The sequence below is a fragment of the Polaromonas sp. genome (assembly GCF_030689685.1).
Classification (GTDB): Bacteria; Pseudomonadota; Gammaproteobacteria; order Burkholderiales; family Burkholderiaceae_C; genus Polaromonas.
Window position 1 is genome coordinate 112,009 of record NZ_JAUYEY010000027.1, and the last position, 55,328, is coordinate 167,336.

Genomic DNA, 55,328 nt, shown 5'->3' on the forward strand with positions numbered 1-55,328 from the left:
GCATTTGCGGCGGGTTGCAGATGCTGGGCGAGGCGCTCATCGATCCGCACGGCATCGACGGCAACGGGCCCGGCCTCGGCCTGCTGCCGGTGGTCACGCTGTTTGAAACCGACAAGACCGTGCGGCACCGGCAGGCGAGTTTTTCATCGGTGGGTGGCGCGTGGGCGGCACTGTCGGGTGTGGCCGTGCAGGGCTACGAAATTCACCATGGCCAGACCGCGCCGCACAGCGCCATGGCCGCAGCCGGCGATGTGGCGCATGCCGTCATGCCCGAGGGCTTGGCCTGGCAAAACGGCAGCGGCAACGTATTGGGTGTTTACCTGCATGGCCTGTTTGAAGACCCGGCAGTGCTGCAGGCACTGTTCGGGGTCAACACGCCTACGCTGGAGTCGGTATTTGAGGGTCTGGCCGACTACATCGGCCAACATTTTGATCCGGGTGTACTGGACGGCCTGATCGCCGCATAGTCAGCGGGTGGCTACAATACTGGCTATTCATACAGTAACGTAGCAAGCAACACCCTCCCATGAGCAAGCCACACGACCCGGACGAGCCGTATGTTGTGGTCGTGCGTGCTTTATGTGACTTCACTGCCAAACGCGGTGACCTGGATCTGCGTTTCACCCCGTCACCTTCAGCGCTCGAAGGCATGGCCGGTCACCGCATGGTGGCGCTACGGCGGCCGCCGCACTATCAGACCGAACTCAGTCTGAGCGGGGACTACGAGAGTTTGCGCGTGCGTGGCCGCGCCGATGGTTACAACGCCGAAGCAGGGCAGCTTGAAGAAATCAAGACCTATCGCGGCAACCTGGAAGCCATGCGCGAGAACCACCGGCAACTGCACTGGGCGCAGCTCAAGGTCTATGGCCACCTGCTGTGCAGCCGGGACGGCTTGCAGCAGATCAAGCTGGCGCTGGTCTATTTCAATGTCACCACGCAGGACGAGACCTTGCTGGTCGAGTCCTGCAGCGCGGAGGACCTGCGGGCGTATTTCGAGGCGCAGTGCGAAAGCTTTCTGGGCTGGGCAAGGCAGGAGCTGGCGCACCGGGCCGCGCGCAACGAAGCGCTGGCCTTGTTGCCGTTTCCGCATGCGGCTTTCCGGCCTGGCCAGCGCGAACTGGCCGAGGCGGTCTACAAATCAGCCAGCAGCGGGCGCTGCCTGATGGCGCAGGCACCGACAGGCATTGGCAAAACCATAGGCACGCTGTTTCCTTTGCTCAAGGCCTGTCCGTCGCAGCAACTCGACAAGGTGTTTTTTCTCGCGGCCAAGACACCGGGCCGGCAACTGGCGCTGGATGCGCTGGCGCTGATCAAGACCGCAGCGCCAGCGCTTCCCCTGCGGGTGCTCGAGCTGGTGGCCAAAGGCAAGGCCTGTGAACACCCCGACAAGGCCTGCCACGGCGAGTCTTGCCCGCTGGCCCAGGGTTTTTATGACCGCTTGCCGGCGGCGCGGCAGGCTGCTGTCGATGCGGCTGCCGCCGCACCCGGTCCGCTCGACAAAAACGCGCTGCGCGAGGTCGCGCTGGCGCACCAGGTCTGCCCGTATTACCTGGGCCAAGACCTGCTGCACTGGAGCGACGTGGTGGTGGGCGACTACAACTATTACTTCGACGTGAACGCCATGCTGCATGCGCAGACGCAGGCCAACCAGTGGCGCGTCTGCGTGCTGGTCGATGAGGCGCACAACCTGGTCGAACGCGCGCGCAAGATGTATTCGGCCGAGTTGGACCCGGCGCATCTGGCGCTGGCGCGGCAGGCGGCGCCAGTCGACATCAAGCGCGTGCTGGACCGGCTCAAGCGCAGCTGGTACGACCTGTTCAAGGAGCAGCAGGAGGACTACCAGGTGTATGAAGACGTGCCGCAGGATTTTCGCGGTGCGCTGCAGCAGACAAGCAGCGCCATCCTCGACCACCTGGCCGACCATCCGTCGGGCATCGCCGCCAGTCTGCAGGACTTCTTTTTCGAGGTGCTGCATTTCTCGCGCATGGCTGAGCTGCTGGGCGCACATTCGCTGTTCGACATCACTCAGGGTGAGGGCGGGGCGCTGCTGTGCCTGCGCAACATCGTGCCCGCACCTTTTCTGGTGCCGCGTTTTAGCGCCGCGCGGTCGGCGACGCTGTTCTCCGCGACGCTGAGCCCGGCGGACTATTACAGCGACATGTTGGGCCTGCCTGATGACACCGCCTGGATCGACGTGGCCTCGCCCTTCAAAGCCGAGCAGCTCTCGGTGCGGGTGGTGGACGACGTATCGACCCGGTTCCAGCACCGTGAGCACTCGCTGTCCCCGATGGTGGATCTGATGGCCCGGCAGTACGCGCAGGTGCCCGGCAACTACCTGAGTTTTGTCAGCAGCTTTGACTACCTGCAGCAGCTGGCGGCGCTGTTCAAGGCGCGGTACCCGGACATCCCGGTCTGGGAGCAGTCGCGCGGCATGGAAGAAAGCGCGAAGAAAGGTTTTCTCGAACGCTTCACGCCAGCTTCAAGCGGCATCGGTTTTGCAGTGCTTGGTGGCGCGTTTGCCGAGGGCATTGACCTGCCCGGCAAACGCCTGATCGGCGCCTTCATCGCCACGCTGGGCTTGCCGCAGGTCAACCCGGTCAACGAGCAGATCAAAGGGCGCATGGAGGCCAGCTTCGGCCAGGGCTACGACTACACCTACCTCTACCCCGGCCTGCAAAAAGTGGTGCAGGCGGCGGGCCGGGTGATACGCGCCGAATCTGATCGCGGCGTGGTCTACCTGATTGACGACAGGTATGCGGGCGCGCAAGTGCGTGGGCTGTTTCCAGGGTGGTGGGAGGTGGAGCGCCTGCAGGCACGATTGCCAGATCCCGATGAAGAAAGAAGTCACGCAAGTCGCCCGACACATTGAGGGCGTGACGCCGGGCTTGACGTGGGAGAAGGTGGTCGTGGTGCGGTCCAGTAGGGGGTGATCCTTCTGTCAGTGCATCAAGGGATGCTGCACCGCAGCAAGCAGGAAGTGTTCCCGCAGGCAGTACCTGTGCATGCTTGACAACAGTATCCATTTGGATACAATTTCACGATGTTTCAAGTCCGCCAGACGCAACAGTTTCAGGACTGGCTCGATGCGCTAAAGGACCTTCGGGCTCAGGTGCGTATTGTTGCCAGATTGCGTCTTGTCGAAGCCGGTAGCCTGGGCGACTGGAAAGCGCTTGGAGGTGAAGTGTCTGAAATGCGGGTCGATGTCGGCCCCGGCCCATGACCACGTCCAAGCCAAAAACCAAACTGCTTGCCTTCGATGCAGCGAGGTACCTGACCGACGATGCCGCTGTTGCAGAGTACATGACGGCTGTTCTCGAAACCGACAACCCCGATCTTCTGCTTCTTGCGCTTGGCGACATCGCTCGCGCCAGAGGCATGGCGCAAGTTGCCAAGGATGCCGGTCTTGGAAGAGAAAGCCTGTACAAGGCGTTGGCGCCTGGCGCCAAACCACGGTTCGATACGGTGCTGAAGGTGGCGCGGGCGCTGGGGGTGAAGCTGACTGCGCAGGTGGCGTAGGGTGTTGCGGCTGTGAACGCTCAGAATAGGGGATCTGTATGAAAGCTAGAAAATTCGATCAGCAGTTCGACGAGGGTGTTGACCTCACTGCGTCGTTGGACGTGTCCAAAGCCCGGCGTGTTTTGCAGGAGCAAAACAGCCCTCTGGTGCAGATCGTTCCCTACGATGAATCATGGCCTGCGGAGTTCGAAACTGAGCGTTCGCTGCTGCAAAAAGCGCTTGCACCCTGGTTGACTGGCCCCATTGAGCACATCGGAAGCACGGCCGTACCGCTGCTGCCGGCAAAGCCAATCATCGACATAATGGCTCCGGTACACACGCTTGGGGCGTCGCGCCCGGCAATAGAGGCAGCGGCAAGCGCCGGCTACGTTTACTATCCCTACAAAGCAGAAGTCATGCACTGGTTCTGCAAGCCGTCCCCGCATCTTCGAACTCACCACCTACATTTGGTGCCGTTCGCAAGCCCACTCTGGGAAGAAAGGCTTCGCTTTCGTGATGCCTTGCGCCAGAACTTAGCACTCGCCGCAGAGTATGCTGAACTTAAACTACGACTTGCACAGCAGTTCCGCCTGGACCGAGAGGCCTACACAGAAGCCAAAGCGCCGTTCGTTCACCGGGTGCTTTCTGAAGTCACTGCGTCAGGCCACAATGCAACGTAACCCTTTTATCGAGCCGACGTGCCTTCGGCTCGCCGCTCATGGCAAACATTTTCGATCATTCCCGTAGCCTAAGCTTCGGGCTGATCCCGGTAATCTCATCTGGGATAATCCCCCCATGAGCGGCAACACCCTAGGCACCCTATTCGCAGTCACCAACTTCGGTGAATCCCACGGCCCGGCCATTGGCTGCGTGATTGATGGCTGCCCGCCGGGCATGGCGCTCTCCGAGGCGGACATCCAGGTCGAGCTGGACCGGCGCCGTCCCGGCACCAGCAAGTACGTGACGCAGCGCAATGAGCCGGACACGGTCGAAATTCTTTCAGGTGTCTACGAAGGCAAGACCACCGGCACACCGATCTGCCTGCTGATCAAAAACACCGACCAGCGCAGCAAGGACTACGGTGACATCCTCAACACCTTCCGGCCCGGCCATGCCGACTACAGCTATTTGCAGAAATACGGCATCCGCGACCCGCGCGGCGGCGGCCGGGCTTCGGCGCGGCTGACGGCGCCCACCGTGGCGGCCGGTGCGGTGGCCCGCAAGTGGCTGCTGGAAAAATACGGCACCACCTTTCGCGGCTGCATGACGCAGGTCGGCGACTTGGCGGTTGGTTTCGAGTCCTGGGAACATGTGCCCCACAACCCTTTCTTCGCGCCGGTTGCCGATGTGTCGGCGCTGGAAGCCTACATGGACGAGTTGCGCAAGGGCGGCGACTCCTGCGGCGCGCGCATCCGCGTGACCGCCAGCGGCGTGCCGGTGGGCCTGGGTGAGCCGCTGTTCGACAAGCTCGACGCCGACATCGCCTTTGCGATGATGGGCCTCAATGCGGTCAAGGGCGTGGAAATCGGCGCGGGTTTTGCCAGTGTCACGCAGCGTGGCAGCGCCCATGGCGATTCGCTGTCGCCCGAAGGCTTCGTGTCCAACAACGCCGGTGGCGTGCTGGGCGGCATCAGCACAGGGCAGGACCTGGAAGTGTCGATTGCCATCAAGCCGACCAGCTCCATCCTGACGCCGCGCGACTCGATCGACATGGCGGGCCAGCCGACCTCGGTCATCACCAAGGGCCGGCACGACCCCTGCGTCGGCATACGCGCGACGCCGATTGCCGAAGCCCTGCTGGCGCTTGTGGTGATGGACCACGCCTTGCGGCACCGCGCCCAATGCGGCGACGTGGTCTCGCCGATGCGCGCCATCAACGGCTCGGCCTGAATCGGCGCTGAACATGCCTGAAACCGCAGCGCGGCGCCGCCAGCTGGTGCCGTTTGCGGCGCTGTCGGCCAGCTACTTCGCCCACATCGGGTTTTTCAACCCCTATTTGCCGCTGTGGCTCAAGGAGCTGGGCTTCAGCATCATTGCGATCAGCCTGCTGACTTCGGTACAGGCCGCGACGCGCTTGTTTGCACCCTACGGCTGGGGTGCGCTCAGCGATCACACTGGTGAACGGGTCAAGCTGCTGCGTTACGGCGCAACGGTCGCGCTGATCAGTTCCTGCGGCCTGTGGCTGGACTTTGACGCGCGTTTCGGCATCTGGTGGCTGGCGGCGGTGCTGCTGGTGATGTTCACCCACACCAGCGCCATGATGCCCATGAGCGAGGCCGCGATGGCGCACTTGATCAGCCAGGGTGGAGCGTTTGACGCGCGGCGTTACGGCCGGGTACGGCTCTGGGGCTCGCTGGGTTTCCTGGTCACGGTGTTTGCCGCAGGCGCCTGGTTTGAGTTCTTCGGCATGAGCCATTTCCCGGCCTGGACTTTTTTGTCGCTGCTGGCGGTGACCATCAGCGTCTGGTGCCTGCCCAACCTGAAGGAGGCTGTCAACCCGCACGAAGAAAAAATGCCGGTGCTGCCGGTGCTGCGCCAGCGGGCTGTGCAGTGGTTTTTTGCGGCGGCTTTTTTTCATGTGCTGGCGCATATCGGGATCTACGTTTTTTTCTCACTCTACCTGGACAGCATTGGTTACAGCAAGGCCATGATAGGTATTCTGTGGGCGGTGTCGGTCATTGTCGAGATCGGCTGGTTCTATTCCCAGGGCCGCTGGCTGCCGCGTTTCAGTTTGACCGGCTGGCTGGTGATCTGTGCCGCCGCCATGACCTTGCGCATGGGGCTGACGGCCACCTTCGCCGGTGTGCTGGCCGTGCTGGTGTTTGCGCAGATGCTGCATGCGCTGACCTTTGCAACGCACCACACGGTGTGTATTGCCTTGTTGTCGCACCACTTTCCCGGGCGGCTGCGCGGGCGCGGCCAGGCGCTGTACGTGGTGGTGGCCTACGGCTTGCCCGGGGTGCTGGGCGGCCTGGCGGGTGGTTTGCTCAGCTCGGTCTACGGGCTGGGCAGTGTGTACTGGGCCTGCGCGGTCGCCAGCGCCATTGCCACCTTCTGCGCCTGGCGGGCGTGGCGGCTGCAGCGTGGGCTGGATGCTGCAGCTTCGGTGGCCGCATAATTTAAGCGTTTTAGGCCTCCAGCCCATACGGGGTGGGCGTAAGCAGCTATAAATTAAATAGCATGACGAAACAACTCATGCTTGGCCTTTGTCGCGAAACGGGTTGAACCCTGTGATCAGCGCGGTGGCCGCCAGCACCAGCACGCAGCCCGGTGCCATGCCCCAGGTGACAGGCTCGCCCAGAAAGATGCCACCCCAGGCCACGCCAAACAGCGGGATCATGAAGGCCGCCGAGGTGGCGGCGCTGGCCGAAATTTCGCGCATCAGGCGCATGCTGATCCAGTACATCAGCCCCGAGGTGACCAGGCCCAGCACCGCGACGGCAGCCAGCGCGCCGGTGCTGTAATGCGCCGTCGGAGCCGCCACACCCGCCGGCAACAGCAAGATCAGTGTGGCCGCCACATGCACCACCGCCGAGGCGGGCAAGGGCGAATAGGCCATGGTCGCGCGTTTCATCAAAATAGCGCCGAAGCCGTAGGCGGCCGCAGCCGCTGTGCAGGCCAGCGCGGCCAGCACCACGGGCGGTGTGACGGCGACCGGACCGAGCTGCACCAGCAATGCGACGCCGGCAAAACCGACCGCGCAACCGACCAGGCGTCGCGCGCTGAGCCGCTCTTCGCCCGCCGCAGCGGCACCCAGCACGCCGAACAGCGGCGCAGTGGCGTTGAGCACCGCCGAATAACCGGCCGGGATCACCAGCGCGGCCCAGTTGAACAGCACAAAAGGCGCGACGACGGTGAGCACGCTGAGCACGGCCAGCCGTGGCCAGGCGTCGCGACCCGGCCATGTCTCGCGCAGCACCCGCATCAGCAGCGCCAGCACCACCGCAGCCAGGGCGCAGCGCAGGCCCGCCAGCAGCCAGGGGCCGAGGGCAGGGCTGGCAATGCGCAGCAGCGGAAACGAGCCGCCCCACAGCGCGGACAGGGCAATCAACTGGAGGAAGTGGCGGGTTTGCATGGGGACCCGTGATTGTGCGCGATTCGCCCCGCTCCCACCGTCACGCAGATCCAGGCGGGCGGCCGGACAGCCCCCTAAAATTCAGGCTGGATAATGCCGGTTCACACATTGAAAGCCTGAGTCCATGAAAACAGTTCTCGTCCTCAACGGTCCCAACCTCAATCTGCTCGGCACGCGCGAGCCCGCTGTCTATGGCGCACAGACGTTGGCCGATGTGGAGGCCCTGTGCGCCAAAGCCTGCGTCACCCACGGTTTCAAGCTCGACTTTCGCCAGAGCAACCACGAAGGCGCGCTGGTCGACGCCATCCAGGAGGCGGGGCGCGCCCAGGCGGCCGGTACGCTGGTGGGCGTCGTCCTCAATGCCGGTGCCTACACCCACACCAGCGTGGCGCTGCATGACGCCATCAAGGGCGCTGGCGTGACCCTGATCGAGCTGCACATCAGCAACGTCCATGCGCGCGAGGCGTTTCGGCATCATTCCTACATTTCGCCGGCCGCCAGGGCGGTGATGGCCGGCTTCGGCGTCAAGGGGTATGCCTTGGCAATCGCCGGCTTGGCCGAGTTGGCCCAACCCGCTTGACGGGTCTTCTCAAACCTCCCGGGCGCTGAAATGCCGCTGCCGCTGAAATTTCCGGTGGATGAACGCGAGGTGGAGTTCAGCGCCATCCGGGCCCAGGGTGCGGGCGGGCAAAACGTCAACAAGGTGTCGAGCGCGATTCACCTGCGCTTTGACATTGCCGCCTCTTCGCTGCCCGACGACATCAAGGGCCGCTTGCTGGCGCTCAGCGACAGCCGGATTACGCTGGAAGGCGTGTTCGTCATTAAAGCGCAGCAGCACCGCACGCAAGAGATGAACCGGGCCGATGCCCTGGCGCGGTTGCAGGAAGTGGTTGACAGTGTGGCCCAGCCGCCCAAGCCGCGGCGCGCCACCAAGCCGACCTATGGCTCGAAGCAGCGGCGCCTGGCCGGAAAAAGCCAGCGCTCGGAGATCAAGGCCTCGCGCGGAAAGGTAGGTGAATGAGTGTTTTCAATCGGGTTTCATGGTGATTTATGCTTTTAGCCCAATACTGTTCAGCTAAGTCACTCACCCCACGCAGCAATGAAAAAACGTTGCTTTGTCGTTGCGGCCCCGGACCTGATCCGGGATCCATGGAGTGCGGGTTTCCGGACCGGGTCCGGGACAGACTCTGCCCGCAATCACAAGTAAAACTTTTTGCTACTGATCGCTACAGGACGCGACCCACTCTGTTCAAGGCGCTCGGCCAGGGCACGAAGGGCAAGCACTTCCGCCTTCGCCATGGCGTCGTCGGCAGTCTTGCCGTAGCACAGGACACCAGGAAGCTGCGGCACCTCAGCGATCCAGCGGCCATCGACTTCTTCCTCGCACTCGATGCTGAAATTCATGATTGATTTCCGTGGGGAAATAAGCGAAATTGTAACGCGCCATGCTCTGTGACGCCGAACGTCCACGTCCACCAGCGAGTGCGCACTGCGGATTGAGTGGGCGGTCAAGAATCGCTGCACTTTTGACGATTGAGGTGCGCTCGCCGATGCTTGGTTTCAAAGCTATCAGGCAGGCGACGACAGACAGAAACAGGCAAATGCAACTGGATGCAGGCAAAGACGACTAACTGAAATCGCCGGTCCGCAATTCAATCGGCTGACCATGAGGCGTACGGTCAGCGGCATGATCCCAGGCGTCACGATATCGATCCAGTTCGGCCCTGCTGCTGACGCCTTTGTTGGCTACCAGGGATTCGAGGGCATGCAGCCAGTGTTCGTAATAGGTGTCGCCCCGGTCCGGATCACCATCGCGCTGCGCACGGGCGATCTGCGCGGTCAGGGCGTCGGCCCATTCCTGCCAGGTGAAAATGCCACGCTCATGAAGCATCAATACCATGGCAAACGCCTGCGCTTCCCACGGCTCCCCAAAGACGGCGGCGCCATCGTTGATTGCCGCGGGAATTTCGGTCACAGTGCTTCCAGGTAAGGCTCAAATGCGTCGATGCAGACCTGCACGCCAGGCGAACCGGCATCCCCCCACAGCTCAACCCCGTCAAAGGCCACAGCATAGAGCCACTGTGGCTGCTCGCCCAGTCCCTGCGCGTGCGCGTCTGCAAACACGTGCACACCGCGAATTTGCTCAACCACACCTTCTTTGCCAAGAGCATACGCGGGTAACCGGGTGTGATGATCAGCCTGCAGTTTGCGAACCCGGACTTTCTGGCCCTGTGCATATCGACCGGGCTCGACAGGCGAGCGTTCGGTCGAAGCGCCTCGCGCCAGCGCTGCATGGACATCGGCCCCTTTTAGAACGCGTGGCAAGGCTGGCGATGCCTGCAACATCCGCTCGGCGCTGACTTCCTCGGGCGTCACCAGGCCCCGCTTTTCTAGCATGTTTTGCAGGGCAAAAAGCCAGATTTCGTAGTAGCTGAGTTCACGGTAGTCAGGCAGCGTCTCACGCGCGGCCCGCATCATGTCCAGGTTCCAGGCGCCGGTTGCGCCCATGGCGACGGTCAGTGCCAGTGCGCGTGGTTCCCACGACGCGTGGAACAATTCGCCTTCGGGTTCAAGCGTGACCGGGCCGAAACCCGGCAAGCCACCCAGATCAGCATGCGTCGTGTAAGTCACGACAGGCCTGACCCAGGGCGCAGTGCCAGCCCGGTTCCAATCATTGAATCCCGCGTGACGAGGCGGGCAAGTGCGTCTTCATCAAACCCCTCGCTGCCCTCAGGGCGACGCGGAAGAACGAGATAACGAACCTCCGCGGTCGAGTCCCAGACCCGGATCTCCATCGCTTCCGGCAGGGCGACCCCGAATTCCGCCAATACGCCGCGCGGGTCCTTGACGACCCGCGAACGGTACGGCGCACTCTTGTACCAGGTGGGCGGCAATCCCAGTACCGGCCAGGGATAGCAGCTGCACAGCGTACAGACCACCATGTTATGGCGCTCGGGGGTGTTCTCCACTACAACCATGTGTTCACCCTGGCGTCCCTGGTAGCCCAGCGAGGCAATCGCCGCCGTGGCATCGGTGAACAGCCATTCCCGGTAGGCTGGATCAGACCAGGCGCGCGCCACAACCCGCGCCCCATTGCGCGGGCCGACTCGGGTCTGATAGGTATCAATAATTGCATCCAGTGCGGCGGGATCGATGTACCCCTTTTGCGTCAGCACGGTTTCCAGTGCTCGCACGCGCAAATCCATTTCACCCAACTCGCTGTGATCGTGATCTGTTGAACTCATCTGCCAATCTTACGGCAATCACACTTTTCAAGCGATTCGCATGCACAGCTCATGAAGTCGGCAGGGGCGTCAAGAAATTTTTCCGTTTTGCATCATTAGCGGGCATTCGGCGACACACCGTTAACTGCCTGAAATCGCCCGACAGCTCCCATTCCATCTCAACCCTTGATTTCAAACAAAATCGGCCTCCAGCCCATTTGAAACGAGCGCAGCATGTTATTAAATCAATATCAGATTCAGAGCCGCTCCGGCTTCTGAAAGCCGGCGGGGCAGTTCAACGCCCCCTCAGGCGGAGCGTTGCAACAAACCCGGCACTGACGAGACGAGCAAGGCGACGCCGGTGCCTGTCAGCAGGCTCAGCACAATTTTTCGGAAAGTCGCTTCGCTGATGCCGATATAAAGCCGCGCCCCCAGCAGCGAGGGGATCAGCATGGCAGGGGCCACAATCGCCAGAAAAGGCAGGGTGGCGCGGCTGATGATGCCGGTGGCGATGTAGCTGCCAAAGGTGACCAGCAACATCGACAAATTGAAGTTTTGCACGATGGTGCGCTGAGCGTCTTTGTCCATCCCGCGCAGCGTGCACCAGAGTGTGGGCAACACGCCGGTAAAACCGCCCAGTGCACCCATCACGCCGCCGCCTGCACCGATCAGCGCGTCGGCGATGCGCCCGCCGCGGGTGATGCGCGGCAGTTGTGCACCGAACAGCATCGCCGGGCACCAGACGGCCAGCAGGGCGCCCAGAAAAGCCTTGAACACCTGCACGTCCACCTGCGGCAGCAGCAGCATGCCCAGCGGAATGCCTATCAGGCCTCCCACCACAAACGGTGCCAATGTCTTGAGGTCAAAGCCGCGCCGCACAGTCACGGCTGCAATGATTTGCCCGGTCAGGGCGCCAAACACCGCCATGGCCGCTGCCAGGCGCGGGTCAATCGTCCAGGCCCAGAAGGACATGGCCACCAGGCCGAAACCAAAACCCGACAGGCCCTGAACAAAGCCCGCAGCGATGGCACCGGCAATGATGACCAGCGTCTGGGTCTCCATGCCTCAGTGGCTCAGGCCGCGTAGTCACTCACTGGCACGCAACTGCAGAACAGGTTGCGGTCGCCGTAGACGTTGTCGACCCGGCCCACCGGCGGCCAGTACTTGACCTGCTTGAGCGAGGCCAGCGGAAAGGCGCCGGTTTCGCGCGAATAGGGCCGGTCCCAATCCGCGCCCAGCAAGCTGGCCGCTGTGTGCGGCGCGTGTTTGAGCGGGTTGTTGTCTTGCGGCCAGTCGCCGGCCTCGACCTTGCGGATCTCTTCGCGGATAGCGATCATTGCGTGGATAAAGCGGTCCAGCTCGGCCAGGGTTTCGCTTTCGGTCGGCTCAACCATCAGGGTGCCGGGCACGGGAAAGCTCAGGGTGGGCGCGTGAAAGCCGTAGTCCATCAGGCGTTTGGCGACGTCCTCAGCAGTGACACCGCTGGTTTCTTTCAATGGACGCAGGTCCAGGATGCACTCATGCGCGACGTGGCCGTTGGCACTCGCGTACAGCGTCGGGTAGTGGTCTTTCAGCCGCGCGCTGATGTAGTTAGCGCTGAGAATGGCGACCTCGGTGGCCTGCTGCAGGCCCTCGGGGCCCATCATGCGGCAGTACATCCAGCTGATCGGCAGCACCGCCGCATTGCCCAGCGGCGCAGCCGATATGGCCCCCACGCTTTTCACTTCGTGTAATTCGCTGCCCCCCGAGGGGGCTGTTTTTCCTTGGGGCGGCCCGGCGGAAAAACTGGCGCCCCCGCCTGGGTAGCCTGCTGTCGCGTGGCCGGGCAGGTAAGGCACGAGGTCCGCCACCACACACACCGGGCCAACGCCGGGGCCGCCGCCGCCGTGCGGAATGCAGAAGGTCTTGTGCAGGTTCAGGTGGCTCACATCGCCACCAAACTCGCCGGGCGCTGCCACACCGACCAGCGCGTTCATGTTGGCGCCGTCCACGTATACACGCCCGCCGTGGCTGTGTACCAGCGCGCAGAGCTCCTTCACCTGCGTCTCGAACACGCCGTGGGTGCTGGGGTAGGTGATCATCACGCACGCCAGCTTGTCGCTGTGTTGCTCGCACTTGGCTTTCAGGTCGGCCATGTCCACATTGCCCTGCGCATCGCAGGCGGTCACCACCACTGTCATGCCAGCCATCTGCGCGCTGGCCGGGTTGGTGCCGTGCGCCGACGAGGGGATCAGGCAGATGTTGCGGTGGCCCTGGCCGTTGGCTTCCATCCACGCCTTGATCACCAGCAGGCCGGCGTATTCACCCTGCGAGCCGGCATTCGGTTGCAGGCTGATGCCTGCGTAACCGGTGGCCTGGCACAACCAGTCGCGCAACTGCTTGTCGAGCTCGGCATAACCCTGTAGCTGATCTTGCGGTGCAAATGGGTGGATGTTGGCGAACTCGGGCCAGGTGATGGGAATCATCTCGCTGGTGGCGTTGAGCTTCATGGTGCAGCTGCCCAGCGGGATCATGCTGCGGTCCAGCGCCAGGTCCTTGTCGCTGAGCATGCGGATGTAGCGCAACATGCCGGTCTCGGAGTGGTGCGTGTTGAACACCGGGTGCGTCAGGAAGTCGCTGCTACGGCGCAGGTCCGCAGGGATCAATGATTCGATACCCTTTTCAAAAGCGCTGACCACCGGCACAACCTGGCCGGGCTGGGCAAAGAAAGACCAGAGCAGCTCGATGTCCTTGCGGCTGGTGGTTTCGTCGAGCGACACGCCCAGGTGATTCTTCAAGCGAAATCGCAGGTTGGCCCCCGCCTGGCGGGCGCGATCAGCTATCAAATTAGTAGCGTCGCCGGTCTTGACGGTGACCGAGTCAAAGGCGCCGGCGTTGGTGATCTGGTAACCCAGCGTCTTCAGGCCCTGCACAAAGATGGCCGTGTAGGCCGCCACGCGTTCGGCAATGCGCTTGAGGCCTTGCGGGCCGTGGTAGACCGCGTACATGCTGGCAATCACGGCCGGCAGCACCTGCGCTGTGCAGATGTTGGAGGTGGCTTTTTCGCGGCGGATGTGCTGTTCGCGTGTCTGCAGCGCCAGGCGATAGGTCGGCTGGCCGTGGCTGTCCACACTGACGCCGACGAGTCGCCCTGGCAGCGAACGCTTGAACTCGTCGCGGCAAGCCAGGTAGGCCGCATGCGGGCCGCCGTTGCCCATGGGCATGCCGAAACGCTGGGTGTTGCCAAGCACGATGTCGGCGTCCCATTCACCCGGTGGGATCAAGAGGGTCAGCGCCAGCAGGTCGGCGGCCACACACAGCGCGGCGCCGTCCGCATGCGCCAGGCCGGCCAGCGGGCGCAGGTCGTGGATGCTGCCGGTGGTGGCCGGGTACTGCGCCAGCACGCCGAAGTAGTCGCCCTCGGCCATCATCATGGGCAGGGTGGTGGAGGCGGTGCTGACCCTGACCTCAATACCCAGCGGCTTGGCGCGGGTCTGGATCACTTCAATGGTCTGCGGATGGCAGTCACCGGCCACCAGAAAGACATGGCTCTTGCTCTTGACGCTGCGTTTGGCCAGCGTCATGGCTTCGGCTGCGGCGGTGGCTTCGTCGAGCATGGAGGCGTTGGCAATCGCCATGCCGGTGAGCTCGCAGACCATGGTCTGGAAGTTGATCAGCGCCTCCATGCGGCCCTGCGAGATTTCGGCCTGGTAAGGCGTGTAGGCGGTGTACCAGGCGGGGTTTTCGAGGATGTTGCGCAGGATCACGCCGGGCGTCAGCGTGCCGTAGTAGCCCTGGCCGATGAAACTCTTGAAGACCTGGTTTTTGGCCGCCATGGCCTTGAGTTGCTTGAGCGCGGCCGCTTCAGTCACCGGTGGCGGAATCGCCATCGCGCTGCTGCGCGCAATGGCGCGCGGAACAATGCCGTCAATCAGCGCGCGGCGCGAGGCCGAGCCGACAACGCCTAGCATGTGGGCTTCGTCGGTTGCATCAATGCCGATGTGGCGGGCGATGAATTCGGCGGGGTTTTCAAGCTCGCCGAGCGGGCGGGCGGTGGGCATCAGCATGGTTTGGAGTCCTAATAGATTGCTGGTTTTAGCCCCCTCTCCCCCTGGGAGAGGGTAGGGGTGAGGGAGCACGTTCAATCAACCTGCCGTTATATTTTGACGCTCGCTAGCCCTCACCCCAGCCCTCTCCCAGAGGGAGAGGGAGCTAGACAAATTTCAGGCGTTGGCAGAAAACTTGGCGTAACGGGTCTCGTCCATCAAGGCATCAAGCTGGCCCTTGTCGGCAAGCCTGACTTTGAAGAACCAGCCGGCGCCCAGCGGGTCGGTGTTGGCCAGGGCGGGGTCGTCGCGCAGGGCTTCGTTAACTTCGGTGATCTCGCCGCTGACCGGCATGTAAACGTCGGCGGCGGCCTTGACCGACTCCACCACGCCGGCCACTTCTTTTTGCGCGAAGTTGCCGCCGACGGATGGCAAATCGACAAACACCACATCACCCAGCGCGTCCTGCGCATGGACCGTGATGCCGACGGTAGCGATGTCACCTTCAACTTTGACCCACTCGTGGTCTTCTGTGTACTTGATCATGGCTTTCTCCAAAAAAAAGAATAAAAACTTAGCCGCGGAAATACCGGTTGGGAACAAAAGGCATGGCCACCACTTCCATGGGCACAGGTTTGCCACGTACGATAGCGTTGACTTTTGTGCCCAGCGCTGCATAAACCGGGTCCACAAAGGCCATGGCGACTGGTTTGTCAATGGTGGGGCCCAGCAAACCGCTGCTGACCTCGCCAATGCGCTGGCCTTCGGCGTTGTGCAGCTCGGTGTGCTCACGCACAGGCACCCGCTCAAGTGCGATCAGCCCGACCCGCTTGCGCTTCAGCGTTGCGGGGTCGGTTAATTGCGCCAGCACCTTGTCCGCGCCAGGAAAGCCACCCGCACGTGCCCCGCCTGCGCGCCGTATTTTCTGGATCGCCCAGTTCAAGCTGGCTTCCACCGGCGTGGTGCTGGTGTCCAGGTCGTTGCCATACAGGCACAAGCCGGCTTCGAGCCGCAGCGAGTTGCGCGCACCCAGACCGACGGGCTTGACTTCGGGCTGCGCGAGCAGGGCACGCGCCAGCGTATCGGCCTGCTCGGCCGACACGGAAATCTCAAAACCATCTTCGCCGGTGTAGCCGCTGCGGGTGAGAAAGCAGTCGCAACCGGCAACCTTGAAATGCCCACCGGTCATGAAAACGAGTTTTTCAACGCCGGGTGCCAGCCGCGACAGCGCAGTCACGGCTTGCGGTCCCTGCAGGGCAAGCAGCGCCATCTCAGGCATGGGGATGACTTCGCAACGGGCGCTGATTTTCTGCTGGATATGCGCGATGTCGCCAACCTTGCAGGCGCCATTGACGATGATGAAGATGTCGCCGCCATTGGCAAAATTCCGGTTGAAAAACATCAAGTCGTCGATGATGCCGCCGTCCTCATTGAGCAGCAGCCCGTAGCGCTGCTTGCCGACCGCCAGGCCGATCACATCCACCGGGATCAGGGTTTCAAGGGCTGCGGCAGCGTCCGGTCCGACCAGGCGCAACTGGCCCATGTGGGACACGTCGAAAAGACCGGCCGATGTGCGTGTGTGCTGGTGTTCGGCCATCAGGCCGGCCGGGTACTGGACCGGCATGGCGTACCCCGCAAACGGAACCATGCGCGCACCGAGTTCGAGGTGCAGCGCATGCAGGGGTGTTTTCAGCAGGAGGGTATCGGTGGCAGACACAGGCGTTCTCCGGGGCAAATAGACAACATGGCCTTCAACCATGGGCTACCCCTGCTGTCCGGTTTACCTGAGAGATTCACCCGGCGATGCGGGCTTGCTCCTTCGGTGGACGACCTTGAAGGCCGCCTCTCTCCAGTAGGGAACGCCGCTCGCCAAATGTTTGCCGAAGGGCGGTTGCCAGTCCTTTTGCCTGAGCGTTCAGTCCACCATAAGGGGGGGGCATGCGCCTTCGGCGGTTTTCGCGGGGAAAACTCTCTCCTGACGGGCTTAAGTGTAACGGAAGCGGAAAAAGCGCCCGCTACTTGAAGCCCAGCACGCGTGGCAGCCAGGTGCTCAGCGCGGGCATGAATGTCAGCAGCAGCAGCACCGCGCCATGCGCCCACAGAAAGGGCACCAGCTCGCGGACCAGCGGCCCCATGGGCACCCGTGCCACATTCGAGGTCACGAACAGCAGGCCGCCGACCGGCGGGGTGATCATGCCCAGCGTCAGGTTGTAGATGACGATCATCGCGAAGTGGATCGGGTCAATGCCCAGCTTGAGCGCCACCGGCGCCAGGATGGGCGCGAGCACCATCACGCCGGGCAGTGGTTCGATAAAGATGCCGAACAGCAGCAGGAAGATGTTCACGAAGATCAGGAACATCCAGGGCGACAGGTTCATGCTGATGATCCAGTCGGCCATCATCTGCGGCAGGCCCTCGATGGTCAGGATCCACGCGAAAGAAGCCGACATGCCGATGATGATCAGCACCGAGGCGGTCAACAGCGCCGAGCGCGCCAGGATGTCGGGCAGGGCTTTCCACTCGAGTGTGCGGTAGATGAACTTGCCGCAGATCAGCGCGTAAAAAACCGCAACCACAGAGGCTTCGGTAGGTGTGAACCAGCCGGCACGCATGCCACCCAGAATGATCACCGGCAGCAGCAGCGCGGGAATGGCCTTCCAGGTGGTGCGCCAGACTTCGGGCCAGGGTGGCATGCCGCCGTCGCCGCGATAATTGCGCTTTTTCGAGACGTGGAAATTGACCAGGCACATGGCCACGGCAATCAATAACCCGGGGATCAGGCCCGCCACAAACAGTGCACCCACCGACACGTTGTCAGCTTGCAGCGCGTAAATGATCATGATGATCGAGGGCGGAATGATGGGGCCGACAATCGCTGTGGCAGCGGTCAATGCGGCGGCGTAGGACCGGTCATAACCGGCCTTGTCCATCATGCGGATCAGCATGGAGCCTGGGCCGGCCGCATCGGCCAGCGCAGAGCCCGAGATGCCGGAGAAGAAGGTCAGCGACACCACATTGGTGTAGCCCAGCCCGCCGCGCTTGTGGCCGACAAACTGCCCGGCAAACTTCAGCAGCACTTCTGTCAGCGAGCCGCCGCTCATGAGTTCGGCAGCCAGGATGAAGAAGGGCACGGCCATCAACGGAAAGCTGTCGATGCCGGTGAAGGTTTCCTTGAGCAGCACAAACAGCGGGAAGTTCTCGGCCAGGATCAGCGTGGCTGCGGTGGCCAGCCCCAGCGCAAATGCCACCGGCACGCCAATGGCCAGGAAAAAACAGGTCGACACGATGAGGAGCAGGCTGGCGCTCATAGCGACGCACTCGCAGTCGCATCGAAATGGGCATCGGACGCGAACCTGCGCTCCAGCACGTAGCCGCGCACGATCAGTGCCCAGTGGATCACCAGCAGCAGGCCGCCGACAGGCATCGCCGAATAGATGTAGGCAAACGGGATCTGGGTGGCCGCCGTGAGCTGGAACATGGTGCGGCCCATGTAGAGCCAGCCGTACCAGATCATGAAGATGAAGAAGGCAAACAGCAGCGTCGCCACCAACATGCGCAGGGCCACGGCGGCCTTGCGCGGCAGCGCGTCCTGCAGGTTCTCGACGGCGATGTGGCCGCCGTATCGCAGCACCGGCCCGGCGCCCAGGAAGGTCAGCCAGATCATCATGTGGCGGGAGACTTCTTCCGCCCATTCGATCGACTGGCTGGTGAGGTAACGCAGGGCCACGTTCGTGAAGATGATGAGGGCCATGGCGGCCAGCAGCAGGATCAGTGCCCAGCGGTTGGCGCCGAGAAAATAATGTTCAAAGGTTTTCACTGTTATTTTTTGATTTTTGTGCCGCGCCGCAGCGACTCATTCCCAAAGAAATGCCGCCCGGTTGTCACACCGGGCGGCATATTCATGACGTTTTAGCGGACGTCCTGGATCTTCTTGATGTTCTCTGCACCAAACTCCTTGGCGTAACTGGCGTAGGCGGGTGTCAGGGCCTCGCGGAAGGCCGCGCCGTCGACTGCTTTAACCACCGTCATGCCATCTTTTTCAAGTTGGGCAATGCCGGTGTTTTCATCGTCGTTGACCTTCTTGCGCTGTGCTGCACCGGCTTTTTTGGCCGCGTCGGTGAATACTTTTTTGTCAGCATCCGTCAGCTTGGTCCAGGTCCGGGGCGACATCAGCAGCAACGCCGGTGAATAGACGTGACCAGTGAGGGACAGGTGCTTTTGGACCTGGGCAAACTTGGACGCCAGGATGACGGGAATGGGGTTCTCCTGGCCGTCAACCGTGCCCTGTTGCAAGGCGCCGAACAGTTCGGGGAACGCCATGGGTGTCGGCAGAATGCCGAAGGTGCGGTAGCCATCCATGTGCACCTTGTTTTCCATGGTGCGCATTTTCAGTCCGGCCGCATCGGCGGGCTTCACGATGGGCCGTTTGTTGTTGGTCATGTGACGAAAGCCGTTTTCTGTCCAGCCCAGAGCAATGATGCCCTTGCTCGGGAACTTGCCCAGAATGTCCTGGCCAATCGGGCCGTCCATAACCTTGCGGGCATGGTCATAGTCGCGGAACAAAAACGGAATGTCGACAATCTTGACTTCTGGCACAAAGTTGCCGATCGGGCCGGTGGAGGTGTTCACGATGTCCAGTGTGCCGAGTTGAACGGCTTCCGTCATCTCGCGCTCGCCACCCAGCGCGGAGCTTGGGAACTGCTGGCATTTGTAGCGGTTTTGTGTGCCTTTTTCAATCTCGTCGCAAAAGACGGTTGAGCCGACACCGTAATGCGACTCCTTGGTCGTGGCGTAGCCGATTTTCACGATGGTTTGGGCGGCAGCACCTGCTGTCAGGCCCAATGCCAGCGTCATGCCCAGGGCCAGTCGCGACAGCGTGGGTTTGAAAAATGTCATGGATGTCTCCTCAGTGGATGGGGGGTGGGTGTGAAAAGTTGTCATACAACTTCTGATTTTCACCGCAGCGGCTGTGCCACCGCATAGGGGTTTTCGCTGAGGTAGGCGCGAATGATGTCGTCAAAATTTTGCTCCGGCAGCAGACCCAGCGCGGCGGCTCGCTCGGCGTGGATATGGGCGGGCCAACTGGTCACAATGTTGGCGATCACCGTATCGGGCACCCAGTCGATCAACGCGGCTACCTCCGGGCCGGCCACGCGGGCCAACGCGGCTGCCATCTCGCCAGCGGTGGTTTTGAGTGCCGGCAGGTTGATGGCGGTGCGCGCGCCCCATTGCGCATCGCTGGCCTCGGCGGCGCGAATCAGGCCGTCTATGGTGTGGCCCGGCGAAGACAGCGCCACCGGCGTTGCCGGCGCGACCGGACAGACGGCGCGCACGCCGGCCAGCGGTTCGCGGATCATGCCGCTGAGAAAACTGGACGCAGCGCCATTGGGTTTGCCAGGGCGCACGCTGACGGTCATCAGCCGCACGTTGCGGCCGTGGACAAAACCCTTGCGCGCATAGTCGGCCACCAGTTGCTCGCCGATGAACTTCTGGATGCCGTAGCTGTTTTGCGGCGTCGGCAGGGTGGTGTCCGTGATCACCTCGGGTAGTGGCTGCTCTGGGGAGTTGCCGAAGACGGCGAGCGAGCTGGCAAAAACCAGGGTCGGCTTGATCTTGAGCGCGCGGCAGGCCTGCAGCAGCGCGCGCGTGGCGTCCAGGTTGCTGCGCATACCGAGGTCGAAGTCGGCCTCACATTCGCCGCTGACCGCAGCCGCCAGATGAAAAATCAAGGACGTTCCTTCGGCCACCACGGGCGCTGCCGTGTTGTCCGGCTCCAGCAGCGCGTTCAGATCACCTTCCATGGCGTGCACCCGGCTGTCGGCCGCCAGGTCTGCCGGTGGCGCTGCGCGGTCCACCAGCGTGATGCGGGTGATGGCCTGCGCCGGACTGCCGGCCAGCGACAGCGTCTTGTTTTGAAGCAGTTCACGGGCCAGGCGTACGCCCAAAAATCCGGCGCCGCCGGTGATGACGATATTCATGTGTGTCGGCTTTCGCAATGCGTTGTTCGTGGACGGAGCGGCCAGGGGTTGACCGAAACGCGAGTCTAGCGCGCCTGCCCGGCCCGTGCAGTGCGCGCGGCCGGGTGTTTACATGCCGCTGTAGTTCGGCCCGCCGCCGCCTTCAGGGGTGACCCAGACGATGTTTTGCGTCGGGTCCTTGATGTCGCAGGTCTTGCAGTGCACGCAGTTCTGCGCGTTGATCTGCAGGCGATCACTGTTGTCCGGGTTCTTCACGAACTCGTACACGCCGGCCGGGCAATAACGGGATTCCGGCCCGGCATAGGTGGCCAGGTTGATGTTGACCGGCACGCTGGCATCTTTCAGCGTCAAGTGTGCTGGCTGCTGCTCTTCGTGGTTGGTGTTGGAGACAAACACCGAACTGAGGCGGTCAAAGGTGATCTCGTTGTCGGGCTTGGGATAGACGATTTGCGGGCACTCGGCCGCCGGCTTGAGCATGGCGTGGTCGGCCGCCCGGCGGTGCAAGGTCCAGGGCGGGTTGCGGATGCCCAGCTTGGGCAGCAGCCATTGCTCGATGCCGGTCATGAAGGAGCCGAGGTAGACACCTTTCTTGAACCACTGCTTGAAGTTGCGCGACTGATTCAGTTCGGCATGCAACCAGCTCTTTGCGAAGGCTTCGGGATAGGCGCTGAGTTCGTCGTGCTGGCGCCCAGCGGTGACGGCTTCGTACGCCGCCTCGGCGGCCAGCATGCCGGTCTTGATCGCCGCGTGGCTGCCCTTGATGCGTGCCGCATTGAGGTACCCCGCTTCGCAGCCGATCAGCGCGCCGCCGGGGAACACGGTCTTGGGCAGGCTGACCAGCCCGCCGGCCGTGATGGCGCGGGCACCATAGCTGATGCGTTTGCCGCCTTCGAGGTAGGCCTTGATGCGGGGGTGCGTCTTCCAGCGCTGCATTTCCTCGAACGGGCTGAGGTAAGGGTTGGTGTAGTCCAGGCCGACCACCAGACCCAGCGTGACCTTGTTGTCTTCCAGGTGGTACATGAAGCCGCCGCCATAGGTCTTGCTGTCCATCGGCCAGCCGGCGGTGTGCACCACCAGGCCGGGTTTGTGTTTGTCCGGGGCTATCTCCCAGAGTTCCTTGACGCCGAGGGCGTAGGCTTGCGGGTCCTTGCCGTCGTTGAGCTTGAACTGCGCCATGAGCTGGCGGCCCAGGTGGCCGCGCGCGCCTTCGGCAAAGATGGTGTATTTGCCGTGCAGTTCCATGCCGAGCTGGAAGTGGTCGCTGGGTTGGCCGTCCTTGCCGACGCCGAGGTTGCCGGTGGCCACGCCCTTGACGGAACCGTCATCGTTGTAAAGCACTTCAGCCGCTGCAAAGCCGGGGAAAATCTCCGCGCCCAGGTTCTCGGCCTGTTGCGCCAGCCAGCGCACCACATTGCCCAGGCTGATGACGTAGTTGCCTTCGTTGTGGAAACACTCGGGCACCAAAAAGCCCGGTGTTTTGGTTGCGCCGGTTTCGCTGAGGAACAGCACCTCGTCGGTGGTGACGGCTTGATTCAGCGGGGCGCCCAGTTCTTTCCAGTTCGGGATCAGTTCAGTCAGGGCCTTGGGGTCCATCACCGCGCCGCTGAGGATGTGCGCGCCGGGCTCCGAGCCTTTTTCTAGCACCACCACCGATAGCTCTGTCCCTTTTTCAGCGGCGAGCTGCTTGAGGCGGATCGCGGTGGCCAGGCCGCCGGGGCCGCCACCGACCACCACCACGTCGTATTCCATGGCTTCACGTGGGCCGAACTGGGCCAGGATCTCTTGGTTGGTCATGTGGGGCTCGCTGATAATGAATTGCGGAACGTGTCGGCTATGGTCGCCGTTGCAGCGTCTGATTTTATTCTGCTAACGTGGGCAGCAGGAAAGATACGTATCTCTAATCAACAGGAGTTTGCCATGGCCTATAGCCTGGATTTGTCAGGGAGGGTTGCACTGGTGACAGGCGCCTCAGGCGGGCTCGGTGCCCAGTTTGCCAAAACCCTGAGCCGCGCTGGCGCAGCCGTGGTGCTGGCGAGCCGGCGCATGGACAAGCTCAAGGACTTGCGCGCACAGATTGAGGCCGAGGGCGGCGATGCGCATGTGGTGATGCTCGATGTGACGGACACGGCCAGCATCAAGGCCGCCGTGGCGCATGCCGAGACCGAGGTCGGCCCCATCGACATCCTGGTCAACAATTCCGGTGTCGGCGCCACCGGTCGACTGGAAGATATGTCAGAGGCCGAATACGATTTTGTCCTCAATACAAACACCAAAGGCGCTTTTTTCGTTGCGCAGGAAGTGGGCAAATGCATGCTGGCCCGCGCACGCGGCACGGCGTCGGGCACGTTTTCCGGCGGGCGCATCATCAACATCGCCTCAATGGCTGGCCTGCGCGTGTTGCCGCAGATCGGCGTGTACTGCATGAGCAAGGCTGCGGTGGTGCAGATGACCAAGGCCATGGCGCTGGAGTGGGGCAAGTTCGGCATCAACGTCAATGCGATCTGTCCCGGCTATATCGACACCGAGATCAATCACCACCACTGGCAGACCGAGCAGGGCAAAAAACTGGTGCAGATGTTGCCGCGCAAACGTGTTGGAGACCCCGAGGACCTGGACGCTTTGCTGGTGATGCTGGCCAGCGGCCAGAGCCACTTTATCAATGGCGCCGTGATTGCCGCCGATGATGGTTTCGGCATCTGAGCTCTGGAATCCCTGACCCATGAAATTTGAAATCCCCGACAACAAGAAGCAAGTCTTCGAGATGTGTCTGCCGATCCGCTGGGGCGACATGGACGCGATGGGCCACGTTAACAACACCAGCTACTTCCGCTACCTGGAGACGGTGCGCATCGACTGGATGTATTCCATCGGCTGCGTGCCGGACCCGAAAGGCGAGGGCCCGGTGATCGTCAACGCGTTTTGCAACTTCTACAAGCAGCTTGAATACCCTGGCGATATCCTGCTCCGCATGTACGCCAGCGACCCTGGCCGAACCACGTTCGAGACCTGGGGCACGATGGAGCGCCTTGACCAGCCCGGCGTGATTTACGCGGCTGGCGGCGCTACCACCATCTGGGTGGATTTTCCGAGCCAGAAAGCCGCAACCTTGCCCGACTGGGTGCGTGTCATTGTCAGCATTTGATAGGATTGGCCTCTAGCCCATACCAGCCGGGCGTAAGCAGCTATCAAATAGAGAGCGGATCAGGCGCCTGACTTTTGCTTGGGCACACGCCCCATCAAGTAAAACTCGGGGTTGGGCAGCATGCCAGAGAAGCTGGCGATGCGATTGGACAGGCCGAAAAATGCGGTGATCGCTGCGATGTCCCAGATGTCCTCGTCGTTGAAGCCGTGGGCCTGTAGCGCGGCAAAGTCGGCCTCTTCGACCTCGTTCGAGCGCTCGCAGACTTTCATTGCGAAGTCCAGCATGGCGCGCTGGCGCGGCGTGATGTCGGCCTTGCGGTAGTTCACCGCCACCTGGTCGGCCACCAACGGTTTCTTCTCGTAAATCCGCAGCAGCGCGCCGTGCGCTATCACGCAGTACAGGCACCGGTTGGCGGCGCTGGTGGTGGTGACGATCATCTCGCGGTCGCCCTTGCTAAGGCTTGATTCTTCCCGGAGCATCAGCGCGTCGTGGTAAGCGAAGAAGGCCCGCCACTCGGCAGGGCGGCGCGCCAGCGCCAGAAACACGTTGGGCACAAAGCCGGCTTTTTCCTGCACTTCGAGCACCTTGGCTTTGATGTCATCGGGCAGGGTGTTGAGGTCGGGCAACGGGTAGCGTGGTGGAGCGGTGCGAGGTGGTGGGGGCGCTGACATGGCGGTCTCCTGAAGATGAAGCCCTGAGGTTAACCCGTGAAGCCGGCCCATGGTGCCTGGTGCGTGCCGGAAATGGCGCAGCCGCCAACTGGTCCGGAACAAGCCGGCGCCAGATGGCGGCTGCGCTGTGCAGGAGCCTCAGGGCTCTGCGTTCAGATCACGCCAGGTCATAGCGGTCCAGGTTCATCACCTTGTTCCAGGCGGCCACGAAGTCACGCACAAACGCTGGCTCCGAGTCGCTGCAGGCATAAACTTCTGCAAGGGCGCGGAGTTGCGAGTTCGAGCCGAAGACCAGATCGACCACGGTGGCCGTCCACTTGGTGCCGCCGGCCGCCCGGTCAAGCCCCTCCAGCACACCTTCGGGCAGGGCGGACTTGCGCGATTTGGTGTTCATGTCGGCCAGGCCGGTTGCGTCCTGGTCGCCCCCTTCCGATGCGCCTTCGGACGCATGGCTCTTTTTCCACTTCGTGTTCATGTCGAGCAGGTTCACGAAGAAGTCGTTGGTCAATGTCTCGGGTCGTTTGGTGAAGACGCCGTGTTCGGACTGCCCAAAGTTTGCATTGAGAACGCGCAGGCCGCCGACCAGCACCGTCATTTCGGGCGCGGTCAGGGTCATCAGGTTCGCGCGATCAACCAGCAGCTCCGCCGCCGACCCTTCGAGTCCCTTTCGCAGGTAGTTGCGAAAGCCGTCTGCGGTAGGCTCAAGCGGGGCAAAGGAGTCGACATCGGTCTGCGCCTGTGAGGCATCCGTGCGCCCCGGCGAGAACGGAACCTTCACGTCGTGCCCGGCCTTCTTCGCGGCGGCCTCGACGGCCGCGCAGCCGCCCAGAACGATCAGGTCGGCAAGCGATACCTTTTTACCGCCGGTCTGCGCGTCGTTGAATTTCTTCTGAAGGGCTTCCAGCGTCTCAATCGCCTTGGCCAGTTCCGCGGGCTGGTTGACTTCCCAGTTTTTTTGCGGCGAGAGGCGAATACGCGCGCCGTTGGCACCGCCGCGCTTGTCACCGCCGCGGAAGGTAGCCGCCGAGGCCCAGGCCGTCGAGACCAGCCGGGAAATCGACAGGCCAGAGGCCAGGATCTTGGCCTTCAGGGCCGCAATGTCCTGCTCGCCAATCAAGGCATGGTTCACTGCGGGAACCGGGTCTTGCCAAATCAGCTCTTCCTTGGGCACCAGCGGGCCGAGATAACGCGCGATGGGGCCCATGTCGCGGTGTGTCAGCTTGTACCAGGCCCGAGCAAACGCGTCTGCGAGTTCTTGCGGATGCTGATGAAAATGTCGGGAAATCTTCTCGTAGGCCGGGTCCATCCTCAGTGCGAGGTCAGCCGTGGACATCATGGGGGCATGCCGAATCGAGGGGTCGTGGGCGTCGGGCACGGTGCCGGCGCCGGAGCCGCCCTTGGGCGTCCACTGGTTCGCGCCGGCAGGGCTCTTTGTCAGCTCCCACTCATGGCCGAACAGGGTGTCAAAGTAGCTGTTGTCCCACTTGATCGGGGTGGGGGTCCAGGCACCCTCCAGGCCGCTGGTGATGGTGTGCACGCCCTTGCCGCTGCCAAAGCTGTTGGTCCAGCCGAAGCCTTGCTCTTCGATGCCGGCACCCTCGGGTTCGGGGCCGGTGTACTTCTCCGGATCGGCCGCGCCATGGCATTTGCCGAAGGTGTGTCCGCCTGCAACCAGCGCCACGGTTTCCGCGTCGTCCATCGCCATGCGGGCGAAAGTCTCGCGGATGTCCCGCGCCGAGGCAATTGGGTCGGGGTTGCCATTGGGGCCTTGCGGGTTCACATAAATCAGGCCCATCTGAACGGCGCCGAGCGGGTTCTCAAGAACACGGTCGCCGGTATAGCGCTTGTCGCCCAACCATTCTGCTTCAGGTCCCCAGTAAATCTCTTCAGGTTCCCAGACGTCTTCGCGTCCACCGGCAAAACCGAAGGTCTGAAAACCCATGGAGTCCAGCGCGACGTTGCCCGTGAGAACAATCAGGTCGGCCCAGGAGATTTTCCGGCCGTACTTTTGCTTGATCGGCCAGAGCAGACGGCGCGCCTTGTCGAGGTTGCCGTTGTCCGGCCAACTGTTAAGCGGCGCAAACCGCTGGGTGCCGGAGCCCGCTCCGCCGCGACCATCGGCAATGCGGTAGGTGCCCGCGCTGTGCCATGCCATGCGGATGAAGAACGGTCCATAGTGGCCGTAATCTGCCGGCCACCAGTCTTGCGAATCGGTCATCAAGGCATGGAGGTCTTTGATGACGGCATTCAGGTCGAGGCTCTTGAACTCCTCGGCATAGTTGAAGGTCTCGCCCATGGGGTCGCTGAGCGGGGAGTTCTGGTTGAGAATTTTGAGGTTCAGCTGGTTGGGCCACCAATCAGCGTTGGTGGTGGCGCCAGCCACTGCGTTTTTACGAGCGCCGCCCGAAAATGGGCAAGTTTGTTCAGTTGACAAAGTGTTCTCCGGTGGGTGTTTAGGTCTGAGGACAACCAGAGTCTAGGCTTGGCCACATAATAGAACTAATCAATCTTTCTAATGGCGTTGATAGTTTTTAGGTATGAATTTGCTGGGCAGCTCTCTCGGACCGAAACCACTGGTTCTGACAGGCTTTGGGCTGAGGGTGCTGCGTTATGCTGCTGCTTTTATTTCAGGAGACGAACCATGGACGTGGCATATGAAAAAGGTCTGGCCACACGCAAGCAGGTGATGGGCGAAGACTTTGTAGCGAGCGCCTTGGGCAATGCCACCGATTTCACGCGCCCGATCCAGGAGCACATCACCAGCAAAGCCTGGGGCGATGTCTGGCAGCGGCCCGGCCTGGACCTCAAGACCCGCAGCCTGATCACCGTCGCGATGCTGACGGCACTGGGCAAGCAGCATGAACTCAAGGGCCATCTGCGCGGCGCACTCAACAACGGCGCCACGCCTGCAGAGCTGCAAGAGGTGTTGCTGCACGCGGCTGTTTATTGCGGCGTGCCCACCGCAGTCGATGCCTTCAGGACCGCCGCCGAGGTGGTCGATGGACCGAAAAAAGCCTGACAGTGACCAGCGCGGTATTTTCCGCTGATTTTTAAGCCTTTTAGGCCGCTAGTAGTTAGTTCCATTAAAGCAATTACGTACTAAACGACGCCAAGATCGAACTTATTCCATCGAAAAACGACAGGCGATGCGTTGATTTCAGCTATCCCTTTGAGGATGCGGGTTTTTAGTTCCTCTTTGGACTTGACACGAATGTGGCGCAGAAAGGTTCTTGCCATTTTTGAGAATACGCATTCAATTAAATTGAGCCAGGAACCATGCTTGGGCGTGTGCACGTATTCGAAGCGTCCGGGGCGAGTGCCCAGATAGGCCACGGTCTCCTTGGAGATGTGCGCCGAGTGGTTGTCCAGCACCACTCGGATGACAGCGTCTGGTGGGTAATGGTCATCGATTTTTTTGAGTAGGCCGATGAACTCCACACTGCGATGGCGGTCCTCTACGTTGGCAAAAATATGCCCTGAGTGCAGATCGATACCCGCCAGGATTGAAACCGTGCCACGGCGTACGTACTCGTAGTCGCGTGAAAAGGTTGACGCCTTGCCTGGCACGGGTGACAAGTCCGGTGCCGTCAACCCGATGGCCTGAACACCGGGCTTCTCATCGACGCTCACACTGTAGATGGGATTCGGGCGTGCGTCATGAACGGCGCCTTCCTGGTAAATCGAGATGTCCCGATAAACCATCAAAACCTCCTGCATCTTGCGATCGAACTCAGGGTCGCGCTTTTCCAGGTAATAGCGAATCTTGTGGGGCTTGATGTCGTTGCCGTCAAGGATGCGCCACACGGTGCTCTTGCCTGCGTTGGCCAATCGGGCAAAGCCTGCGCCCTGAGCGCGTTCGCACACAAATTTGGCCAACCCGGAGATTGACCACAACTCGGCAGCCAACCCATGATCCTTGGGCTTGGTACACGCCAGAGTCACCACCCACGCTTTGGCTTCGTCGGTGATTTCGGGTTCGTGTGGGCGGTGGTATTTGTCCTTCAAGCCCATCTGCGCACCTGCGGCAAGGGCCTTATCAATGCATTTGTAGATCATCGGACGCCCAACGCCAAGTTGGCGTTGCAGCTCCGTGATCGTCTTGCCAGCCGCGTAGCCCAGCATCACCTTGGCGCGCTCGACCTCTCGGGTTGCGGCAGTTCTCGATCCTGCCAATTCCTTGAGCATCGCTTCCTGCGCCTGAGAAAGAATCAGTGCCGCACGTCCAGATTTCCTTGCCATAATCCGCCTCCGTCAAGAGTTGCAAATGAATTATGGCAATTATCTGCTATTATGTAACTGTATTGTTGGAACGAACTACTAGTTGGCCAGTTGCTTCCAGGTCGCAATCACCGTGTCGGGATTGAGCGACAGCGAACCGATGCCCTCGTCCTTGAGCCATTGCGCAAAGTCAGGGTGGTCGCTGGGGCCCTGGCCGCAGATGCCAACGTATTTGCCCTGGCGCTTGCACGCCTGGATGGCGCGACTGAGCATGGCCTTGACCGCCGGATCGCGCTCGTCAAAGTCCTCGGCCAGGATGGCCAAGCCGGAGTCGCGGTCCAGGCCCAGGGTGAGCTGGGTCAGGTCGTTGGAGCCAATCGAGAAGCCGTCGAAAAATTCGAGGAACTCGTCGGCCAGGATGGCATTGCTCGGCACCTCGCACATCATGATCACGCGCAGGCCCTGCTCGCCGCGCTTGAGGCCGTGTTGGCCCAACAGGTCGGTGACTTTTTTGGCCTGGCCCAGGGTCCGCACAAAAGGCACCATGACCTCGACATTGACCAGGCCCATGTCGTCGCGCACGCGCCTGAGCGCTTCGCATTCCATCGCAAACGCCTCACCAAAATCGGGACTCAGGTAGCGCGATGCGCCGCGAAAGCCCAGCATCGGATTTTCTTCTTCGGGCTCATAACGCGAGCCGCCGATCAGCTTGCGGTACTCATTGGACTTGAAGTCCGACAGGCGCACGATGACCGGCTTGGGCCAGAAAGCCGCGGCGATGGTCGCCACGCCTTCGGCCACCTTGTCAACGTAAAAAGCGCGCGGCGAGGCATGGCCGCGGGCCACGCTTTCGACCGCCTTTTTCAGGTCGGCATCGACATTCGGGTAGTCCAGAATCGCCTTGGGGTGCACGCCGATGTTGTTGTTGATGACAAACTCCAGCCGCGCCAGGCCGACGCCGTGGTTGGGAATCTGGCAGAAATCAAAAGCCAGTTGCGGGTTGCCGACGTTCATGGTGATCTTCAGGTCAATCGGCGGCATCTCGCCGCGCTGCACCTCGGTCACCTCGGTTTCCAGCAGGCCGTCGTAGATGTTGCCGGTGTCGCCCTCGGCGCAGCTCACGGTGACCAGCATGCCGGTCTTGAGTGTTTCGGTCGCATCGCCGCAGCCGACCACCGCCGGAATGCCGAGTTCACGCGCGATGATGGCCGCGTGGCAGGTGCGCCCGCCGCGGTTCGTCACGATGGCGCTGGCGCGTTTCATGACCGGCTCCCAGTTCGGGTCGGTCATGTCGGTCACCAGGATGTCGCCGGGCTGGACCTGGTCCATGTCCTTGATGTCGTGCACGATGCGCACGGCACCGGTGCCTATCTTCTGCCCGATGGCGCGCCCTTCTGCCAGCACGGTGCCGGTGCCCTTGAGTTTGTAGCGCAGCTCGGCCTTGCCCTTGGACTGGCTTTTGACCGTTTCGGGACGCGCCTGCAGGATGTAGAGCTGGCCGTCGGTGCCGTCCTTGCCCCACTCAATGTCCATGGGGCGGCCATAGTGGTCTTCGATGATCACGGCATAACGCGCGAGCTGCTCGACATCGGCGTCGCTCAGCGAGTAGCGGTTGCGCAGCTCGGCCGGCACGTCGGTGGTCTTGACCAGCTTGCCACCGGATTTTTTCTCTTCCGCCGTGGTGAACTCCATCTGCAACAGCTTGCTGCCCAGGTTGCGGCGGATCACGCAGCGCTTGCCGGCCTTGAGCATGGGCTTGTGCACGTAGAACTCGTCCGGATTGACGGCGCCCTGCACCACCGTTTCGCCCAGGCCGTAGCTGGAGGTGATGAACACCACGTCTTCAAACCCGCTTTCGGTGTCGATGGTAAACATCACGCCGGCCGCGCCCAGGTCGCTGCGCACCATGCGCTGCACCCCGGCCGACAGGGCCACGTCGGCATGGGCAAAACCCTGGTGCACGCGGTAGCTGATGGCGCGGTCGTTGTACAGGGAGGCAAACACCTCTTTCATCTTGTGCAGCACGTCTTCGATGCCCACCACGTTCAAAAAAGTTTCCTGCTGGCCCGCGAAAGATGCATCAGGCAAATCCTCGGCGGTGGCCGATGAGCGCACCGCAAAACTGGCCGGCGCATTGCCGGCGCTCAGGGTGGTAAAACTTGCACGAACGGCCTGTTCGAAGTCGGAGGGGAAAGGTTGGGCTTCAACCAGCGCGCGAATTTTGCTGCCAGTCTCGGCCAGTGCCCGCACGTCGTCGGTGTTGAGCGCGTCGAGCAGCGCGTTGATTTTCTTGTCCAGGCCACCCTCGGCCAGGAACACGCGAAAGGCGTGGGCGGTGGTGGCAAAGCCGGTCGGCACCCGCACGCCCTGGGGGCCGGTGGGCAGTTGCGAGATCATCTCGCCGAGGCTGGCGTTTTTACCGCCGACGGCCTCGATATCCGTCATTCTCAGGTTTTCAAACGGTACGACCAGGGCGGTCGGCTCAAAAAGGTTGGACATAAAAATACTCCGGGAGGTTTAAAAACCGGGGACGGGCGCATGCACGGCGGGCAACCTTGTTGGTGTTCGAAGGGGTTGGGGCGGGACATGGCGGGGAATATCGGGATAATTGCCCCCATTGTAGAGGTCGCCCTGCCCGGCGGCCTGTCACCACCCTGACCGGCCGCCCATGTCCAACCGCACTGTTTTTTTCATCTCCGACGGCACCGGCATCACAGCCGAAACCTTTGGCAACGCCATCCTGGCGCAGTTCGAGTTCAAGCCGCGCCATGTGCGCCTGCCTTTCATCGACAGCGTGGACAAGGCGCACCAGGCGATTCGCCAGATCAACCACACGGCCGAGCTCGAAGGCAGCAAGCCGATTGTCTTCACCACGCTGGTCAACATGGAAATCCTGGAGGTGCTCAAGGCCGACTGCCACGGCATGCTGCTGGACATGTTCGGCATGTTTGTGGCGCCGCTGGAAACCGAACTGGGCCTCAAGTCCAACCACCGGGTCGGGCGTTTTTCGGACGCCTCCAAGAGCAAGGAGTACGACGACCGCATCGAGGCCATCAACTTCTCGCTGGCGCACGACGACGGCCAGAGCAACCGCGACCTGGCCGGATCCGACGTGATCCTGGTCGGCGTCAGCCGCAGCGGCAAGACACCGACCTCGCTCTACCTGGCGATGCAGTACGGGCTCAAAGCGTCCAACTACCCGCTGATCCCGGAAGACTTCGAACGCCGCCAGTTGCCGTCGGCGCTGGTGCCGCACCGCAAAAAAATTTTTGGCCTGACGATTGCGGCCGAGCGCCTGGCGCAGATTCGCAACGAACGCCGGCCCAACTCCAAGTACGCGAGCCTGGAGAACTGCCGCGACGAAATCCACGAAGCCGAAGCCATGATGCGGCGCGAAGGCATACGCTGGCTGTCGACCACCACCAAGTCGATCGAGGAGATCGCCACCACCATCCTGCAGGAGATTCGGCCGGAGCGGCTGGAGTACTGAGGCGGCGCCTCAAGCGCTCTGCTTTTAATAGCTGCTTGTGCCCGCCAGATATGGGCTACAGGCACTTTTGAAGCACAAAATCCGGAAACAACCACGCCTGTCAACCGATGGGTACTCGTGTTTCTGTATCAAATCGGTCTCCAGCCCATACCAGTCGTGCGCTGACAGCTATATATTTGATAGCAAATCACCTTAACCCAGCACCGCCACGCCCTTGACCTGCGCATAGACCCGGCTCCCCCGCTGCAGCTCCAGCGCTGCCCCCGACTTGCGCGTGATGCGCGCCAGCAGCGTGCTGCCGCCGGCGTTCAGGCTGACCATGAGCTGGCCGGGGCTGTCATCGGCCAGGCCGGTGACGGTGGCTGCAAACACATTGAGCACACTGCTGCCCTGCTGCGGCTGCAGGCTCAAGCTGACATCGCGCGCCTGGATGCGCAAGCGCACGCGCTGGCCGGGCTGCAGCGCCTGGCTGGGCAGGCTGATCTGGCCGCCCAGAAATGCCAGGTGGCTCAGCTGCCAGGCTGGCTCCAGGTGCGTCACCGTCGCGTCGATCACGGCCGCCGCCGCATCGCCGTGCGCCAGCGGCAAGTCGAGCCGGGTCATCAGCTCGCGCGCCGGGCCGGCCGCGCTGATGCGACCGGCTTCCAGCAACACCAGATGATCGGCCAGGCGCGCCACCTCATCGGGCGCGTGGCTCACATACAGGATGGGGATGTCCAGTTCGGTATGCAATTTTTCCAGGTAAGGCATCACGTCGGCCTTGCGCTGCAGGTCCAGCGCGGCCAGCGGTTCATCCATCAGCAGCAGGCTGGGGCTGGTGGCCAGCGCTCGGGCGATGGCCACGCGCTGGCGCTCACCGCCCGACAGCGTGTCGGGCCGGCGCTGCATCAATAGGCCGATGCCAAGCAGTTCGACCGCCTGCTCAAGCGCGACCCGACGCCGCGCGGCGGGAACCCGACCCAGGCCGTAGTCAAGATTGCGCCGCACGTCCAGGTGCGCGAACAAGCTGGCTTCCTGAAAAACAAAGCCCAGCGGACGACGATGCACCGGCATAAAAATTCGCGCCGCATCGTCTTGCCAGACCTCGCCATTGACCACCAGGCGCCCTCTATCGACGCGCTCCAGTCCGGCAATGCAACGCAGCAGCGTTGTCTTGCCGGAGCCCGAAGGACCAAAAAACGCCGTGACACCGCGCGCCGGCAAGCTGAACGACACCTCCAGTAAAAAGCCGTCGAAAGCCTGACTGAACGCCCCCTCGATGCCGCTCATGCGCCCTGCCTGCGGCGCCGCCGGCCCGTTGGCTGCAAGATGTAAAGCGCCAGCAACACGAGAAAGGAAAACACCAGCAGCCCGCCGGCCAGCCAGTGTGCCTGCGCGTATTCCAGCGCCTCGACATGGTCGTAGATCTGCACCGACAGCACCCGCGTCTGGCCGGGGATGTTGCCGCCCATCATCAGCACGATGCCGAACTCGCCCACGGTGTGGGCAAACCCCATGACGGCAGCCGTCAGGTAGGCGGGACGCGCCAGCGGCAGCACCACCGTCAAAAACGTGTCCAGCGGCGAGGCCCGCAGCGTGGCCGCCACTTCCAGCGGACGGTCGCCAATCGCTTCAAAAGCGTTCTGCAGCGGCTGCACCACAAACGGCAAGGAGTAAAACACCGAGCCAACCACCAGCCCGGCAAAGCTGAACGGCAGCAGGCCCCAGCCCAGCGATTGCGTGAGCGCACCGACCGGCCCCTGCGGCCCCATCAGCACCAGCAGGTAAAACCCCAGCACCACCGGCGGCAACACCAAAGGCAGCGCCACCAGCGCACCGATGGGCCCCTTGAGCCAGGAGCGCGTGCGCGCCAGCCACCAGGCCAGCGGCGTCCCCGCCAGCAGCAGCACCAGCGTGGTGGTGCCGGCCAGTTTGACTGTCAGCGCGATGGCCTGAAGAGCTGTGTCGTCCAGCATGCCGACGTGACCTCAGGGCTGGTAGCCGAAAGAGCGGATCACCGCCCTGGCTTTGTCGGTTTTCAGGAACGCCACCAAAGCGATGGCGGCGGGGCTGTCCTTGCCCTTGGCCAGCAGAACGGCATCCTGGCGAATCGGGCTGTGCAAGGTCTCCGGCACGATCCAGGCTGAGCCCGACGTGAGCTTGCCGCCTTGAACCACCTGCGACAGCGCCACAAAACCAAGCTCGGCATTGCCGGTGGAGACAAAGCTGAACGCCTGGCCTGTACTTTCGCCGGTCACCAGTTTGCGCTCAAGCGCCGCCATCACGCCCAGCCGCGTCATGGTTTCCACCGCCGCCGCGCCATACGGCGCGAGTTTGGGTGCGGCAATCGCCAGCTTGCTGAATTGGCCTTTTTTCAACACTTCGCCCTGCGCGTCCACCACACCTGGCTGCGCCGACCACAGCGCCAGCCTGCCGGTGGCATAGGTGAAGCGACTGCCCTTGACGCCGGTGCCGTTCTGCTCGAGCTTTTTCGGCGTTTCGTCGTCGGCGGACAGAAACACTTCGAAAGGCGCGCCGTTGCTGATCTGCGCGTAAAACTTGCCGGTAGCGCCGAAGGACAACACCGCCTTGTGGCCGGTGTTCTTTTCAAAATCAGCGGCGATGACTTTCATGGGGGCGGTGAAGTTGGCCGCCACCGCGACCTGAACGTCGCCGGCAAGAGCCGGCGCGGCCAGGCACAGCAACAGCCATGCGGGCAGGATACACAGGGATTTAAAGGTCATAAACACTCCGGAGTCAGAACAGTTTTTCGTTATTCTATTTTAGAATAGCGATGCCTGCCGTGGCCCACACCACCATCGACATATGAAAAAATCCGTCCCCGCCGCACTGTCTTTCAGCAGCGCCCTCAGCCATGAGCCTGCCGACAAACGCATCGATATCTTGCGCCTGATCGGAGAAAGTGGCTCGATCTCGCAGGCTGCGCGCGATGCCGGGGTCAGCTACAAGGCGGCCTGGCAGGCCATCGACACCCTGTCCAATCTGGCCGGCGGCATGCTGGTGCAGCGGGCCGTCGGCGGCTCAGGCGGTGGGGGCGCCCTGCTCACCGACGCCGGCCGGCAATTGTTGGCCGTCGCCGGCCGGCTGGCCGAATCACGCCGGCAGGTGCTGGCCAGCGCTGCGGCGGAGCCTGACTCGCCCGTGGTGTCCCCCATGGGCGTGCGCACCAGCATGCGCAACCAGTTTCCCTGTCGGGTGGACAAGCTGGAGGCGAAAGGCCAGACGGTCCGCGTGTTTCTGCAACTGGCGGATGGGACAGCGCTGGTGTCACGCATCACCAAAGCCAGCGCCGAACTGCTGGGACTGGAAAAGGAACAGGCGGTGCTGGCACTGTGCAAGGCGACGGCGGTGGCCATCACCCTTCAGGATGCCGGCCGCGCAGGCGACCAATACCTGACCGGCCGCGCCATGCGCATCAGCCGGAGCGCAAGCGGCGACGAGGTGTCCTTGCTGCTGGACGCAGGCCTGCAACTGGTGGGTTTTGCCGCGCCCGGCAGCGGCATCAAAGCCAAAACACGGGTGAACGCGTTGATTGACGAGTCGGCCGTGGTGATCGCACTGCCTGCTTGAGCCACGCAGCGCCTGGCCGCTGGCTACAGGCGGACTGCTGACCCATGGAGGCGAAGATTGTATGAGAGTAATTCTCATTAAACACCCATCCCCATAGCCATATCAAATGCGATGAATAAATTCAATTGATTGGATTAGTCATCCAGCGGCCTTAAACTAGTCATGTCATTTAACTTTTTGTCATTTATCAATAGAGGAAACCCGTAAATATCCGTGATCAGTACCGAAATCAAGCCTTTCAAAGCCAGCGCCTACAAAAACGGCAAGTTCATCGAGGTGTCCGACGCTGACGTCAAAGGCAAATGGGCGGTGTTCTTCTTCTACCCTGCCGACTTCACCTTTGTCTGCCCGACCGAACTGGGCGACGTGGCCGACCACTACGAAGAGTTTCAGAAAATGGGCGTTGAAATTTACTCCGTGTCGACCGACACGCATTTCACGCACAAGGCCTGGCACGACAGTTCGGAAACCATCGGCAAGATCCAGTACACGATGATTGGCGACCCGACCGGCACCCTCACCCGCAACTTCGACAACATGCGCGAAGCGGAAGGCCTGGCCGACCGTGGCACCTTCATCGTGGACCCGCAGGGCATCATCCAGGCCATCGAAGTGACCGCCGAAGGCATCGGGCGCAACGCCTTCGGGCTGCTGCGCAAGGTCAAGGCCGCGCAGTACGTGGCCGCCCACCCCGGTGAAGTCTGCCCCGCCAAGTGGGAAGAAGGCAAGGCAACACTGAAGCCTTCGTTCGACCTCGTCGGCAAAATCTAACTGCGCCTTCACAAAGTCCGGGCGATGCACACCGTGGTGTGTGTCCCGGACTTTTTTGTTCCCTGTTGACACGATATTGACCTTGAGAAGTGAGTCCGCCATGCTCGACGCCGACACCAAAGCCCAACTGAAAACCTACCTCGACCGCGCCACACAGCCGATAGAGATCGTCGCCTCGCTCGACGCCGGCAAGGCCTCGGGCGAGCTGCTGTCGCTGCTGAAAGACGTGGCCGACTCGTCGCCGCTGGTCAAGCTGACCGAAAGCCGCGACGACCCGCACCGCAAACCCTCGTTTTCCATCAACCGTCCGGGCGAAAACCACGGCCCGCGTTTTGCCGGCCTGCCCATGGGCCATGAATTCACCTCACTGATTCTGGCGCTGCTGCAGATCGGCGGCTACCCGCCCAAGGTCGAGCAGGCCGTACTCGACCAAATCCGCGCGCTGGACCGCGACCTCGACTTCGAGATTTACGTCTCGCTGACCTGCCACAACTGCCCCGATGTGGTCCAGGCATTGAACCTGATGGCGGTGCAGAACCCGCGCATCCGCGCCACCATGATTGAAGGCGGCACCTTCCAGGACGAGGTCAAAGAGCGTCAAATCATGGCGGTGCCCACAGTTTTTCTCAATGGCACCGAGTTCGGCCAGGGCCGCATGAGCCTGGAGGAAATCCTCGCCAAGATCGACACCAGCGGTGGCGCACGCGAAGCCAAAAAGATTGATGCAAAAGACCCGTTTGATGTGCTGATCGTCGGCGGCGGCCCGGCCGGCGCTGCCGCGGCTGTGTACGCCGCGCGCAAGGGCATACGCACCGGCGTGGCGTCGGAGCGTTTCGGCGGCCAGGTGCTGGACACCCTGGGTATCGAGAACTTCATCTCGATCAAGGAGACCGAAGGCCCGAAATTCGCGCACGCGCTGGAAGAACATGTGCGCAACTACGACGTGGACATCATGAACCTGCAACGCGCGAAGGCGCTGATCCCCAACACCGGGCCGGGCAAGGATTTGATCGAGATCTAGCTGGAAAGCGGCGCCACGCTCAAGAGCAAGTCGGTGATCATCTCGACCGGCGCGCGCTGGCGCAACATCAACGTGCCCGGCGAACACGAGTTCAAGAACAAAGGCGTGGCCTACTGCCCGCATTGCGACGGCCCGCTGTTCAAGGGCAAGCGCGTGGCGGTGATCGGCGGCGGCAATTCGGGCGTTGAAGCGGCGATTGACCTGGCCGGCATCGTCGGCCATGTGACACTGATCGAGTTCGACACCGCGCTGCGCGCCGACGCCGTGCTACAGCGCAAACTGATGAGCCTGAAAAACGTCGATGTGTTCACCAACGCACAGACCACCGAGATCACCGGCGACCAGAAAGTCACCGGCCTGGTCTACAAGGACCGCGCCAGTGGCGAGCTCAAATCTGTGCCGCTTGAAGGCGTGTTCATCCAGATCGGCCTGGTGCCCAACACCGACTGGCTCAAGGGTGTGGTGGAGCTCTCAAAACACGGTGAGATCATTGTCGATGCCAAAGGCCAGACCTCGCTACCCGGCGTTTTTGCTGCCGGCGACGCCACCACCGTGCCCTTCAAGCAGATCATCATTGCGGCCGGCGACGGTGCCAAGGCCGCGCTCGGTGCGTTTGACTACCTGATCCGCAGTCCCGCGACCGCGCACTGAGCGGCCACACGCCCTCCCCGGCAAAGCCCGCCTCCGACGGGCTTTGCCTTTTTTTCGCGTCAGCGGCCTGCGCCAAATGCGAACGTTTATCACACTCACACACAAGCAAACCGCTGGCGTGTGGGAATGCTTGAGTTAGCTTGTCTGTCGGGGGACAATTGCGCGTCCAAACATAAACAAAAGAGGAATGCCATGAAAGGCGACGCACAAGTCATCACCCATCTTCAGGCCCAGCTCAAGAACGAGCTGACCGCCATCAACCAGTACTTCCTGCACTACCGCATGTACAAGCACTGGGGTCTGGACAAGCTGGCGAAGAAGGAATACGAGGAGTCCATCGGCGAGATGAAACACGCCGACAAGCTGATGGACCGCATCTTCATGCTCGACGGCCTGCCGAACCTGCAGGATCTCGACAAGCTGATGATTGGCGAGGACGTGCCAGAAGCACTGAACTGCGACCTGAAGGCCGAAACCGGCGCACAGGCGACCATCAAGGCCGGCATGGCGCATTGCGAAAGCGTGCGTGACTACGTTTCACGCGATTTGCTGCAGGGCATCCTCGACGATACCGAGGAACACATTGACTTTCTGGAAACCCAGATCGAACTGGTCGGCAAAATCGGCCTGCAAAACTACCTGCAAAGCCAGATGGGCGAGTTGAGCTGACGCGGCGTCTTGCCGGTGCAACACACAAACGGGGCCTGGCCCCGTTTTTTCATGCCTGAAAACAACGCGCCGGTGTGATGGCAGATGCTCGCTTTTTTATAGCAATTGGCAGGAAAAACCACGCTCCGGAGCGCAAAAAACCTGCGTGCAGCCACGGATATTGCAAGAATATAATTGCAAATGCGACAGATTCGCATTTATAATCAAATCAACAAATTACCAACCAGCAAGCCAATCCATGATTGTTTGTGTCTGCCGCCGAATCTCTGACCGCGAAATTGCCCGTCACGTCCGTGCCGGGATGGGCTTTGACGAGATCCAGTTCGAACTGGGTGTCGCCACCCAGTGCGGCCAGTGTGAAGGCTGCGCGCGTGATGTTGTCGCGCAATGCAGCGGCACCTGCCCGACAGCACACATCCGCAAGCTCGCCATTCATCCTCTGGAAGGCAGCGCATGGAATCCTCCCTCACCTTGTTTGCAACTCTCGCCGGCAGCCTGATCTTCGCGGTCGGCCCGCTCTGGTGGATTTTTCGCCCTTGACAGGCCTCGCCGGCGGACGCTGCGCTTTTGCGCCTGCATCCCCTTGGGCCTGAACAGGCTCTAAACTCCTGATGAACGCCCCAGCCCTTTCGACTCCTTCCCTTGCCACCGTGCGCAAACCCCTGAACCGCAACCTCGTGATTGCCACCAGCGTGGTCGTCTTTCACGTCGCGGTGTTGTGGGCGATGCAGAACGGCTTGCTGCGCCGCACGGCTGAAATCGTGGTGCCGGCCGAAATTTTGACCCGCATCATCGAGATTGAGCCACCCAAGGTCGCGCCACCCCCTCCCCCTCCCCCACCACCACCGCCGCCCCAACCGGCGCCCAAGGCGCCGAGCCCGCCACCCCTGCCGGTGGCTGTCCGTGCGCCGGTGCCGACTCCAGCGCCGAATGCGCCCGCCGGCGTGGTCGAACCGCAGCCGCCTGCGCCGCCGATTCCCGCCCCGCCCGCACCACCGGCGCCCACGCCGCCTGCGCCACCCGCGCCGCCACGTCTGGTCGAAGTGACCCAGGGCGAGACCGAATACATCCGGCCCCCGCGTGTGGTCTACCCTTCGCTGAGCAAGCGCAATGGCGAAGCCGGTGTGGTGGTCATCGCCGTGTATTACAACGCCGCAGGCCGTCCCGTGCGGGGCAGCGTCTTCAAGTCCAGCGGCTTTGAGCGCCTGGACCGCGCAGCCTACGAGGCGGTGATGGCCTCGCAGGTCACCCCTTTTCGCCGTGCAGGTACCGATGCCAACACCGAGTACCTGCTCAAGGCCCCGATTAATTTTGTTCTGGAGTAAGCATTTATGAATTCACAATTTGGCTTGATGAGCGTCTGGACGCAGGGCGACTTCGTCACCAAGGCGGTAGCCATCCTGCTGATCGGCATGTCGCTTGCGTCGTGGATCGTCATCATCATCAAGACGCTGGACTTGCTGACCTACAAAAAAGTCGCCAGCAGCGCCGAAGACTTCTGGCACAGCGAAGACTTTGCCGCAGGCCTGGCCAAACTCGGCAGCGACCCGGCCAACCCTTTCCGCCAGCTCGCCATCGAAGGCCGCGAAGCCACCGCCCATCACCGCAACACCAAGGCGCACCTGCATGACGCGCTGGACGTCAGCGACTGGGTCACGCGCAGCCTGCGCAACACCATGGACGAGTTCACCTCGCGCCTGCAGTCGGGGCTGGCGATTCTGGCTTCGGTCGGCTCCACCGCGCCCTTCATCGGCCTGTTTGGCACGGTCTGGGGCATTTACCATGCGCTGCTGGCCATAGGCACGGCAGGCCAGGCGACCATCGACAAGGTGGCCGGCCCGATTGGCGAGGCGCTGATCATGACGGCGCTGGGCCTGGCAGTCGCGATTCCGGCTGTGCTCGGCTACAACGCGCTGGTGCGCGGCAACAAAGGCGTGCTGCAGCAGCTAAGCCGCTTTGCGCACGACCTGCACGCCTACTTCGTCACCGGCGCACGCGTCAGCAGTGCGGGCGGCCCGGCCAACGTCGTGCCGATGAAAAAAGCCTGACATCGACAACAAGCGAGACACACCATGGCCTTTGGAACACAGGACGACACCGACGATGTCATGAACGAGATCAACATGACGCCCCTGGTGGACGTGATGCTGGTTTTGCTGATTATCTTCATCATCACCGTGCCGGTGATGAAACACTCGGTCAATATTGACCTGCCGCGCGCCACCAACGAGGCGCAAATCGTCAAGCCCGAAACCATGCGCCTGACGGTGGACGCCCAGGGCAGCTACTACATCAACGAGGCGCCGATAGCCGACAAGGATCTGGCGCCGCGCATGCAGGCAGCCGCTGCGCAGAACCCGCAGCCCGAGCTGCACATCCGCAGCGACAAAGCCGTGCGTTATGAACGTGTGGCCCAGGCCATGGCCACAGCCCAGGTGTCGGGTCTGCGCAAAATTGGCTTCATCACCGAGCCCGACACGCCCTGAGAGCGCAAATCTTGCCGTAAAAAATTCAGGGCTTTGTGTTGACTTTTAATTGCGAATAATTATCATTACGGTATTGACCAGAAACAGGTAAACACCATGTCCCTAGCTCTTCACGCCACAACCCTGAGCCTGCCTTCCCGCCCAGCCCGTCAGCCAGACCTGTCCATGCCTTCCGCCTCGGCGCGCAGCGAGTTCGGCAGTGCACTGGAAAGCACCGATATCCTGCGCGGCCAGAAAGCCGTGGCGATCAAGCACAACGGCCTGACTTATCGCCTGCAGGCCACGCGCCTGGGCAAGCTGATCCTGACCAAATAGGCGCTACACACCCAGTTTCATCGTGGGGCGATCCGAGGCTTACCCAAGCCTCACAGATCGTTTTTTGCCAGCCAGACCTGGGCGTCAGTGCCCATGCAGTAGCCAGGCTTTTTTTCTCCACACCCCATGCAAAAACCGACCTGAGGGTCGGTTTTTTAATGCCAAATCGGGCTCCAGCCCATGCACCACAAGCGCAAGCAGCTATCCATTCGATAGCAAACAGCGCCTGCCCGGCAAAGACTTACAGCCCGATCGCCGCCATGCCGGCACGTGCGATCTGCGCATCTTCGCTGGACTTCACGCCGCTGACACCGACCGCGCCCAGGCACTGACCGTCCTTCATGATGGGCACGCCGCCTTCCAGCATGCCCTTGAGATCGGGCGCGCTCAGAAACGAGAAACGCCCGCCGTTGATCATATCTTCGTAGATTTTGGTTTCGCGTCGTCCCATGGCGGCGGTATTGGCCTTGGCTGGTGCCAGGTGAGCCGATATCGGCGCCGCACCATCAAGGCGCTGTAGGTGCAGCAGATGACCGCCGTCGTCCACAATCGCAATCGTCACCGCCCAACCGTTTTGGGTCGCCTCTGTGGCGGCGGCACTGGCCATGGCCTGTACATCGGAGAATTCAAGCACTGCTTTAGATTTCATGTTTTTCCGGAGTTTTGATGCAAAAGCGCAAGCATACGCAAGTTTCGGTATGCGCCAACAAACCATTGCATGCCTTAAAACTTATAGAACCCTGACAAAAAGGAAGCAGTCTGAGGGGTTAATCCCTTGAAAAATCTCGTGCGCCCCTAAAATAGAGATGCCCGCATATGCAGGCCAAAACGGAGATGACTTCATGAATGACAATGTTCAAACCCTAGACAACAGCTACCTTGCCTCGGCGCAGCAGCGGAACCGGGTTTTGCGCAACACTTACTGGCTGCTGGCACTGAGCCTGCTGCCCACCGTGCTGGGCGCCTGGGTTGGCGTGGCCACGGGTATTACCGCCTCGCTCAGCGGCGGACTTGGCCTGGTGGTTTTTCTGGGCGGTGCGTTCGGTTTTATTTTCGCGATTGAAAAAACCAAAAACTCGGCCGCCGGTGTGCCGGTGCTGCTGGCTTTCACCTTCTTCATGGGCCTGATGCTCTCGCGCATGATAGGCATGATTCTGGGCTTCAAAAACGGCTCTGAACTGATCATGACCGCCATGGGCGGCACGGCCGGCATTTTCTTCGTCATGGCCAGCGTGGCCAGCGTCATCAAGCGCGACTTGTCTGGCATGGGCAAATGGCTGTTTGTCGGCGCGCTGGTGGTCATGGTGGGCAGCATCGTCAATGTGTTTGTCGGCTCCAGCGCTGCCATGATGGCCATCTCGGTTGCGGTGATCGGTATTTTCAGTGCCTACATGCTGTATGACCTGAAGCGAATCATTGACGGCGGCGAGACCAACTACATCACCGCCACACTGGCTCTGTACCTGAGCATGTTCAACGTGTTCCAGGCGCTGCTGGCCTTGCTCGGTATGGGTGGTGATCGCGAGTAATCCGCTTCGCTCCGGATGGAAACAAGGGGGCCACTGGCCCCCTTTTCCGTTTCAGGCTGGATTCACATCAAAAACCGCGATTGATTCCACATGCGCGGTGTGCGGAAACATGTTGACCACACCGGCTGCCGTGCAACGGTAACCCGCATCCGTGACCAGCACCCCCGCGTCACGCGCCAGGGTCGCCGGGTTGCAGCTCACATACACGATGCGTTTGGGCGGCTGCCAGTCGCCCAGCACCAGGCTTTGCTGCTGCCCGGCGTCGTCGCAGGGCACGCCGGTCAGCGTTTGCTGGTGCAGCGCAGCCAGCGATTTGAACAACTCATAGGCGCCCTCGCGTGGCGGATCAACCAGCCATTTGTCGGCTGCGCCGTGTTTCACCAGCGCACCGGGTGTGATTTCAAACAGGTTGCTTGCTACAAATTTGGTAGCTGCCAGCGCATGTCCGCCGTGGGCTGAGGCCTTGTTTGCCTCATAATTTTCACGCGAACGGGCAACCAGCACCTCGCTGCCCTCAATGCCCAGCACCGAGCGCGCGCGGGTGGCCAGCGGCAAGGTGAAGTTGCCCAGGCCGCAAAACCAGTCGATTACACGCTCATGCGGCAACACGTCCAGCAAGCGCAGCGCGCGCGACACCAGCACCTGGTTGATATGCGGATTGACCTGGGTGAAATCTGTCGGTTTGAAAGGCATCAACACGCCAAACTCGGGCAGGCCGTAACCGAGCACCGGCCCGCCCGCATCGAGCAAATGCACCGTCTCCAGCCCGCCGGGCTGCAGCCACCACTGCAAGCCGGGGTGCGCTGCCGCAAAACTGCGCAGCCGGGCCAGGTCTTCGCCAGAGAGCGGCTCCATGTGGCGCAGCACCAGCGCCGTCACCGCGTCGCCACAGGCCAGCTCGATCTGTGGCAAGGTCTCTTTGGCGTCCATGCCGGCGATCAGCGCGCGCAGCGGCAGCAGCAAATCGCTCACATGCCGGGGCAACACATGGCACTCGCGCATGTCGGCGACATAGCCGCTTTTGCGCTCATGAAAACCGACCAGCACCTCGCCTTTCTTGCGCACATAACGCACCGACAAGCGCGCCCGGTAACGGTAGCCCCAGGCCGGGCCTTCGATGGGCCGCATCACGGTTTCGGCCCTGAGTTTGCCCAGATGCCAGAGGTTGTCTTCCAGCACCCGCTGCTTGACGGCCACCTGCGCGCCCACATGCAGGTGCTGCATCTTGCAGCCGCCGCAAGCTCCGGTGTGCAGGCCAAAGTGCGGGCATTGCGGGCGCACACGCTGCGAAGACTCGCGCAGCACCGCCATCAGCGTGGCTTTTTCAAAACTGGGTTTCTTGCGATAGACGCTGGCGCTGACGGTCTCAAACGGCAGCGCACCGTCTATGAAAACCACCTTGCCGTCGTCGCGGTGTGCAATGCCCTGAGCTTCGATATCGAGCGACTCCACCGTGAGGATGTCGAGCGGGTAGTTTTCGGCGGGTGTGGCAGCCGGCTGCTGTGGCGGTTTGTTCTGTTTTCTTCGGGACATGCACCCATTGTCTCAGGCTGTGCAGACTCAAACGCGAGGAACATTGAGCGTCATGTCTCTTGACTACAAAGGCCACGTTTGCAGCAAGTACAGGCACAAAAAAGCCCTGCAACACAGGGCTCTTTTAAGACCATCATCAACCGGCTTATTTGGCGGGCAGGTACTTCGCTGGGTCCACGGGTTTGCCCTGGCGGCGGATTTCAAAATGCAGCTTCACGCGGTCCGCGTCGCTGCTGCCCATTTCGGCAATTTTCTGCCCCCTGCGCACCGACTGGTCTTCCTTGACCAGCAGGGTCTGGTTGTGCGCGTAAGCAGTCAGGAAGGTGTTGTTGTGTTTGAGAATGATCAGGTTGCCGTAGCCGCGCAGACCAGCACCGGCATACACAACGCGGCCGTCGGCAGAAGCCATCACGGTATCGCCGGCCTTGCCCGCAATGTCCATGCCCTTGTTTTTGGCCTCGTCGAAGCCCGCAAGCACCGGGCCCTGCGCCGGCCAGATCCAGGCCAGGTCCTCGTCGCCGCCAGCGGCTGCGGGTGCCGCAGGCTTGGGCGCGCTTGCCGCCTGTGCCGGTGCGCTGGCCGCTGACGCCGGGCTGACCGGCGTGACCGAGCCAGAAGTCACGGGACGGGCCACGGCCACCGACTCTGGCGGGACCACACGCAATACCTGGCCGACTTCGATCAGGTTGGGGTTCTCAAGGTTGCTCCAGCGACCGATATCGCGCCAGTTCTGGCCGGTGTCCAGGCCGATGCGAATCAGCGTGTCACCGGGTTTGACTGTGTAATAACCGGGTTTGCCGGCGTTCTCAAAGCCGGGCAGCGGCTTCACGCCTGCATCGACCGCCACGATTGGCGCGCGCGACATGCCGGTACCACGGTCTTCAACAGGCGCACGGTTGAGGCCACGCGTGCTGCAAGCCGCCACCAGCAGCACGGCGGCCGCCAGCAGGCAGCTCAGAGCCAGGCGAGCGGCGCCCCTGCCGGCGCGGGGCGCTTCAAGAGCCGTGGGAGAAAACGCTGCCATGGGGATGATCCCTGCTTGTTGATTCATTGTTCTATTCACCTTTTCCAAATTCTGCGTGTTGCCACCCTATGACGCCAGATGCTGACTTTGGTTCAGGATGCCCAGTGTGCGCTTTTGCCACTCGGGCTAACTTGTTCCCGATTTTAGAGGCACAAAGTGCACCGCTTCCAGAACCGTCTGGGTCACGCCCTGCGCGGTCTTGTCGAGCAGCACCAGCGCCTGGCCGCCGCCGGCCCCACCAGCGATGTGCATGGGCGCGACCAGGCGGCCACCGACGGCGAGCTGTTCAACCCAAGCGGTCGGAATCGCTTCGCCGCCGGCCGCCGCAATGATGGCCGCATAAGGTGCGCCCTTGGCATAGCCCACCATGCCGTCGCCGAACAGCAGGTGCACATTGGCCAGCCGGAAGGCACGCAGGTTCTCGCGCGCCTTGTCGTGCAGGCCGCGCAGGCGCTCGATGCTGTAGACCTCGGTCGCCAGTTCGCCCAGCACCGCAGCCTGGTAGCCGCAGCCGGTACCGATCTCCAGCACCCGGCCCAGCTTGCCGGCCGGGCTGCCCGCGCCCTGGCGCAGCAGTTCAAGCATGCGCGCCACCACATTGGGCTTGGAGATCGTCTGGCCCAGGCCGATCGGCAGGCTGGTGTCTTCATAGGCCTGGTTCACCAGCGCGGTATCGACAAAGCGGTGGCGCTCGACATGGCCCATGGCGGCCAGCACCTGCGCATCGGAAATGCCCTGCGCCGCGAGTTTGTGCACCATGCGCGCCCGCACTGCGCGCGAGTCCAGGCCAACACCGCTGGGCAAAGCGGCCTTGGCCGGCATTTTTTGATCGAAAATGCCTGTAGCCCTTTCCGGATGGGCGCGATGAGCTATCTTTTTGGTAGCAGATGGGGTGCCCGCATCAATTTCCAGCCGCACCGGGAAGCCTGGCCTTTTGGCAACGGGCTTGGCCGCTGCCGTGCCCGAAGAAGTCAAAGGCGGCTTGACCGGCGGCTTCATGCCGCAGCCGGAGCAGTGGTGCTGCCGTGCGTGAGTTTGGCCGCAGTCTGCGCCCAATAAGGCAGTCGCTCGTGGTCGGTCAGGTCCACCTGGAGCGGCGTGATGGCGACAAATCCCTGCTTGGTTGCAAAAAAGTCGGTGCCCTCGCCCTCTTCCTTGGCCGGCCCCGCGCCGCCTATCCAGTACATGGTTTCGCCGCGCGGGCTGGTCTGCGTGATCACCCGCTCAGCCGCATGGCGCCGGCCCAGGCGGCAGACCTTGTAGCCCTGAAGCTGATCGTCAGGCAGGTTGGGAATATTCACATTCAGCAGCCAGGGCGCCACCGTTGGCAAGGCGCCTTCGGAGATTTTTTCGAGCGAGGGGATCAGTTGCTGCACCAGGTCGCGCGCGCGCCGGCCGGCCGCATCGATGTGGCCCCAGCCTTTTTCGGTCTGCGAAAACGCAATCGACGGAATGCCGAACAGATAACCTTCCATGGCCGCGCCGACGGTGCCCGAATAAATTGTGTCGTCGCCCATGTTGGCGCCGTTGTTGATGCCTGATACCACCAGGTCGGGCCGATAGCCCAACAGCCCGGTCAGTGCAATGTGCACACAGTCGGCGGGCGTACCGTTGATGTAGCGAAAACCGTTGGCCGCCGTCTGCACGTACATCGGCGAGTGCAGGGTCAGTGCGTTGGATTTGGCGCTGTTGTTCTGCTCGGGTGCCACCACCTCCACATCGGCGATGTCTTTCAGGGCCTCGTACAGGGCGATGATGCCGGAGGCCTGGTAGCCATCGTCGTTGCAGATAAGAATTTTCATGGATTGATTTTAAGGTCTCAAGGGTGACAAACCGGGGGCATGCCGCGTCTATTTGGGTGCGCAACCTGCCTATGATGTCTCAACCCTGATTCCAACGGAGACACCCCCATGCATGCCTGGCTTTGTGAAGACCCCACCGGCGTAGACGCCCTGACCTGGAAAGAGCTGCCCACGCCCGAACCGAAAGCCGGCGAGGTGCGCATCGCCATCAAGGCGGCCAGCCTGAACTTTCCGGACCTGCTGATCGTGCAGAACAAGTACCAGATGAAACCAGCGCTGCCGTTTGTGCCGGGTTCCGAATACGCTGGTGTGGTTGAAGCTGTCGGCGAGGGTGTCAAACACCTGAAAGTCGGCCAGAACGTCGCCTGCCTGTCGGGCACCGGCGGTTTCGGCACGCACACCATCGCGCCGGCCGCGCTGTGCATGCCGCTGCCCGATGGTTTTCCGCATGTCGACGCGGCCGCCTTCATCATGATTTACGCGACCTCGCACCACGCGCTTGTGGACCGCGCACAACTCAAGGCCGGTGAAACCGTGCTGGTGCTGGGCGCGGCTGGCGGCGTCGGCACTGCGGCGATCCAGATCGCCAAGGCGCTGGGCGCGAAAGTGATCGCCGCAGCCTCGACCGATGAAAAATGCGCGCTGTGCAAGTCGATAGGCGCCGACGCCACTATCAACTACAGCACCGAGAATCTGCGCGAAGCGATCAAGGCCCTGACTGATGGCAAAGGCCCTGACGTGATTTACGACCCGGTGGGCGGTGAGTTCGCCGAGCCAGCTTTCCGCTCCATCGCCTGGCGCGGGCGCTACCTGGTGGTGGGTTTTGCTTCGGGCCCGATTCCCTCGCTACCGCTGAACCTGACCCTGCTCAAGGGCGCCTCCATCGTCGGCGTGTTCTGGGGCGGCTTCGCCAAGAATGAGCCGAAAGCCAGCGCCGCCGCCATGGCCGAGCTGGCCCAGTGGTATACCCAGGGCAAAATCAAGCCGGTCATTGACCGCACCATGCCCATGGCCGAACTGAAGGCCGCCTATGCGCACATGGGCTCGCGCGGGGTCAAGGGCAAGCTGGTGATGGTGAACTGAGTAGCAACAGCCGATCAAAAAAAAGCCCCTGGATCAGGGGCTTTTTTTTCGCTAGCGTCGCTTGCGGCGACCAGATTTCTGGAGCTAAATACTGGGGTGGCTGATGGGGCTCGAACCCACGACAACAGGAATCACAATCCTGGACTCTACCAACTGAGCTACAGCCACCGGAACCTCAAATTATAACGAGAACTGTGCGCTTTCTCCGCTTTGCGCGCGGCTTTAAGCGCCAAGCTTCTGTTCGGCAGGCCGCGGCACCTTGATGTCGGCCTTGAAGCGCTCTTTCAGGATGTTGTAGTAGGCCAGGCTTTCCGCTGAGGTCCACCACTGGGTGTACTGGGTATGCTCCTGCTGGGCCAGCGCTGCCGCAGGGGCCGCGCGCGGCAACACCTTGAGCACCTTGACCACCGCATAACCTTGAGCACCCAGGTCCACACCCACCAGCGCCGGCAAGGCAGTGGTATCGGCACTGAGCGCAGCCTTCAGCGCTGCAACGGGCAACTGCTGCGCCTGCTCTCGCGAAATCACCACGGCAGCGGGCAAGGCAGCGGCGGCGGGGTTGGCCTTCCAGGCAGCGAGCTTTTCAGCGCCATCCTTGCGCGCCATCTCAGCCCCGCGCTGCTGCTGCAGGCGCTCGCGTACGCGGTCTTTCACTTCGGCCAAAGGCAAAGCCCGCGCCGCCGTGTGCTGCGTGATGCGGCCCGACACGAGCTGGTTGCCGCCAAGGTCCAGCGCTTCAGTATTGCGCTTTCTCTCCACTGCATCCGGCGAGAACAGCGCTTCAAGAAACTTGGGGTTGCCCAATGCGCCGGTGGCGCCAGCGGCCGGCGTACGGGTCAACTTACTGGCGGTTTTGACTTCGAGCTTCAGGCGTTCGGCAATCGGACGCAAGCTGTCTGACTGTTCGTACACCGCATTGCTGAATGCCTCAGCCGTTTCAGCGAATTTTTTCTGCGCCTGCTGCTGCCGCAATTCGGTCTCTAACGCAGGCTTCATCTCTTCAAAGGTCTTCTGTTTGGGCGCCTTGATGTCGGTAAGCTTGATGATGTGATAGCCGAACTCGGTCTCCACCACCTCGCTGATGTCGCCTTTTTTCATCGAAAACGCTGCGTCGGCAAACGGCTTGACCATGGCCTTGCGGGAAAAGAAATCAAGGTCGCCGCCATTGGCGGCGGAGCCGGTGTCGCTGGAGTTTTTTCGGGCCAAGTCGGCAAACGAGTCCGGCGCCTTTTTCACGGCGGCCAGCAATTGCTCGGCTTTTTCTTTGGCTTTCTGGCGATCCGCCGCCGCTGCAGAGGCCGGCGACTCGATCAGAATATGGCTGGCGCGGCGTTCTTCATTGCCCGCGAGTTGGGCGGTGTTTTGTTCGTAGTAGGTCTTCAGGTCTTGCTCATTGAGCGTGATGCCCTGGGTCACAGCGTCCATGTTGAGCACGGCGTATTCGATGTCCACCTGCTCGGGCGCCTGGAACAGGGCCAGGTTGTCTTTGTAGAACTGCGCCAGTTCGACCTCACTCGGATTCACCTTGGCTGCGTAATCGGGGGTATTGAACCGCGCCACCTGCACCTCACGCTTTTCAAAAAAAGCATTGAGCGACACATCCGCCGCAGCCTTGGCCGCGAAGCCGCTGGCGGCAACGCCCAGCATCACCTGCCGCGTCGCGAGCTCGGAACGCAGGCCGGCTTCGTAGGCCTCCGGCGTCATGCCCGTCTGCGACAGGAAGCCGGCACGGTCAAACTTGCCATCGGGCAATCTGAAAGCTGCAATCGCTTTGTCTTCAGCATACAGCCGCTGCAGCTTCTGGTCCGGAACCACCAGGCCACTCTGGGCGGCCGCTGCGGCAAACACGCGGTCGCGCACCAGGCGCTCCAGCGTGCCGTATTTGGCCTCTGGGGAATCCAGCAACTTGGCATCGAGGGTGGGCATGGAAGCGCGCAGGCGGTTCACCTCGTTCTGGTGTGCCATGTCCCAATCGGTCTGCGAGATGTCCCGGCCATCGACGCGTGCGACCACGGCCGTGTTTTGCTCCGAACGGCTATAGCCGTCCAGGCCAAACAGTACAAAGGACGGAACAATCAGCAAAAACAGCAAGCCCATGGTGACCTTGGTGTGCTTGCGAATGAATTCAAACATCTCGAACTTCCTGTGCAGCCGTCAACCGGCAGTGATAAAAAATTTTACGCCCGCCATCCATAAAAAAAGGCGAACCGTTTGTTCGCCTTTGTTCAGTTTCTGGTGGGTGCTGACGGGCTCGAACCGCCGACCTACGCCGTGTAAGGGCGCTGCTCTACCAACTGAGCTAAGCACCCCACCTCAACTTTTACTTCTTCTGCATCAGTTCAGGGCGTCCTTGAGCGCTTTGCCTGGACGGAACTTGGGCACCTTGGCTGCCTTGATTTTAATCGCATCGCCGGTACGCGGGTTGCGGCCAGTGCGGGCCGCACGTTTTCCGACTGCAAAAGTGCCAAAACCCACCAGAGACACGGAGCCTCCTTTTTTCAGGGTTGTTTTGACTGCGCCAATGGTTGACTCCAGCGCGCGCGTGGCGGCCGCTTTGGAAATATCAGCATGTTTGGCAATGTGCTCGATCAGTTCAGTCTTGTTCACAAGGAGCCCCTCGTTGATAAAGTTAATCTGGTTGTCTCTTGAAATATCTCCCCTGGACACCTGTAAAAAGATAACAGCGGGAGGCGGCATGTGCAGATCGTCTGCTGCGTCCAATTAGAGCCATGGACTCCAACCGTGTCAAGACAACATCAGATTTTTACAACGTGCGGAGGCGGATTCTAGTCTTTTTTTTCACGCTTTCCCGACCTGTTCATAAGCACACCCTGTATTCGGGGATCCCACCAAGCAGGGCGTTTCGCCTCAGGCCAGCGCCTGTACGATGGCCTTGCCCACATCGGTGCCGCTCGCCGTTCCGCCGAGGTCGGGCGTACGCGGTGCACCGCTCTGGGGACTGAGCATTTTTTCAATCGCGGCGAGCACAGCGTCATGCGCATCCTTGTGGCCCAGGAATTCCAGCATCATCGCGCCGCACCAGATTTGACCGATCGGGTTGGCGATGTTGCGTCCCGCAATGTCGGGCGCCGATCCATGCACAGGCTCGAACAGCGACGGAAAATTGCGCTCCGGATTCAGGTTGGCACTGGGCGCAATACCGATGGTGCCGGTACACGCCGGGCCCAGGTCACTGAGGATGTCGCCGAACAGGTTGCTGGCCACCACCACATCGAAAAAGTCCGGGCGCTGGACAAAGTGCGCGGTCAGGATGTCGATGTGAAACTTGTCGAGTTTCAGGTCGGGATAATTTTTGGCCATCTCGGTCACACGCTCGTCCCAATAGGGCATGGTGATCGCAATGCCGTTGGATTTGGTGGCGCTGGTCAGGTGTTTTTTCGGCCGCGACTGCGCCAGTTCAAACGCAAACTTGAGCACGCGGTCCACACCAATGCGTGAAAAGACACTTTCCTGCATCACGATCTCGCGCTCGGTGCCGGCGTACATGCGACCGCCTATGCTGGAGTATTCGCCTTCGGTGTTCTCACGCACGATGTACATGTCGATCTCGCCGGGCAGGCGCGCGCTGCCGTCGCGGCGCACCACCGGCGCGATGATGCCGGGCATCAAACGCGCGGGCCGCAGGTTGATGTACTGGTCGAACTCGCGGCGAAACAGCAGCAACGAGCCCCACAGCGACACATGGTCGGCGATTTTTTCAGGCCAACCCACCGCGCCGAAATAAATCGCGTCGTGCCCGCCGATCTGGTCCTTCCAGTTGTCCGGCATCATCTGGCCGTGTTTCTCGTAGTAGTCCCAGCTCGAAAAATCGAAGTGGTCGAACTGCAGGTCAATGTTGAATTTCGATGCAGCAGCCTCCATCACACGAATGCCCTCGGGCATGGTTTCCTTGCCGATGCCGTCGCCGGCGATGACCGCGATTCTTTTCTTTGCTGTGCTCTTGTTCATGGTCCGTCCTTGGTTCAGGTGGTAAAAAAATTCAGCGCTTCGTCCAGCAGCAGGGCTGGCGCTTCTTCCGCAATATAGTGGCCGCAGGGCAGCGGCCGTCCCGAGACCTCGAGAGCGAGTTCACGCCACAAGGCCAGCACCTCAAAACATTGACCCACCGCGCCGTGTTCGCCCCAGAGCACCCGCAGAGGCTGGGCCAGCTTGCGGCCGGCAGCCATATCGGCGCGGTCATGGTCAAGGTCGATGCCAGCGGAGGCGCGATAGTCCTCGCAGATGCTTTCAGCAGTGCCCCGAATTTGTACGCAACGTTCGTACGCCGCCATCGCTTCGGGCGCAAACGCGGCCAGGCCGGCTGGCGCTTGCCCATCACGCTGCGGATGTAGCGCACCGGGTCCGCCTCTATCAAGGCTCCGGGCAAGGGCGGCGGCTGGATCAGGAAAAACCAGTGCCAGTAGGCGCGCGCAAACGCCTCGGTGGTACTGCTGTACATGGCCAGCGTGGGCGCAATGTCTAACAGCAGCATGCGCTGGACTGCTGCAGGATGGTCGGCCGCGAGGCGTGTCTTTGTGGTTTTCATGCGTGGACTGATTCTGCGCAATCGGAGGCGTCGATTCAAGCAATAATCAGGCAATTGATTGTTTCTATAAAAGCATGAATGCAACGCAGTGATCTGGAACTGGTTCTGGCCGTGCGTGAGCACGGCAGCCTCAGCGCAGCCGCCCTCAGCCTGGATGTGGCACCGCCAGTCGTCACCAAGCGGCTCGCCGCGCTGGAGGCGCGCCTGGGCCAGCGACTGTTTCAGCGCACCACCCGGCGCGTCAGTCCGACCGCTGAAGGCGAGACGGTGTGCGAGCGCGCGCTGGTCCTGCTGCGCGGCTTTACGGAGCTCGAGGCGGAGCTGCAGGAACGCAAGGCCGAACCCACCGGCCTGATCCGGCTGGCAGCCACCCTGGGCTTTGGCCGGCTGTGGCTGGGGCCGGCTCTGGCCAGCTTCCAGGAGCGTTATCCGCGCATCGAGATCCAGTTGCAACTGACCGAACAGTTGCCAGACCTGGCCGCCGAAGGCTTTGATGGCGCCGTCTGGCTGTGGCAAGTTGAGGGGCGACAGGCCGCGCAGTGGGTATCGCGCCGGCTGGCGCGCAACCAGCGGGTGCAGGTGGCCTCACCGCGCTACATCCGTCAGCACGGCATACCCGCCAGCCTGGACGAGTTGCAGAACCATGCCTGCCTGATCGTGCGCGAAAACGGCAGCGCCAGCGGTCAGCGCTTCGATGTCTGGCCTCTGCAAAAAGAACGCGACAAAACACCGGCGCGGGTCCGCGTGCACGGGCCGCTGTCGAGCAATTCAGGTGAACTGGTGCGCGACTGGTGTGTCGCGGGCCGAGGCATCATGCTGCGCAGCCTCTGGGACATCGCACCGCAACTGGCCAGCGGCGATCTGGTGCACGTGCTGCCGGCTTATGCCATGCCGGACGCCGACATCCACTGGCTGGCACCCTACCGCGCAGACTCGCCGCAGCGGATCCGGCTGCTGATCGACCATCTGCTCGCGCAGTTTCAGGGCGCCCCCTGGAAAACTAGGACGCAGTCTTTGCGGGCCGCACCACGAGGCTCACGCCCAGCGCCGTGAGTGCCGTGCCCACCACCGTGACCGCCGTGATGGCTTCGCCAAACAGCAGCCAGGCCATCAGCGCCGTGGTCGGCGGCACCAGGTAGAGCAGGCTGGTCACGGCTGTGGCCGCACCGCGCTGGATCAGCATGTACAGCAGCGAGCTGCCGCCCAGAGTCAGGCCCAGCACCGACCAGGCCAACGCACCGACGAAGCCGCCAGTCCATTGAACAGGCTCGGTCTCCAGCAATGTGAAAGGCAGGGTCACCAGCAGCGCCGCGCCGAGCTGGATGGCATTGGCGCTGCGCACATCGGCAGACTGGACAAAACGCTTCTGGTACAAGGTGCCGGCCGTGATGCACAGCAGTGCGAAGACGGCAAAACCCAGGGTGTAGGGCGTGGCTTCATTGCCGGCGCCGAATTTACCCGAGACCACCAGCAGCAAACCGGCCAGGCCCAGCACCAGGCCCAGCCATTGGCGTGCGCTGACGCGGCTTTCGGCTTGACTGGACTCGCCCATCCGGGACACCCAGACCGCCGTCAGCACCGGCTGCAGACCGACCACCAGCGCCGACAGGCCCGAGCCCATGCCGCCCTTGATGGCGGACCAGACTCCGCTCAAATAACCCGCATGGATCAGGATGCCGGTGACAGCCAGGTGCAGCCACTGCACGCGGCTGGCGGGCCAGGCAACCCGCGCGATGGCAATCCAGGCGATGAAACACAGCAAGGACAAGGCGTAACGGATTGCCAGGAAGCTCAGTGGCGGCGCATAAGGTAAACCGTATTTGGCGACGATGAAACCGGTGCTCCAAATCAGCACGAAGACGGCAGGCATCGCCCGGATCAGGGCATCATTCGATGCAGGCCTCGTCATTTGGTGCGGGCGCGAATTTCGGGAATGGCTTTTTTCAGGTAATAAATCATGGACCAGACGGTCAGGATGGCCGACAGCCAGATCAGCCAGGTGCCCCAGAG

Annotated in this window: 55 protein-coding genes, 2 tRNA genes, 2 pseudogenes and 2 riboswitches (2 of these 61 only partly in view); of the genes and pseudogenes, 25 read left to right on the plus strand and 34 right to left on the minus strand. The window is 61.9% G+C overall.

What is annotated here, in order from left to right; genetic code table 11:
• From Q8O29_RS07130 to Q8O29_RS07160, 7 genes are all read left to right on the plus strand, one after another.
• Positions 1–467 carry the 3' portion of a cobyric acid synthase gene (locus tag Q8O29_RS07130; protein ID WP_371134168.1) on the plus strand. Its footprint begins 1,003 nt before the window's first position, so 467 of the gene's 1,470 nt are visible here — the last part of the coding sequence; its start codon lies off the left edge, out of view; it ends in the stop codon at positions 465–467.
• Positions 468–526: 59 nt separating this feature from the next.
• Complete coding sequence (locus Q8O29_RS07135) at positions 527–2,869, plus strand: ATP-dependent DNA helicase (RefSeq protein WP_305561369.1); 2,343 nt, start codon at positions 527–529, stop codon at positions 2,867–2,869.
• Positions 2,870–3,040: 171 nt separating this feature from the next.
• Complete coding sequence (locus Q8O29_RS07140) at positions 3,041–3,220, plus strand: type II toxin-antitoxin system RelE/ParE family toxin (protein WP_305561370.1); 180 nt, start codon at positions 3,041–3,043, stop codon at positions 3,218–3,220.
• Positions 3,217–3,516 carry an addiction module antidote protein gene (locus Q8O29_RS07145; RefSeq protein ID WP_305561371.1) on the plus strand — a complete coding sequence of 100 codons (300 nt, stop codon included), beginning with the start codon at positions 3,217–3,219 and terminating at the stop codon, positions 3,514–3,516. Before Q8O29_RS07140 ends, Q8O29_RS07145 begins: the two co-directional genes overlap by 4 nt.
• A gap of 38 nt (positions 3,517–3,554) precedes the next feature.
• Positions 3,555–4,175 carry a GrpB family protein gene (locus Q8O29_RS07150; RefSeq protein WP_305561372.1) on the plus strand — a complete coding sequence of 207 codons (621 nt, stop codon included), beginning with the start codon at positions 3,555–3,557 and terminating at the stop codon, positions 4,173–4,175.
• A 115-nt stretch (positions 4,176–4,290) separates the two neighbouring features.
• Positions 4,291–5,385 (plus strand): chorismate synthase, encoded by a 1,095-nt coding sequence (aroC, locus tag Q8O29_RS07155; RefSeq protein WP_305561373.1) that lies wholly within the window; start codon positions 4,291–4,293, stop codon positions 5,383–5,385.
• A gap of 13 nt (positions 5,386–5,398) precedes the next feature.
• Positions 5,399–6,613, plus strand: a complete 1,215-nt coding sequence (locus Q8O29_RS07160; protein WP_305561374.1) for an MFS transporter — start codon at positions 5,399–5,401, stop codon at positions 6,611–6,613.
• Between the two features lie 75 nt (positions 6,614–6,688).
• On the opposite strand, the gene Q8O29_RS07165 is transcribed toward Q8O29_RS07160, so the two are convergent.
• Positions 6,689–7,570, minus strand: coding sequence for a DMT family transporter (locus Q8O29_RS07165; RefSeq protein WP_305561375.1), 882 nt, complete (start codon positions 7,568–7,570; stop codon positions 6,689–6,691).
• A 124-nt stretch (positions 7,571–7,694) separates the two neighbouring features.
• Between Q8O29_RS07165 and aroQ the strand changes: the two genes are divergently transcribed.
• Both aroQ and arfB read left to right on the plus strand, forming a co-directional pair.
• Positions 7,695–8,150 carry a type II 3-dehydroquinate dehydratase gene (gene aroQ, locus Q8O29_RS07170; RefSeq protein ID WP_305561376.1) on the plus strand — a complete coding sequence of 152 codons (456 nt, stop codon included), beginning with the start codon at positions 7,695–7,697 and terminating at the stop codon, positions 8,148–8,150.
• A gap of 30 nt (positions 8,151–8,180) precedes the next feature.
• Positions 8,181–8,591: an alternative ribosome rescue aminoacyl-tRNA hydrolase ArfB gene (arfB, locus tag Q8O29_RS07175; protein ID WP_305561377.1), complete on the plus strand. Its 411-nt coding sequence runs from the start codon at positions 8,181–8,183 to the stop codon at positions 8,589–8,591.
• A 176-nt stretch (positions 8,592–8,767) separates the two neighbouring features.
• Here the strand turns inward: arfB and Q8O29_RS07180 are convergent, their stop codons facing one another.
• The 13 genes from Q8O29_RS07180 to Q8O29_RS07240 all read right to left on the minus strand — a co-directional run bounded on the left by Q8O29_RS07180 (position 8,768) and on the right by Q8O29_RS07240 (position 22,591).
• Entirely contained in the window at positions 8,768–8,974 is a 207-nt protein-coding gene (locus tag Q8O29_RS07180) for a type II toxin-antitoxin system HicB family antitoxin (RefSeq protein WP_305561378.1), read from the minus strand.
• 223 nt (positions 8,975–9,197) lie between these two features.
• The gene (locus Q8O29_RS07185; RefSeq protein WP_305561379.1) at positions 9,198–9,545 is read right to left on the minus strand and encodes a nitrile hydratase accessory protein; all 348 of its coding nucleotides are present in this window, start codon (positions 9,543–9,545) and stop codon (positions 9,198–9,200) included.
• Positions 9,542–10,201 (minus strand): nitrile hydratase subunit beta, encoded by a 660-nt coding sequence (nthB, locus tag Q8O29_RS07190; protein ID WP_305561380.1) that lies wholly within the window; start codon positions 10,199–10,201, stop codon positions 9,542–9,544. The genes Q8O29_RS07185 and nthB overlap by 4 nt, the downstream gene beginning before the upstream one ends.
• Positions 10,198–10,815 (minus strand): nitrile hydratase subunit alpha, encoded by a 618-nt coding sequence (gene nthA / locus Q8O29_RS07195; RefSeq protein WP_305561381.1) that lies wholly within the window; start codon positions 10,813–10,815, stop codon positions 10,198–10,200. Before nthA ends, nthB begins: the two co-directional genes overlap by 4 nt.
• Before the next feature lie 285 nt (positions 10,816–11,100).
• Entirely contained in the window at positions 11,101–11,856 is a 756-nt protein-coding gene (locus tag Q8O29_RS07200; RefSeq protein WP_305561382.1) for a sulfite exporter TauE/SafE family protein, read from the minus strand.
• Positions 11,857–11,867: 11 nt separating this feature from the next.
• The gene (gene gcvP / locus Q8O29_RS07205; protein ID WP_305561383.1) at positions 11,868–14,840 is read right to left on the minus strand and encodes an aminomethyl-transferring glycine dehydrogenase; all 2,973 of its coding nucleotides are present in this window, start codon (positions 14,838–14,840) and stop codon (positions 11,868–11,870) included.
• 156 nt (positions 14,841–14,996) lie between these two features.
• The gene (gene gcvH, locus Q8O29_RS07210) at positions 14,997–15,365 is read right to left on the minus strand and encodes a glycine cleavage system protein GcvH (RefSeq protein WP_305561384.1); all 369 of its coding nucleotides are present in this window, start codon (positions 15,363–15,365) and stop codon (positions 14,997–14,999) included.
• Between the two features lie 28 nt (positions 15,366–15,393).
• Positions 15,394–16,467, minus strand: coding sequence for a glycine cleavage system aminomethyltransferase GcvT (gcvT, locus tag Q8O29_RS07215; RefSeq protein ID WP_371134172.1), 1,074 nt, complete (start codon positions 16,465–16,467; stop codon positions 15,394–15,396).
• Positions 16,468–16,580: 113 nt separating this feature from the next.
• Positions 16,581–16,682: riboswitch (glycine riboswitch) on the minus strand.
• Positions 16,683–16,704: 22 nt separating this feature from the next.
• Positions 16,705–16,807: riboswitch (glycine riboswitch) on the minus strand.
• Between the two features lie 27 nt (positions 16,808–16,834).
• Positions 16,835–18,127, minus strand: coding sequence for a TRAP transporter large permease (locus Q8O29_RS07220; protein WP_305561386.1), 1,293 nt, complete (start codon positions 18,125–18,127; stop codon positions 16,835–16,837).
• Positions 18,124–18,636, minus strand: a complete 513-nt coding sequence (locus Q8O29_RS07225; protein ID WP_305561387.1) for a TRAP transporter small permease — start codon at positions 18,634–18,636, stop codon at positions 18,124–18,126. Before Q8O29_RS07225 ends, Q8O29_RS07220 begins: the two co-directional genes overlap by 4 nt.
• A 92-nt stretch (positions 18,637–18,728) precedes the next feature.
• Positions 18,729–19,715, minus strand: coding sequence for a TRAP transporter substrate-binding protein (locus tag Q8O29_RS07230; protein ID WP_305561388.1), 987 nt, complete (start codon positions 19,713–19,715; stop codon positions 18,729–18,731).
• Positions 19,716–19,774: 59 nt separating this feature from the next.
• The gene (denD, locus tag Q8O29_RS07235) at positions 19,775–20,797 is read right to left on the minus strand and encodes a D-erythronate dehydrogenase (protein WP_305561389.1); all 1,023 of its coding nucleotides are present in this window, start codon (positions 20,795–20,797) and stop codon (positions 19,775–19,777) included.
• A gap of 108 nt (positions 20,798–20,905) precedes the next feature.
• On the minus strand, positions 20,906–22,591 hold the full coding sequence (locus Q8O29_RS07240) for an electron transfer flavoprotein-ubiquinone oxidoreductase (RefSeq protein ID WP_305561390.1): 1,686 nt from the start codon (positions 22,589–22,591) through the stop codon (positions 20,906–20,908).
• 123 nt (positions 22,592–22,714) lie between these two features.
• On the opposite strand from Q8O29_RS07240, the gene Q8O29_RS07245 reads away from it, so the two are divergent.
• Together Q8O29_RS07245 and Q8O29_RS07250 are read left to right on the plus strand one after the other, a co-directional pair.
• Positions 22,715–23,497 carry an SDR family oxidoreductase gene (locus Q8O29_RS07245; RefSeq protein ID WP_305561391.1) on the plus strand — a complete coding sequence of 261 codons (783 nt, stop codon included), beginning with the start codon at positions 22,715–22,717 and terminating at the stop codon, positions 23,495–23,497.
• A gap of 19 nt (positions 23,498–23,516) precedes the next feature.
• On the plus strand, positions 23,517–23,939 hold the full coding sequence (locus tag Q8O29_RS07250; protein ID WP_305561392.1) for a thioesterase family protein: 423 nt from the start codon (positions 23,517–23,519) through the stop codon (positions 23,937–23,939).
• A 59-nt stretch (positions 23,940–23,998) separates the two neighbouring features.
• Here the strand turns inward: Q8O29_RS07250 and Q8O29_RS07255 are convergent, their stop codons facing one another.
• Positions 23,999–24,610: a peroxidase-related enzyme gene (locus tag Q8O29_RS07255; RefSeq protein ID WP_305561393.1), complete on the minus strand. Its 612-nt coding sequence runs from the start codon at positions 24,608–24,610 to the stop codon at positions 23,999–24,001.
• Between the two features lie 157 nt (positions 24,611–24,767).
• Positions 24,768–27,044 carry a catalase/peroxidase HPI gene (gene katG, locus Q8O29_RS07260; protein WP_305561394.1) on the minus strand — a complete coding sequence of 759 codons (2,277 nt, stop codon included), beginning with the start codon at positions 27,042–27,044 and terminating at the stop codon, positions 24,768–24,770.
• Between the two features lie 207 nt (positions 27,045–27,251).
• On the opposite strand from katG, the gene Q8O29_RS07265 reads away from it, so the two are divergent.
• Positions 27,252–27,629, plus strand: coding sequence for a carboxymuconolactone decarboxylase family protein (locus Q8O29_RS07265; protein WP_305561395.1), 378 nt, complete (start codon positions 27,252–27,254; stop codon positions 27,627–27,629).
• Between the two features lie 80 nt (positions 27,630–27,709).
• On the opposite strand, the gene Q8O29_RS07270 is transcribed toward Q8O29_RS07265, so the two are convergent.
• Positions 27,710–28,849 (minus strand): IS630 family transposase, encoded by a 1,140-nt coding sequence (locus Q8O29_RS07270; protein WP_305561396.1) that lies wholly within the window; start codon positions 28,847–28,849, stop codon positions 27,710–27,712.
• A gap of 78 nt (positions 28,850–28,927) precedes the next feature.
• Entirely contained in the window at positions 28,928–31,327 is a 2,400-nt protein-coding gene (gene ppsA / locus Q8O29_RS07275; RefSeq protein WP_305561397.1) for a phosphoenolpyruvate synthase, read from the minus strand.
• A 169-nt stretch (positions 31,328–31,496) separates the two neighbouring features.
• Here ppsA and Q8O29_RS07280 point away from each other — a divergent pair, with 169 nt between their 5' ends.
• Positions 31,497–32,318 carry a pyruvate, water dikinase regulatory protein gene (locus tag Q8O29_RS07280; protein ID WP_305561398.1) on the plus strand — a complete coding sequence of 274 codons (822 nt, stop codon included), beginning with the start codon at positions 31,497–31,499 and terminating at the stop codon, positions 32,316–32,318.
• 192 nt (positions 32,319–32,510) lie between these two features.
• Here Q8O29_RS07280 and modC read toward each other — a convergent pair whose 3' ends face one another.
• Genes modC through modA form a run of 3 tightly spaced genes read right to left on the minus strand, consistent with a single transcriptional unit; the run spans position 32,511 to position 35,041 of the window.
• A complete protein-coding gene (gene modC, locus Q8O29_RS07285; protein ID WP_305561399.1) occupies positions 32,511–33,587 on the minus strand; it encodes a molybdenum ABC transporter ATP-binding protein in 1,077 nt (358 codons plus the stop codon).
• Positions 33,584–34,273 carry a molybdate ABC transporter permease subunit gene (gene modB, locus Q8O29_RS07290; RefSeq protein WP_305561400.1) on the minus strand — a complete coding sequence of 230 codons (690 nt, stop codon included), beginning with the start codon at positions 34,271–34,273 and terminating at the stop codon, positions 33,584–33,586. The genes modC and modB overlap by 4 nt, the downstream gene beginning before the upstream one ends.
• Before the next feature lie 12 nt (positions 34,274–34,285).
• Positions 34,286–35,041 carry a molybdate ABC transporter substrate-binding protein gene (gene modA / locus Q8O29_RS07295; RefSeq protein WP_305561401.1) on the minus strand — a complete coding sequence of 252 codons (756 nt, stop codon included), beginning with the start codon at positions 35,039–35,041 and terminating at the stop codon, positions 34,286–34,288.
• Positions 35,042–35,123: 82 nt separating this feature from the next.
• On the opposite strand from modA, the gene Q8O29_RS07300 reads away from it, so the two are divergent.
• From Q8O29_RS07300 to hemP, 9 genes and pseudogenes are all read left to right on the plus strand, one after another.
• A complete protein-coding gene (locus tag Q8O29_RS07300; protein ID WP_305561402.1) occupies positions 35,124–35,888 on the plus strand; it encodes a TOBE domain-containing protein in 765 nt (254 codons plus the stop codon).
• Between the two features lie 207 nt (positions 35,889–36,095).
• Positions 36,096–36,659 (plus strand): alkyl hydroperoxide reductase subunit C, encoded by a 564-nt coding sequence (ahpC, locus tag Q8O29_RS07305; RefSeq protein ID WP_305561436.1) that lies wholly within the window; start codon positions 36,096–36,098, stop codon positions 36,657–36,659.
• A gap of 100 nt (positions 36,660–36,759) precedes the next feature.
• Positions 36,760–38,331 (plus strand): annotated as a pseudogene (ahpF, locus tag Q8O29_RS07310) (alkyl hydroperoxide reductase subunit F).
• A gap of 192 nt (positions 38,332–38,523) precedes the next feature.
• Positions 38,524–39,000 (plus strand): bacterioferritin, encoded by a 477-nt coding sequence (gene bfr, locus Q8O29_RS07315; RefSeq protein WP_305561403.1) that lies wholly within the window; start codon positions 38,524–38,526, stop codon positions 38,998–39,000.
• A 238-nt stretch (positions 39,001–39,238) separates the two neighbouring features.
• The gene (locus tag Q8O29_RS07320) at positions 39,239–39,499 is read left to right on the plus strand and encodes a bacterioferritin-associated ferredoxin (RefSeq protein WP_305561404.1); all 261 of its coding nucleotides are present in this window, start codon (positions 39,239–39,241) and stop codon (positions 39,497–39,499) included.
• A gap of 112 nt (positions 39,500–39,611) precedes the next feature.
• A complete protein-coding gene (locus tag Q8O29_RS07325) occupies positions 39,612–40,325 on the plus strand; it encodes an energy transducer TonB (RefSeq protein ID WP_305561405.1) in 714 nt (237 codons plus the stop codon).
• Between the two features lie 6 nt (positions 40,326–40,331).
• Complete coding sequence (locus Q8O29_RS07330; protein ID WP_305561406.1) at positions 40,332–41,048, plus strand: MotA/TolQ/ExbB proton channel family protein; 717 nt, start codon at positions 40,332–40,334, stop codon at positions 41,046–41,048.
• A 24-nt stretch (positions 41,049–41,072) separates the two neighbouring features.
• On the plus strand, positions 41,073–41,486 hold the full coding sequence (locus Q8O29_RS07335; RefSeq protein WP_305561407.1) for a biopolymer transporter ExbD: 414 nt from the start codon (positions 41,073–41,075) through the stop codon (positions 41,484–41,486).
• Between the two features lie 96 nt (positions 41,487–41,582).
• Positions 41,583–41,801, plus strand: a complete 219-nt coding sequence (gene hemP, locus Q8O29_RS07340; protein ID WP_371134169.1) for a hemin uptake protein HemP — start codon at positions 41,583–41,585, stop codon at positions 41,799–41,801.
• A 241-nt stretch (positions 41,802–42,042) separates the two neighbouring features.
• On the opposite strand, the gene Q8O29_RS07345 is transcribed toward hemP, so the two are convergent.
• Positions 42,043–42,450, minus strand: coding sequence for a heme-binding protein (locus tag Q8O29_RS07345; RefSeq protein ID WP_305561408.1), 408 nt, complete (start codon positions 42,448–42,450; stop codon positions 42,043–42,045).
• 193 nt (positions 42,451–42,643) lie between these two features.
• Between Q8O29_RS07345 and Q8O29_RS07350 the strand changes: the two genes are divergently transcribed.
• The gene (locus Q8O29_RS07350; protein WP_305561409.1) at positions 42,644–43,330 is read left to right on the plus strand and encodes a Bax inhibitor-1/YccA family protein; all 687 of its coding nucleotides are present in this window, start codon (positions 42,644–42,646) and stop codon (positions 43,328–43,330) included.
• A 51-nt stretch (positions 43,331–43,381) separates the two neighbouring features.
• On the opposite strand, the gene rlmD is transcribed toward Q8O29_RS07350, so the two are convergent.
• The 4 genes from rlmD to surE all read right to left on the minus strand — a co-directional run bounded on the left by rlmD (position 43,382) and on the right by surE (position 47,689).
• Positions 43,382–44,863 carry a 23S rRNA (uracil(1939)-C(5))-methyltransferase RlmD gene (gene rlmD / locus Q8O29_RS07355; RefSeq protein ID WP_305561410.1) on the minus strand — a complete coding sequence of 494 codons (1,482 nt, stop codon included), beginning with the start codon at positions 44,861–44,863 and terminating at the stop codon, positions 43,382–43,384.
• A 145-nt stretch (positions 44,864–45,008) separates the two neighbouring features.
• A complete protein-coding gene (locus Q8O29_RS07360; protein WP_305561411.1) occupies positions 45,009–45,887 on the minus strand; it encodes a peptidoglycan DD-metalloendopeptidase family protein in 879 nt (292 codons plus the stop codon).
• Between the two features lie 126 nt (positions 45,888–46,013).
• Entirely contained in the window at positions 46,014–46,943 is a 930-nt protein-coding gene (locus Q8O29_RS07365; protein WP_371134170.1) for a protein-L-isoaspartate(D-aspartate) O-methyltransferase, read from the minus strand.
• On the minus strand, positions 46,883–47,689 hold the full coding sequence (surE, locus tag Q8O29_RS07370; RefSeq protein ID WP_305561413.1) for a 5'/3'-nucleotidase SurE: 807 nt from the start codon (positions 47,687–47,689) through the stop codon (positions 46,883–46,885). Before surE ends, Q8O29_RS07365 begins: the two co-directional genes overlap by 61 nt.
• Positions 47,690–47,797: 108 nt before the next feature.
• Here surE and Q8O29_RS07375 point away from each other — a divergent pair, with 108 nt between their 5' ends.
• Positions 47,798–48,772, plus strand: a complete 975-nt coding sequence (locus Q8O29_RS07375; RefSeq protein WP_305561414.1) for an NADPH:quinone oxidoreductase family protein — start codon at positions 47,798–47,800, stop codon at positions 48,770–48,772.
• Between the two features lie 92 nt (positions 48,773–48,864).
• Here the strand turns inward: Q8O29_RS07375 and Q8O29_RS07380 are convergent.
• The 6 genes and pseudogenes from Q8O29_RS07380 to Q8O29_RS07405 form a co-directional block, all read right to left on the minus strand.
• Positions 48,865–48,940: transfer RNA gene (locus Q8O29_RS07380), tRNA-His, on the minus strand.
• A gap of 54 nt (positions 48,941–48,994) precedes the next feature.
• On the minus strand, positions 48,995–50,905 hold the full coding sequence (locus tag Q8O29_RS07385; RefSeq protein ID WP_305561415.1) for a SurA N-terminal domain-containing protein: 1,911 nt from the start codon (positions 50,903–50,905) through the stop codon (positions 48,995–48,997).
• Positions 50,906–51,005: 100 nt separating this feature from the next.
• Positions 51,006–51,081, minus strand: a tRNA-Val gene (locus Q8O29_RS07390).
• Between the two features lie 25 nt (positions 51,082–51,106).
• The gene (locus tag Q8O29_RS07395) at positions 51,107–51,379 is read right to left on the minus strand and encodes an HU family DNA-binding protein (RefSeq protein WP_007874140.1); all 273 of its coding nucleotides are present in this window, start codon (positions 51,377–51,379) and stop codon (positions 51,107–51,109) included.
• Positions 51,380–51,640: 261 nt separating this feature from the next.
• Positions 51,641–52,741 carry a tartrate dehydrogenase gene (locus Q8O29_RS07400; RefSeq protein WP_305561416.1) on the minus strand — a complete coding sequence of 367 codons (1,101 nt, stop codon included), beginning with the start codon at positions 52,739–52,741 and terminating at the stop codon, positions 51,641–51,643.
• A 14-nt stretch (positions 52,742–52,755) separates the two neighbouring features.
• Positions 52,756–53,300, minus strand: a pseudogene (locus Q8O29_RS07405) (alpha/beta hydrolase); the annotation flags it as partial.
• Positions 53,301–53,396: 96 nt separating this feature from the next.
• Between Q8O29_RS07405 and Q8O29_RS07410 the strand changes: the two are divergent.
• Positions 53,397–54,371 (plus strand): LysR family transcriptional regulator, encoded by a 975-nt coding sequence (locus Q8O29_RS07410; protein ID WP_305561417.1) that lies wholly within the window; start codon positions 53,397–53,399, stop codon positions 54,369–54,371.
• On the opposite strand, the gene Q8O29_RS07415 is transcribed toward Q8O29_RS07410, so the two are convergent.
• Positions 54,319–55,227 (minus strand): DMT family transporter, encoded by a 909-nt coding sequence (locus Q8O29_RS07415; protein ID WP_305561418.1) that lies wholly within the window; start codon positions 55,225–55,227, stop codon positions 54,319–54,321. The genes Q8O29_RS07410 and Q8O29_RS07415 overlap by 53 nt on opposite strands.
• Positions 55,224–55,328, minus strand: partial view of a CDP-diacylglycerol--glycerol-3-phosphate 3-phosphatidyltransferase gene (pgsA, locus tag Q8O29_RS07420; protein WP_305561419.1) — the end only. 462 nt of this gene lie beyond the right edge of the window; 105 of the gene's 567 nt are visible here — the last part of the coding sequence; its start codon lies off the right edge, out of view; it ends in the stop codon at positions 55,224–55,226. Before pgsA ends, Q8O29_RS07415 begins: the two co-directional genes overlap by 4 nt.

Bases quoted from the DNA above. Each gene is read 5' to 3' on its own strand.
- Q8O29_RS07135 (WP_305561369.1), top strand. From the start codon at position 527: ATGAGCAAGCCACACGACCCGGACGAGCCGTATGTTGTGGTCGTGCGT.
- Q8O29_RS07140 (WP_305561370.1), top strand. From the start codon at position 3,041: ATGTTTCAAGTCCGCCAGACGCAACAGTTTCAGGACTGGCTCGATGCG.
- Q8O29_RS07145 (WP_305561371.1), top strand. From the start codon at position 3,217: ATGACCACGTCCAAGCCAAAAACCAAACTGCTTGCCTTCGATGCAGCG.
- Q8O29_RS07150 (WP_305561372.1), top strand. From the start codon at position 3,555: ATGAAAGCTAGAAAATTCGATCAGCAGTTCGACGAGGGTGTTGACCTC.
- aroC (WP_305561373.1), top strand. From the start codon at position 4,291: ATGAGCGGCAACACCCTAGGCACCCTATTCGCAGTCACCAACTTCGGT.
- Q8O29_RS07160 (WP_305561374.1), top strand. From the start codon at position 5,399: ATGCCTGAAACCGCAGCGCGGCGCCGCCAGCTGGTGCCGTTTGCGGCG.
- Q8O29_RS07165 (WP_305561375.1), bottom strand. From the start codon at position 7,570: ATGCAAACCCGCCACTTCCTCCAGTTGATTGCCCTGTCCGCGCTGTGG.
- aroQ (WP_305561376.1), top strand. From the start codon at position 7,695: ATGAAAACAGTTCTCGTCCTCAACGGTCCCAACCTCAATCTGCTCGGC.
- arfB (WP_305561377.1), top strand. From the start codon at position 8,181: ATGCCGCTGCCGCTGAAATTTCCGGTGGATGAACGCGAGGTGGAGTTC.
- Q8O29_RS07180 (WP_305561378.1), bottom strand. From the start codon at position 8,974: ATGAATTTCAGCATCGAGTGCGAGGAAGAAGTCGATGGCCGCTGGATC.
- nthA (WP_305561381.1), bottom strand. From the start codon at position 10,815: ATGAGTTCAACAGATCACGATCACAGCGAGTTGGGTGAAATGGATTTG.
- Q8O29_RS07200 (WP_305561382.1), bottom strand. From the start codon at position 11,856: ATGGAGACCCAGACGCTGGTCATCATTGCCGGTGCCATCGCTGCGGGC.
- gcvP (WP_305561383.1), bottom strand. From the start codon at position 14,840: ATGCTGATGCCCACCGCCCGCCCGCTCGGCGAGCTTGAAAACCCCGCC.
- gcvH (WP_305561384.1), bottom strand. From the start codon at position 15,365: ATGATCAAGTACACAGAAGACCACGAGTGGGTCAAAGTTGAAGGTGAC.
- gcvT (WP_371134172.1), bottom strand. From the start codon at position 16,467: ATGGTTCCGTTTGCGGGGTACGCCATGCCGGTCCAGTACCCGGCCGGC.
- Q8O29_RS07220 (WP_305561386.1), bottom strand. From the start codon at position 18,127: ATGAGCGCCAGCCTGCTCCTCATCGTGTCGACCTGTTTTTTCCTGGCC.
- Q8O29_RS07230 (WP_305561388.1), bottom strand. From the start codon at position 19,715: ATGACATTTTTCAAACCCACGCTGTCGCGACTGGCCCTGGGCATGACG.
- denD (WP_305561389.1), bottom strand. From the start codon at position 20,797: ATGAATATCGTCATCACCGGCGGCGCCGGATTTTTGGGCGTACGCCTG.
- Q8O29_RS07240 (WP_305561390.1), bottom strand. From the start codon at position 22,591: ATGACCAACCAAGAGATCCTGGCCCAGTTCGGCCCACGTGAAGCCATG.
- Q8O29_RS07245 (WP_305561391.1), top strand. From the start codon at position 22,715: ATGGCCTATAGCCTGGATTTGTCAGGGAGGGTTGCACTGGTGACAGGC.
- Q8O29_RS07250 (WP_305561392.1), top strand. From the start codon at position 23,517: ATGAAATTTGAAATCCCCGACAACAAGAAGCAAGTCTTCGAGATGTGT.
- Q8O29_RS07255 (WP_305561393.1), bottom strand. From the start codon at position 24,610: ATGTCAGCGCCCCCACCACCTCGCACCGCTCCACCACGCTACCCGTTG.
- Q8O29_RS07265 (WP_305561395.1), top strand. From the start codon at position 27,252: ATGGACGTGGCATATGAAAAAGGTCTGGCCACACGCAAGCAGGTGATG.
- Q8O29_RS07270 (WP_305561396.1), bottom strand. From the start codon at position 28,849: ATGGCAAGGAAATCTGGACGTGCGGCACTGATTCTTTCTCAGGCGCAG.
- ppsA (WP_305561397.1), bottom strand. From the start codon at position 31,327: ATGTCCAACCTTTTTGAGCCGACCGCCCTGGTCGTACCGTTTGAAAAC.
- Q8O29_RS07280 (WP_305561398.1), top strand. From the start codon at position 31,497: ATGTCCAACCGCACTGTTTTTTTCATCTCCGACGGCACCGGCATCACA.
- modC (WP_305561399.1), bottom strand. From the start codon at position 33,587: ATGAGCGGCATCGAGGGGGCGTTCAGTCAGGCTTTCGACGGCTTTTTA.
- modB (WP_305561400.1), bottom strand. From the start codon at position 34,273: ATGCTGGACGACACAGCTCTTCAGGCCATCGCGCTGACAGTCAAACTG.
- modA (WP_305561401.1), bottom strand. From the start codon at position 35,041: ATGACCTTTAAATCCCTGTGTATCCTGCCCGCATGGCTGTTGCTGTGC.
- Q8O29_RS07300 (WP_305561402.1), top strand. From the start codon at position 35,124: ATGAAAAAATCCGTCCCCGCCGCACTGTCTTTCAGCAGCGCCCTCAGC.
- bfr (WP_305561403.1), top strand. From the start codon at position 38,524: ATGAAAGGCGACGCACAAGTCATCACCCATCTTCAGGCCCAGCTCAAG.
- Q8O29_RS07320 (WP_305561404.1), top strand. From the start codon at position 39,239: ATGATTGTTTGTGTCTGCCGCCGAATCTCTGACCGCGAAATTGCCCGT.
- Q8O29_RS07325 (WP_305561405.1), top strand. From the start codon at position 39,612: ATGAACGCCCCAGCCCTTTCGACTCCTTCCCTTGCCACCGTGCGCAAA.
- Q8O29_RS07330 (WP_305561406.1), top strand. From the start codon at position 40,332: ATGAATTCACAATTTGGCTTGATGAGCGTCTGGACGCAGGGCGACTTC.
- Q8O29_RS07335 (WP_305561407.1), top strand. From the start codon at position 41,073: ATGGCCTTTGGAACACAGGACGACACCGACGATGTCATGAACGAGATC.
- hemP (WP_371134169.1), top strand. From the start codon at position 41,583: ATGTCCCTAGCTCTTCACGCCACAACCCTGAGCCTGCCTTCCCGCCCA.
- Q8O29_RS07345 (WP_305561408.1), bottom strand. From the start codon at position 42,450: ATGAAATCTAAAGCAGTGCTTGAATTCTCCGATGTACAGGCCATGGCC.
- Q8O29_RS07350 (WP_305561409.1), top strand. From the start codon at position 42,644: ATGAATGACAATGTTCAAACCCTAGACAACAGCTACCTTGCCTCGGCG.
- rlmD (WP_305561410.1), bottom strand. From the start codon at position 44,863: ATGTCCCGAAGAAAACAGAACAAACCGCCACAGCAGCCGGCTGCCACA.
- Q8O29_RS07360 (WP_305561411.1), bottom strand. From the start codon at position 45,887: ATGGCAGCGTTTTCTCCCACGGCTCTTGAAGCGCCCCGCGCCGGCAGG.
- surE (WP_305561413.1), bottom strand. From the start codon at position 47,689: ATGAAAATTCTTATCTGCAACGACGATGGCTACCAGGCCTCCGGCATC.
- Q8O29_RS07375 (WP_305561414.1), top strand. From the start codon at position 47,798: ATGCATGCCTGGCTTTGTGAAGACCCCACCGGCGTAGACGCCCTGACC.
- Q8O29_RS07385 (WP_305561415.1), bottom strand. From the start codon at position 50,905: ATGTTTGAATTCATTCGCAAGCACACCAAGGTCACCATGGGCTTGCTG.
- Q8O29_RS07400 (WP_305561416.1), bottom strand. From the start codon at position 52,741: ATGAACAAGAGCACAGCAAAGAAAAGAATCGCGGTCATCGCCGGCGAC.
- Q8O29_RS07410 (WP_305561417.1), top strand. From the start codon at position 53,397: ATGCAACGCAGTGATCTGGAACTGGTTCTGGCCGTGCGTGAGCACGGC.
- Q8O29_RS07415 (WP_305561418.1), bottom strand. From the start codon at position 55,227: ATGACGAGGCCTGCATCGAATGATGCCCTGATCCGGGCGATGCCTGCC.